Here is a 57,671-nt window from a genome sequence, read left to right as displayed (position 1 = left end):
GGTAGAGCGGCACTGCGATGCCGGCGCTCGGCTCGCCACCGGCGGTGCTGACCACCGCGATGTCCGCATCGCCCTGGCTCAGCAGATCCAGGGCTGCACTTTCGGCGGCCTGCTGCAGATGCACGCTCACTTGCGGGTAGGCATTCTTGATCTGCGCCACCGCCGGCGGCAGCACGAAGCGCGCCTGGGTGTGGGTGGTGGTCAGGGTCAGCTGGCCCTGGCTTTCGCGGCGCTGGTTGGCGGCATAGGTGCGGATGTTGTTGGCCTCCGACAGCACCGCACGCGCGCGCTCGATCACTTCCACACCGGCCGGCGTCACCGCATCCAGGCTGCGCCCCTTGCGCACGAACAACAGAAAGCCCAGTTCGTCCTCCAACTGCTTGAGCTGCTTGGACAGGCCGGGCTGGGTCGCGTGCACGCGCGCGGCGGCCAGCGTGATGTTCAGCTCGGCATCGGCGATGGCCACCAGATAGCGAAGTTGGGTCAGCGTCATGGGCTTATATCCAAAAAAGCGCGAGGCGCTACAAGGGATTCGACTGTAGAGGAGTTCTGCGGGCCAGCTTATAACCGAACGCTATTTTTAGGATGTATGAAGTCATTTCCGACGGCTATAAGCCAGCGTTACGGTCTGGCCCTCCCCCAACGATGCCGCCGAACCGTGACTCCTGCGTTCCCGCTGCTTGCCGACCTGCGTGGCCGTGCCGTCCTGGTGGTCGGCGGCGGCGCCGATGCCGAGCGCGCCACTGGCCAGTTGCTGCAGGCCGGTGCGCTGCCGCTGGTCGGCGCGCCCGAGCTCTCCACGCAGTTGCGGCACTGGGCGCAGGCAGGGCGGCTGCGCTGGTTGGCCGGCCGGTTCGACCCGGCATGGCTGGCGCAGTCCGACCAACCGCTATGGCTCACCATCGCCGCCAGCGAATCGGCAGCGCTCAACGACGCCCTGCGCCAGGCAGCAAGTGCCCATCGGCTGCTGACCCACGCCGCAGCGCCTGCGGCGTCCGCAACGGTTCCTGCGCGCTCCGCAGGATCGCGCAGCGCGATCGGCACGCTGGTACCCGGCAACGTAAGCCTGGTCGGCGCAGGCCCCGGCGATCCGGGCCTGCTCACCCGGCATGCGCTGCGCGCGCTGCGTCAGGCCGAGGTGGTGCTGCACGACCGCCTGGTCAGCCCGCAGATCCTGCGCCTGGCACGGCAAGGCGCGCGTCTCATCGAAGTGGGCAAGTCGGCGCAAGGCCATAGCACCCGGCAGGAACAGATTCACGCCCTGATGCTGGAACACGCCCGCGCCGGTCGCCGCGTGGTACGGCTGAAGGGCGGCGACCCATTCGTGTTCGGCCGCGGCGGCGAAGAGCTGGAATTCCTGCGCGCGCACGGCATCGGCTTCCAGGTGATTCCCGGCATCACCGCCGCCATCGCCTGCGCTGCCTATGCCGGTATCCCGCTCACCCACCGCGACCACGCGCAATCGCTGCGGCTGATCACCGCGCACTGCAAGGACTCGCTGGACACGCTGGACTGGCAGGCGCTCGGTCAGGAGCGGCAGACGCTGGCCTTCTACATGGGCGTGGCCGGGCTGGACGCCATCCAGCAGCGGCTGCTGCAGGCCGGGCGCGCAGCCTCCACCCCGTTTGCGCTGGTCGAAAACGGCTCGCGCCCGCAGCAACGCGTGATCACCGGTACGCTCGCCAGCCTGGCCGCCAGCGCCCGGCAGCACGCCGTGACCGCACCGGCGCTGCTGATCCTGGGCGAGGTAACGGCACTGGCGCAGACGCTGCATTGGTTCGGCAGCGCGCCGCTGAGCGCCTCGTCGCCGCACTCACCCGGCGCAACGCCCCACACGCCCACACTGGCCCACGCAGCCTGATTCCGACGGAGACCCCATGGCCCTGTACGACAACATTCTCGACACCATCGGCCGCACCCCGGTGGTCAAGCTCCAACGCCTCGCCCCGGACAACGTGACCTTGTACGTCAAGGTCGAATCGTTCAATCCCGGCGGCTCGGTCAAGGACCGGCTGGCGCTGGCGATCATCCTGGACGCCGAACAGCGCGGCCTGCTCAAGCCCGGCGACACCATCGTCGAAGCCACCTCCGGCAACACCGGCGTGGCACTGGCCATGGTGGCCGCAGCGCGCGGCTACAAGTTCGTCGCCACCATGGTGGAAACCTTCTCCATCGAACGCCGCAAGCTGATGCGTGCCTATGGCGCCAAGGTCATCCTGACCCCGGCTGCCGAGCGCGGCAGCGGCATGGTGCGCAAAGCGAAGGAACTGGCCGAACAGCACGGCTGGTTCCTGGCCAGCCAGTTCGCCAATCCGGCCAACCCGGCCTACCACCGCAACACCACCGCTGCCGAGATCCTGCGCGATTTCGCCGGCCACCGGCTGGACCATTTCGTCACCGGCTGGGGCACCGGCGGCACCCTCACCGGCGTGGGCGAGGTCTTGAGCGTTGCGCGCCCGGAAGTGCGCATCACCGCCACCGAGCCGGCTGGCGCCGCCTTGCTGCAAGGCCAGGACTGGAAGCCGCACAAGATCCAGGGCTGGACCCCGGACTTCGTACCCGAGGTGCTCAACCGCGAGGTCGCCCATGAGGTGCTTAGCGTGGAAGACACCGACGCCATCACCGTAGCGCGGCGCCTGGCCGCCGAAGAAGGCATCTTCACCGGCATTTCCGGCGGCGCCACCGTCGCCACCGCGCTGCGCGTGGCAGAAGGCGCGGTGCCTGGCGCCGTCATCCTGGCGATGCTGCCCGACACTGGCGAGCGCTACTTCTCGACCCCGCTGTTCGCCGACATCAACGAAGGCTCCGACGACGACTGGCTGGCCGGGCTACCCTGATCGGGCGCAGTCGATGACCACACCTGAAGCCGCGCGATACGCGGCTTTTTGGCCACGGCCGAACAGCGTATGTGCGCCGGAAGACGCTGCATAGCGGCGGGCACCTCATGCCAACGATCCCTGACCGCCTCAAGGCGAAAGCGCACGCGGTATTGCCGAAACCAAGGACGTGGCAGCGTACCCGGCACGCCTTGGCGCCGGGCGCAGCATCCGTCCTGTTCCCAGCTACAGACACGCCCGCACTCCCGTCCATGTCAAGGAAACGTTAGGATGGCGGCCGCGATGTAGGGAGAAATGTGTGAGCAACCAGCCGTATGGACACAGCGAGACCCGCGCCGCGCGGGCGCCATGGCTGGTAAAGATGACCTCCCCGGTCCACTTCGCGCTAGCCCTGGGGCTGGGCGCATGGTTGCAAGAGGCGCTGGATCTGCCTCTCACCCCTCCCACGCCACTGGCCTGGATCGAAGTGGCTGGCGGCGGCATCGCCGGTCTCGGCCTGGCGCTGGCGGTGAGCTGCTTCATCCTGTTTGCGCGTCGGCGCACCACCATCATGCCCAGCGGTCATCCCTCGCGCCTGGTGCTGGACGGCCCGTATCGCGTCACCCGCAACCCGATGTACCTGGCCTTGGTGCTGAGCTACGTCGGCCTGTGCCTGCAACTTGGCCTGCTGTGGGCGGTTGTGTTGGTGCCGCTGCCGTGGCTTGCGCTGCAGCGCTATGTCATCCCGTTCGAAGAGGCGCGTCTACGGGCCGAATTCGGCCGCCACTACAACGACTACTGCGCGCGCGTCCGCCGCTGGTTGTAGAGCCGAAATGCATCACCTCGTGCGTGGCGAGCGTTGCTGCCGATCGCTCCGAGAGAGCGCCCAGCTGACGCGGAACGGCATATATTCCACTCCGTCAGACAGTCGCAGCAGATGAGATGAATGGCCGATAGCGTGCAGATCCGCAGCGTGCTCCCCATCACGCGCCCATCATGCAATTCGCATAATTATCGCGCTATGAGAATCGAAGTCTGGCAAGGCGACATCACCGAACTCGACGTTGACGTCATCGTCAACGCCGCCAATGAATCACTGCTGGGCGGTGGTGGTGTCGATGGCGCCATCCACCGTGCCGCCGGCCCGCGCTTGCTGGAAGCCTGCGAGGCACTGCCGCAAGTGCGTCCGGGCGTGCGTTGCCCCACCGGCAAAATCCGCATCACCGACGGGTTCGATCTGAAGGCACGCCACATTTTTCATACCGTTGGCCCGGTGTGGCGCGACGGCAGGCACAACGAGCCCGAACAGCTGGCCAACTGCTATTGGCAATCGCTGAAACTCGCCGAACAGATGATGCTGCACTCGATTGCGTTCCCGGCGATCAGCTGCGGGATTTACGGCTATCCGCTGTATCAGGCGGCCCGCATCGCCGTGACCGAAACGCGCGATTGGCAGCGCTCGCACAAGGTGCCCAAGCACATCGTCTTGGTGGCCTATAACGAGGCGACCTATAAGGCCTACCAGCAGGCGTTGGCGACGCAGGAAACTGCGGCGGCCTGAGATTGGATTGACGTGGGCTGCATGTCGCATCGACCGGCTGGATTGAGCATGTAATTGAGCAAAGGGCGCTGTAAGGCGCCCTTTGCGTTTTTCGCTTGCGTTTTTCGCGCGGCATCGAAGTGAACCTGTGGATGCAGCAAACAAAAACGCCGGCATCGGTGCCGGCGCTTTTGTTCTATCGATGCGGCAGCCTTGCAGCCCTCATCAATCGATCAACCCTTCCACTTGCCCAGCGCGGCCAGGCCGTTTTCCTTGGCGCGCTCGTAGATGACCTGCTGCGCCTTGGCGAAGTTGCCGGTCATGTCCTTGGCCCACAGCTTCAGCGCGGCCTGCTGCATGGCGCGGCCGTAGGAGAAGCTCAGCGGCCAGGGCAGAGTGCCGAGCTGGTGCATCTCGTTGAGATGGGCGGTGGACTGCTCGTCGGTCTGGCCGCCGGACAGGAACACGATGCCCGGCAGGATCGCCGGCACGGTGGACTTCAGGCACATCACGGTGGACTCGGCCACCTCTTCGATGCTGGCCTGCTCTTCGCAACTCTTGCCGGAGATCACCATCGAGGCCTTCAGGATGGTGCCCTCGAGCACGACGTTCTGCTCATACAGCGCACCGAACAGCGAGCGCAGCGTGGCTTCGGTCACTTCGTAGCAGGTTTCGATGTCGTGGCTGCCGTCCATGATCACTTCCGGCTCGACCATCGGCACCAGGCCTTGTTCCTGGCACAGCGCAGCGTAACGCGCCAGCGCATGCGAGTTGGCCTCGATGCAGGTGCCGGACGGGATGTCTTCGCCGATATTGATGACCGCACGCCACTTGGCGAAGCGCGCACCCAGCGTGTAGTACTCCTCCAGACGCGCACGCAGGCCGTCCAGGCCTTCGGTCACCAGTTCGCCCGGCATGCCGGCCAGCGGCTGCGCGCCCTTGTCGACCTTGATGCCCGGGATGATGCCGTGGGCGGTCATGTACTCGGCGAACGGCACGCCATCCTTGGTCTTCTGACGGATGGTCTCGTCGAACAGGATGGCGCCGGAGATGTAGTCGCTCAGCTTGGGCGTGGTCAGCAACAGTTCGCGATAGGCGCGACGGTTCTCTTCGATGTTCTCGATGCCGACGCTGGCAAAACGCTTGGCGATCGTGCTGGTCGATTCGTCGATGGCGATGATGCCCTTACCCGGGGCGACCATCGCCTGGGCGGTTTCGGCAAGCTGTTCGATGCTCATGTAGTTCCTGTGGCAGCTGCGGGGGAGAACGAAAGTATAGCGACGAAAGTCGTACACATTCCTTCACGGAATGCCTGCAACCGATTACACGTGCATGCGTGACAGGATGTGTGCTGCTGCTCGCATCGCGGGAATCGGGAATCGGGAATCGGGAATCGGGAATCGGGAATCGGGAATCGGCAAAGCTGAGCATGGTGCGCGGCGTGGCGCTTGCGATGCTGGGATGCATGGCTGCAGTGACTACGCTGGCGCGTTGATACGGAGCCATGCGTGAGTTAGCTGGGGTTGGCCGCGTTGCTGCTTCGTCTGTCGCCACAAAGCTGCGCCTGCGGCGTGCGTTATATCGTGGACAGCGTCTTGTTCCGCCATCACCAGCACCGTTGCAGCAGCGCGCGTGTGAGGTGGTGGGCATTGAGTACTCGCCGGATCCGGCCGTTGACCAATGATCCGGCGACGATCTGGCGCACCTGGGCGCGACGGGCATGCTCGATACAGCCCGTCGCGCCCAGGTGCGCTCTACGTGTTGCTGGCGCGCGTCCAGCGGCCAGGTCGGCACACAGCACAACGGCGGCCCTGGGGCCGCCGTCGTGTGTCGCGTCTGTTCCGGCTCAGGTCATGCGCCGGATGCGGTCGACAGGCGTTACAGCTCGCCCAGACCGGTGGCGCGGCCGTCTTCGCCCACTTCCAGCAGGCGCAGCGTGTTGGTGGCGCCATGGGTTTCCATGTGCTCGCCACTGGTAAACACCACGCGGTCGCCAGGCCCCATGCGCTCGTTCTCCACCAGCAGACGGATCGCCGCACGTGCGGCCTCGCGCGGGGTCAGGCCGCGGCTGTCGAAGCTGATCGGGAACACGCCACGCATCATCGCCATCTGGCGGCGTGCGCCATCGTGACGGGTGAAGGCGTAGATCGGCATATTGGAGCGGAAGCGCGACAGGAAGCGCGGCGTGCCCCCGGATTCGGTCAACGCCACCACGCCGCCAAGGCCGATGTGCTCGGACAGGAACATGGTCGCCATCGCAATCGCCTGGTCGGCGCGCTGCAGATTGCGTTGTGCCGCTTCGAAGTCGGTATCGAACTCGAACTGGTGTTCGGCCCCCAGACAGATGCGCGCCATCGCTTCCACCGCACGCACCGGATAGGCGCCAGCGGCGGTCTCGGCCGAGAGCATCACCGCGTCGGTGCCGTCGATGACCGCGTTGGCCACGTCCAGCACTTCGGCGCGGGTGGGGATCGGGCTTTCGACCATCGACTGCAGCATCTGCGTGGCGGTGATCACCACCTTGTTCTGCGCCAGCGATTCGCGAATGATCTTCTTCTGCAGGCCCGGCAATTCGGCGTCGCCGATTTCAACGCCCAGGTCGCCACGCGCCACCATCACCACATCGGAGGCTTCGACGATCTCGACCAGGTTTTCGATCGCCTCGGTGCGCTCGATCTTGGACACCAGTTGCGCATCGCAGCCATGCTGCTGGGCGATCTGACGTGCGTCGTGCATGTCCTGCGCATTGCGACAGAACGACACCGCGATGAAGTCCACGCCGATCTTGGCGACGATGCCGATCAGTTCCTTGTCGCGTTCGGTCAGTGCGCCCAGCGACAGACCACCGCCCTGCTTGTTGAGGCCCTTGCGGTCGGACAGCACGCCATCGTTCAACACCTTGGTGACGATGCGCGCGCCCTGCACATCGGTGACCTGCAACTGCATCAGGCCATCGTCGAGCAGCAGCACGTCGCCGGCGGTCACGTCCTGCGGCAGACCCAGATAGCTGACGCCAACCTGAGTCTGGTCGCCAGCCGGCGCGTTGGCATCGGCCACCAGGTCGAAGCGATCGCCCATGGTCAGCTTGATCTTGCCTTCGGCAAAACGTTCGATACGGATCTTCGGGCCCGGCAAGTCGGCCAGGATGCCGACTTCGGCACCGACGCGGGCCGCAGCGGCACGCACTTCGGCGGCGCGCTTGGCCTGGCCGGAGGGGTCGCCATGGCTGAAGTTGAGGCGCACCACGTTGACGCCCGCCTTGAACAGCGTATCCAGCACACCGGGCGCATCCGTTGCCGGTCCGAGGGTGGCGAGGATCTTGGTGCGGCGTTGACGTTCTTTCATGATGGCCTCCCTGTAAAAGCCGCGAAACTTAACACACACGTCACGTACCGAGGATGGCATTGCGGCATAGCCTTCCTCCGATTCCGGCATGTCCTACAGACAGTGCGGGACAGTACGTACGCCTGCGCCCGCGCTGCCGTGAGCAACGCGAACGGTCGCCACCCTAACCCGGCAGCGGTGAAGAGTGTTCTGCGCGCTGCGAGCCGCGTTCGCAGGCGCGTCGACCAAGCGAACGCAACGGCCGACGCGCACTGCCCATCACTGAAGCACTGCCGCGAGTTCAGCCGGCGTGCGTGCCAACGCACCGGCGCCGGCGGCGCGCAGTTCGCCCTCGTCGCCGAAGCCCCACAACACGCCGATGCTGTGGATGCCGTGGTGATTGGCGCCATCGATATCCATGCGCCGGTCGCCGATCATCACGCAGCCGGTCTTGTCGATCTGCAAACGGCGCAGCGCTTCGGCAATGAGGTCCGGCTTGAAGCGACGTTCGCCGTCTTCGCTGGCACCGATCACCTCCTCGAAGCACGCGCCGAAGGGCAGATGCTCGACGATGCGCCGCGCATAGCGCTCATTCTTCGAGGTCACCACGGCCAGACGATGACCGGCGCGCTGCAGGCCGGTGACAACCTCGCCAATGCCGTCGAACACGCTGAGTTCGGTCCAGCCCACCGCGTCGTAGCGTGCGCGGTAGAGCCCGAGCGCGCGCTGCACCAACTCCGGGTCGTCCGGAAAACACTCGGTGAAGCTGTCGCGCAACGGCGGGCCGATCCAGGCGCGCAAGGTCTGCGCCGACGGACGCGGCTGGCCGAGTTCGTCGAAGGCATGCACGATGCTGGCAACGATGCCTGGCTCTGAATCGACCAGCGTGCCGTCCAGATCGAAAAACAGCGTGGCTGCACTCACTGGCCGCGGGCCTGGAGTGCGGCCACCGCCGGCAAGGTCTTGCCTTCCAGAAACTCCAGGAACGCACCGCCGCCCGTGGAAATGTAGGTGACGTCCTGGGCGATGTCGTATTTGTCCACTGCGGCCAGGGTGTCGCCACCGCCAGCGATCGAGAACGCCTTGGAACTGGCGATCGCGCGCGCCAGCGTTTCGGTGCCGTGGCTGAAGGACTCGAACTCGAACACGCCCACCGGACCGTTCCACACCACGGTACCGGCACTGGCGATCAGTTCGGCGTAGCGCTGCGCGGTTTGCGGGCCGATATCCAGGATCAGATCGTCCGCATCGACCGCCTCCAGCGACTTCACGCTGGCTTGCGCATCGGGCAGGAACTGCTTGGCAACGACCACATCGGTCGGCAGCGGAATCTCGGCGCCACGCGCCTTGGCATCGGTCACGATCTGGTTGGCGGTCGGGATCAAATCCGGCTCGTTCAACGACTTGCCCACGGCATGCCCGGCCGCGGCGATGAAGGTGTTGGCGATGCCGCCGCCAACGATCAGCTGGTCGACCTTGTTGACCAGGTTGGACAGCAGCTCCAGCTTGGTGGACACCTTGCTGCCGGCAACGATGGCCAGCAAGGGCTTGGCCGGGTTGTCCAGCGCCTTGGCCAGGGCGTCGAGTTCGGCCATCAACAGCGGGCCGCCTGCTGCGACCGGCGCGAAACGGATCACGCCGTGCGTGGAGGCCTGCGCACGGTGCGCGGTGCCGAAGGCATCCATCACGAACACGTCGCACAACGCGGCGTACTTGCGCGCCAGCGTCTCATCGTCCTTGCCCTCGCCGACATTCATGCGGCAGTTTTCCAGCAGCACCACCTGGCCCGGCGCGACCTCCACGCCATCGACCCAGTCGCGCACCAGCGGCACGTCCACGCCCAGCAATGCGGCCAGACGCGTGGCAACCGGCGCCAGCGAATCTTCCTCGGTCCAGCTGCCTTCCTTGGGGCGGCCCAGGTGCGAGGTCACCATGACGGCCGCACCCTTTTCCAGCGCCAGCTTGATGGTGGGCACCGAGGCGGTGATGCGCTGTTCGGAGGTGATCTGGCCGTTGTCGATCGGCACGTTGAGATCCTGGCGGATCAACACGCGCTTGCCGGAGAGATCGAGGTCGGTCATGCGGACAATGGACATGGGCTCAGCTCGTTCGGTCTAGGGAGGGGGAATGGGAATGGTCATGCAGAAGCACCCAGCAGACGCGCCGGTGCAAACAGGTGAGCGCTTTGCCTCAGCGGCAACCGGCTGTGGATCGCCATGGCGATGTCGTTGCGCCAGCGGGCGGATCGCGTGGCGCCCGTTGCCCACCATGCGCGAGGCCGCCAAGGCGGTTGGCGAGGAGCGGAATGCTTGGTCGAACACGACGGGCAAGACGGCTGCCTTGGTCACGGGGGACGCCCATTGTCCGACCTTCGCGCCGCAGCGGCAAACCGCCGTGCGAAGCGGGCGCAGTCAGCCGTTGCGATTGGCCGATGCACTCCGCAACAGGCTCACCGCGAAACCGCCTACCAACAAGGCGCCACCGACCAACAGACCCCACAGCAGCCAACGCTTCCAGTCGCGCGGCGTGGCGGCCGGCTGCAGCGCGGCCTCGCCCGCCAGCGGCTGTGCCTGCGAGCCAGACGGGCCTGCGCCGGTTGCCACTGTGCGCCGCGTTCGCGCCGCAGTGCCTGCAGCATTGCGCCCAATGGTGCGTCGGTGCGCTGCGCACGCGCACTGCCGGCCACCAGCGCATACGGCGGCTGGCCCTGGGCAAGAAACATCAGCCGCTCCGGCTGGTACCCGACGCGCAGCATCGGCACGGCGCTGCTGTGCCCCTGCGCGGCGACCAACCGCCATTGGCGATCGCGCACGGGCGCAGACAGCAGTTGCGGCGGCGACGCGGCAGTCGCGCCCTGGCCCAGTCGATACGCCAACCATGGGCCGGCACGCTGCAGCCACGGCGCATCGTCGGTATCGCGACTTGCCACGATCCACTCGACCGCCTCGGCGTGATTGCCGCCGACATCCAGTTGGCCGATCGGAAAACGACCGGGCAAGGCATACACCAGCGCTGCATCTTTTGCGGTGCCTGGCAAGTCCAGCCACTGTGGCGGCGTGGACATGGCGATGCCATCCAGCTCCGCCTCGACCACGTGTAATGCCGGCAGCTCGCCCGATGCAATGACCAGGCGCAAGTAACGCGCACCATCGTCCAGGGCGATACGACGCTGCTGCAGTCGCTGCGCCTGATTGTCCAGCGCCATGACCGTGGCGTTGGAGGCGAGCACGCGCCAGTCGCGCAGATCGTCGCTGCCTTCCACACGCACCTGGGCCTGCACCGGCGTGTCGCCCTCCCAATCCAGCAATAGGGCACGCGGGCGATCGCGCAGCGCGCTGGCATCGATCAACCAGCTGACACCATGGCCCGCGGCGACAGCCCCGGTCGCAAAACGGCCTTCCAGGCGGCGCACCGCACCACTGGCATCGCGCTCGGCAATCAACTGCAGGTCGCCACTGGCCGGCGCCGCACCAGCCGGCAGCGCAAACAGGGGCAGGCGCTGACGGCGTACCGCAGCGGCCGGCGCTGCATCCATCGGCAGCCAGGCGGTGGGCAGCTCTTGTCCATGCGCGTCGATCGCCGTGACATCGCGCAGCGCCGCGTCGTGCGCGGTGCGATACACCGCCGCATTCAAGGTCACCTGATAGAGGCCGGCATCCGAGCCGGTGACCTGCAACGGCCACTGCTGGCGGTAGTCCTGCCGCACATCGCGGGCCTGCGCCAGCATCGGCACCATCAGCAGCAGCGCCCATCGCATCGCTTTCATTCCCGATCCTTTTCGACGCCGTTCTCTTGGAGAGCATGACCTTCGGTCGCAACCGCACGCGGCGGTGCCGGCGCCAGATAGCCCACCACGGTGCACAACAGACCATAGGCCATGAACGAGCCGATGCCGAGTAAGTTGCCCAGATGCTGGCGGTCGACCAACACCAACTTCGCCAGGACCAGCCCCATCAGCAATGCGCCACCCAGCCACAGCCCGCGTTGCCCACGGCGCGAGCCGATCACCCAGCCCAGCACGCCCAGCACGCTCCAGACGATGGTGAGGCTGGTCTGCGACAAGGTGGTGCCGATCAGCGCGGAATCCCATGGCACGCCGCCCCAGTGATGCACGCTGTGCAAGGTACTGCCGGTGATCAACGCCCAACCCAGCACACCCAGCGCGGTCACCCGCCAATGCTGCAGCGATGTCGGCGCAGGTGCCGACCAGGCCCAGCGCACAAGCAGGGCAAGAACCGCCAATTGCGCCAGCTCGGCGGGGTTGAGCACCGGCAGCCAGGGCAACGGTGCAGCGCTCACCGGGTCCAGCAACGCGAGCAGCCAGCCGAGTCCCAACACCGCAAACACGCAACTCAGCAACGCGTTGCGTGCAGGATCGAAGGCGGTTGCCTGCGGCCAGGCCAGCCACGGCCAGCGCAACAGCCCCAGCGTCGCCACCAGCAACCACGGCGCCGCCAGCAGGGCGCAACGCCAGCCATTGGCCAACAAGAACGCATCGGCCAGCCAGGCCGCGCCCAACGAGATGACCAACGGCCACAGCAGCCACCAGATGAACTGCGCCGCCATCGCGCCAGTGCCTTGCTGCGTGCGCAAGCACCACAGCGCACGCGCGCCCGCCACTGCAAACGCACCCCATGCCAGTGCGCCCCAGTGCGCGAATGGCTGGGTGTGCGCTGCGCCTTGCCACAGCGCCAACGGCGCAGCCAGCGCCAGACCAGACATCACCGTCCACACCAGCGCCGCTGCACGACGGCGCCGATGCACTTCGGCCGCCAAGCATAGACTGAGTGCGACCAAGCCCAGCAGCAGATCCGGTTCGCTGCGCAGATCGGCAAAACGCAGGATCTCGTGCACGCCGCACAGCGTCCACCAACCCAGTCCCCACAGATATGCCAGCAGCGCACGCCGCCGATGTCCTGCATCGCGCAGGAACCACGCACTGGCCCAGCCGGCCAGCGCCAGCAGCAAGGTGCTCATGCAGGTTGCGTTGGCCACCGCGACCGCGTCGTGGCGCCAGGCATCCACACCGAACGCGACACCCACCGCCGCAAACAACTGCAGCGCGACACCGCTGACCTGCGGGATCCGCCGTTGTTGGCGCAGCCCCAGCCACAGCAAGCCGACGCCTTCCAGCGCAAAGACGCTTGCAGTGGCACGTGCCGACAACGCCAGCGGCACGGCCAGGGTCGCGAACCCGACCGCCAGCATCGCGTGCGCCTGGCCCAGCAAGCGCGTGGGTGCGCGGCGCAGCAGCCAACTGCCCAGGCCCGCATACAACGCTGCCACCGCCACCGCGCACAGCGCCAGTGGCAGCCGATCGCCCTCAAGCAGGCGCGCCTGTAACGCGAAGGCCACCAGCGGCGTTCCGAACAACAGGCTGCCATCGATGAGCCTGCCGGCACTGCCGTCACCGCGGCGCGCATGCAGGACCGGAATCGCCACGTACATGGCGAAGAACAGCAACAGGAACGGCTCGGTCGTGGCGAATTTTGCCGGGGAGTACTGCAGCGCACCCCACACGGTGCCGATGCCGAAGGTGAAAGCAAACCCCAGCAGGTTCAGCACGCGCCACGGGCGTGTCCATGCAATCGCCACGATGCCGGCGTTGAGTACGGCGTAGTACGAGAACAGCGCGACATGGTTGCCGCTGCCGGTAGACAACCAGATGGGCGCAAGAAAACCGGCCAGCACGCCCAGCACCGCCAACGTGCGCGAATCCTGCAGCACCGCCAGCACGCACATACCTGCGATCAGCACCACGCTGATGCCAAGCGCCGTTCCGGCATCGAGCAAGCCGTACAACTTGAAGGCCGCGAACACCGTCAACAACAGGCCACCGATGGCGCCGCCCTGCAACGCCAACGCAAACCCCGGCCGCTGCGCGCGCTGCGTCCAACCGAAGATCAGACCGGCCAATGCCAGAACGCTGATGCCGGCCAAGCGCAACTCGATCGGCATGCGCATCCAGCCCTGATCGCTGGCGTACTTCAATAGCGACGCCACGCCGGCCAACAACACCAGCATGCCGACCTTGACCGGCACATTGCCCTCGGTGAACCAACGCTTCAAGGCGCTGGCCATGCGCGCGATGGCGCTGGGCGCGGCCGGAAGCCGAGGCGGTTGCGGTTGTGCGGATTGCGGTTGCGCCGGCCGGGCGCGCGTCGCCTGCGCTTGCGCGCTGGGACGTTCCGACGTCGCGATTGCACTGCCCGCTATCGCATCTGCAGGTGCAGGCGCCGGCAATGGCGGCGGCACCGCCGAGGCAGACACATCAACCGCCTGGTGATCCGCAGCCGGCGCATGCGAGCCAACGTCCTGGCCCGCTGCAACGGACGTGCGGTACCCAGGTAGATCGCTGTCGGCGACGGCGCCCGGACCAGCGCCCACACCGGACGCCACGTCCGGTTGCTCCCACGCCCTGCCCTGCGCGTCCGCGGGTGCTTGCGCCGGCGCATCCGCACGTTCGGCACCACTGCTCTGCCACTGCGCAAGCCGCTGCTCCAGCGCCGCCACCCGTCGCCGCAGCCCGGCAATCCACACCAGCGCGATCACCACACCCACCGGCACGGTGAGCAGCACCAGGGCCACCAACACGATTATCGTTTCCAACGCAGCAATCCCCTAGCCGGCGTCCAGCCGAATGCGCGCACCATACAGCCTCGGGCTGCGGCTGGGCAGACAGCCTCTCGCTCAGACGATGGATGGAGCATCGGAAAGCTGCAGTCGCATGCGTGCGTGCGCGCATCCCTCACACAAGAAAACGCCCGGAGAACCGGGCGCTTTGAACGGTTATTCGCGGTAACCGCTATCGTTCTTGTTATGGATGATCCAGATCAGATTGCCGCCGGTCCCCATCGACTTGCCAGCGAACACCAGACGTCCCTGGCCCTTGTAGGCCATTTCGTAACGGTAGCGGTCGCCACCGAAGAAGAACGGGATAAACGCCTTGCCGGTCACGTAAGCACCCTGGTCGTCCGGCTGACCAATCAGGTCGGTGACCTGCTTCATCGGCATACCGATTTTCAGCTGGGTGAACTTGCTGCCAGGCGCTGGCTTGCCGGTGATTTCGCCTTCGTAATCATTGATGCCCTTGACGGTCTCGCCGTAGCCCGCCTCGACATCGGACGACTTGATCACCTCACCATCGGCATTCATCCATGCCGGCGTCCCGTTCTGCTTTTTTGCAGCCCAACTGTTCGACGGCACGGAACACGCAACAACCACACTCAGCGCCAAGGCGCCTGCCAGAAACTTATTCATCACTCTTCTCTCGATCCATGGAGTTCCCCGATCCTTCGTACACGACACGGGAACGGCCGCCGTGCGCGCAAATTAGCGCACGTGAGTCCAGCAAAGTCCACTTCCGGGCAGCCACCGAAGGCGCCGCAGTGCAAGAAACGCAACTTCCATGGCCGACAAATGAAAAGCCCCGGCATGCCGGGGCCTGTTTCATCACTGCGCCAGAAACTTACTTGGCCACAACCCGCACCATCTCCAGGCACTTGTTGGAGTAGCCCCACTCGTTGTCGTACCAGGACACCAGCTTGACGAAGGTGGAGTCCAGCGCGATGCCAGCGTCAGCGTCGAACACCGAGGTGCAGGTTTCGCCGCGGAAATCGGTGGCCACGACCTTGTCTTCGGTATATCCCAGCACGCCCTTCAGTGCGCCTTCGCTCTGCGCCTTCACTTCGGCGCAGATTTCGGCGTAGGTGGCCGGCTTTTCCAGCTCGACAGTGAGGTCGACCACCGACACGTCGGAGGTCGGCACGCGGAAGCTCATGCCGGTGAGCTTTTTGTTGAGCTCGGGGATCACCACGCCCACGGCTTTGGCGGCGCCGGTGGAGGACGGGATGATGTTCTCCAGGATGCCGCGGCCGCCGCGCCAGTCCTTGTTGGACGGGCCGTCCACGGTCTTCTGCGTCGCAGTGGCCGCATGCACGGTGGTCATCAGGCCGCGCTTGATGCCCCACTTGTCGTTGATCACCTTGGCCAACGGCGCCAGGCAGTTGGTGGTGCACGAGGCGTTGGAGATGATCGCTTCGCCCTTGTAGGTCTTGTCGTTGACGCCGTAGACAAACATCGGGGTGTCGTCCTTGGACGGCGCCGACAGGATCACTTTCTTGGCACCTGCATCGATGTGCTTCTGTGCGGTTTCCTTGGTCAGGAACAGGCCGGTGGACTCGATCACCACGTCGGCGCCGACGGCATCCCACTTGAGGTTGGCCGGGTCGCGTTCCTGGGTCAGGCGGATCTTCTTGCCGTTGACGATCAGCGTGTTGCCGTCGACCGAGACGTCGGCCTTGAAGCGGCCATGCACCGAGTCGTACTGCAGCATGTAGGCCAGGTAGTCGGGCTCGAGCAGGTCATTGATGGCCACGATCTCGATGTCATTGGCGAAGTTCTGCACCGCAGAGCGCAGCACGTTGCGTCCGATGCGACCGAATCCGTTGATGCCAACCTTGATTGCCATGTTCACTAGCTCCTGCGACCGCGACAGCGCGGCGGATGGAAAGGGGCTGTCATTCTAGCAGCGTCACTTGTTCGCAGCCGTGTTGCGGGCGGCGCGGATTCGGTAGCGGGTAGCGGGTAGCGGGTAGGGGGCTCTGCGCCACGCTCTGCGAGGAACCAACCCGCAGATGCGTTCGGTCCATCGGAGTGAGCGCGCATGAACGGTCACCGCGCACGTCACAGCATCGATGGCCGATCATTCCCGAGGACCTCATGCTTGATCGCAGGCAGCGCCACTCACCCAACACCTGCAAGCCACAAAACTATATGTATTTCAATCACTTAAATTTGTAAATGATACGCTGAACGGCATATTCAACACTATGCCGGACAGCAGCATTTCGGCATCCCGTGGATTTCGATACTGGCCCTGCCTGCCGAGGCACCCCCATCAATCACACGGAGATTCCCCATGCGTCGCACACTCTTCTCTCTGGTTCTGGCTCTGGCTGCCACCCCGGCGCTGGCTGGCAGCGTGATGCATTACACCGACAAGGCCAAGCTGCCGGCCGGCGGCGAAGAGCGCGAAGTCGCTGCGCTGTTCGACACCTGGAACGCGGCGCTGGCCACCGGCAACCCGCACAAGGTGGCCGATCTGTACGCGCCGGACGGCGTGTTGCTGCCGACGGTCTCCAATGAAGTGCGCGCCTCGCGCGAACAGATCGAAAACTACTTCGAGATGTTCCTGACCAAAAAGCCGCAGGGCGTGGTCAATTACCGCACCGTGCGCGTGCTCGATGACGACAGCGCCGTGGATGCCGGCGTGTATACCTTCACGCTGACCGACAAGGCCGGCAACAAGAGCAGCGTGCAGGCCCGCTACACCTTCGTGTACGAAAAGCGCGACGGCAAGTGGCTGATCATCAACCACCACAGCTCGGCGATGCCGGAAGTGGATCCACCCAAGGTCGCCAAGGTCAAGTAAGCGGCGCATCGCACCGGCGAGCGATCGCGGTCGACGCCACTGCGCACGCAACCGTCGGCACCCCTCCCGCGCCGACAGCCGTGGCCGGCCCATCGCGCGATGCCGCACGTGCGATCCCGCTGCGAGCATCGGCATAGCGCGTATCGCGGTCGTGCGCGCAGGGTGTGACTACAGCCATTGCAGGCCCGCACACCCGAGCGCACGGCCAAATTGATCAGGATCAAGGCAGCGGCGACGCCAAGCGCCAAGACTTCCCACATCCATTGCACCCCACGAGACTTCCCATGCGTATGCGCTCTACCCTTTTGTTCGCCGGCCTGGCCGCTTCTTGCGTCAGCCTCCCCGCACTGGCGCAATCCAAAGGCGACTGGACCATTGCCGTCGGCGCCCATCAGGTCGCTCCCAAATCCGACAACGGCAGCCTGGTCGGCGGCACGCTCGACGTGGACGTGGGTAAAGACATCAGACCCACGTTCACCGCCGAATACTTCATCGCAGACAACCTCGGCATCGAGGTCCTGGCCGCGCTGCCGTTCGAGCACGATATCGCGCTGCGTGGACTGGGCCACGTCGGCAGCACCAAGCACCTGCCGCCGGTGGTGTCGCTGCAGTACCACTTCAACAGCCAGGGCAAGGTGTCGCCCTTCCTCGGCGCGGGCATCAACTACACGCGCTTCTTCGACACCGATACCGGCGGCGCGCTGGCCGGCAGCACGCTGGAGCTGGACGATTCCTGGGGCCTGGCACTGCATGCAGGCGTGGACTACACGCTCAGCGACCGCGGCGCACTGCGCGTCAACCTGCGCTGGATCGATATCGATACCCAAGCGCGCCTGGACGGCAACCGTATCGGCACGGTCAATATCGACCCGCTGGTCTACGGCGTGGCCTACGTGCACCGGTTCTGATCCCCGCGGCGTGGGCGGCGCATCTCTGGCACACTTGCCGTCCAGGGACGTGCATCCACCGCCGGAGTTGCGGACAGGTCGGTCACGTCGCCCGTCTGTCCGACCTACCGGGGATTCCATGAACACGCTGACTCGCACCGCCCTCGCCATTGCACTGGCCGCCTCGGCCGCACCCGCCCTTGCACAGTCGGCCGGTCATTGGACGACCGGTTACGGAGCCGGCTATGTCTCGCCCAAGTCCAATAACGGCACCTTCGGCGGCACCCAGGCCGAGATCAAGGGCGCGCCGGCACTGTCGTTCACCTACGAATACTTCCTTCGCAACAACCTGGGTATCGAAGTGCATGCCGCAGTTGCAGGCAAGCACGACCTCGAACTGCGGGGCACCGGCAAGGTGGGCAGCTATTGGTCGGTGCCACCGAGCGTGCTGCTGCAGTACCACATCAATGGCTATGGCACGGTGTCGCCGTTCGTGGGCGTCGGCATCAACTACACCTCATTCCTGGGCGAAGACACCGAGCCGACGGTTGGTGGCGGCGATCTGCGTTTCGACGATTCGGTCGGCGCCACTGCGCATGTCGGCGTGGACTTCATCTTCAACGACCGTAGCGGCCTGCGCGTGGATGCGCGCTGGACCGATTCGCGCAGCAACGTCGACCTCAACGGTGCGCGGCTGGGCAAGGCGCGGATCGATCCGTTGACCTTCGGCGTGTCGTACCTGGTGTATTACTAAGAGCGCCTAGCAACGCGACTGCGCTCACCGCCAGATGCGCGCGGCCACTGCCCGGTGCGGCATGACCCCACGCGGATGCTGCTATTGCCGCATTGCGTGCAAACCCGCCGACAATTGCTTGCCACATCCGGGCGCGCTCCAGGCACGTGTCGGCACCATCCTGAGGCGTGGCTGTCGCAGCTCCGGAATGGCCATCAAACCGTCCCGGAGCGATGCGTACAATCGCCGGATGAAGACACTTTCCCTCTCTGCATTCGTTGTTGCGACGGCAATGGCCGCCGCGATCCAGCCCACCACCGCCTTGGCCTGGGGCCTGCAAGGCCACCGCTTGGTGGCGCGCATCGCCGAAACCGAACTGAGCCCGCAGGCACGTGCGCAGGTGGCGCAATTGCTGGCCGGCGAGCCGGACCCGACCTTGCACGGCGTGGCCACGTGGGCCGATGAGTTGCGCGAGCACGACCCCGACCTTGGCAAACGCTCAGGGCCGTGGCACTACGTCAACCTGGGCGAACACGACTGCGCGTACTCGCCGCCGCGCGACTGCCCGGACGGCAACTGCGTGATCGCCGCGCTCGACCAGCAAGCCGCCCTGCTCGCAGATCGCACCCAGCCGTTGGACGTACGCCGCCAGGCCTTGAAGTTCGTGGTGCATTTCGTCGGCGACATCCATCAGCCGATGCACGCCGGCTATGCGCACGACAAGGGCGGCAACGACTTCCAGCTGCAGATCGACGGCAAGGGCAGCAACCTGCATTCGCTGTGGGACAGCGGCATGCTCAACGACCGCCATCTGCGCGACGATGCGTACCTGCAACGCTTGCTGGCATTGCCGGCTGCCACTGCGGTGTCTGCTGCCCTGCCACCACCGGCTGCGGCATGGGCGCAGGCTTCGTGCAAGATCGCCGTCACGCCAGGCGTCTATCCGAGCGCGCACGTGCTGCCCGCCACCTACATCGCCACCTATCGCCCGATCGCCGAAACCCAGCTGCGCATCGCGGGTGACCGGCTCGCCGCCATCCTCAACGCGGCACTGGCCAGCCCCTGACGTGGAGACGCCGATGCAGCCCCAGATACTTGCCTTCTTTCATGCCGACAGCAACACCTTCACCTATGTGGTCGCCGATGCGGCCACCGGTGCGGCGGCGGTGATCGACCCGGCACTGGACTACGCGGCCGATAGCGGCATCATCGGCAGCCAGGCGGCGCAGGGCATCCTTACCGCCATCGAGCAACACGGATGGCAGTTGCAGTGGCTGCTGGAAACCCATGCGCATGCCGATCACCTGTCGGCGGCACAGTGGCTGAAGCAGCACTGGCCGCAGGCGCGCATCGGCATCGGCGAGGGAATTTGCCAAGTGCAACGAACCCTTGCCCCGCAGTACGCATTGCCGGACGACTTCCGCGCCGATGGCTCGCAATTCGATCATCTGTTTGCCGATGACGAGCGCTTCAAGCTTGGCGGTATCGAAGCACGCGTCATCGCGGTGCCCGGCCACACCAGCGACAGCATTGCGTATCTGATCGGCGATGCGCTGTTTCCTGGCGACTCGTTGTTCATGCCGGATGCGGGCACGGCGCGTTGCGATTTCCCCGGGGGCGATGCACGCCAGCTGTTTGCATCGATCCAGCGCCTGTATGCGCTGCCGGAGAGCACCCGCGTGTTCGTCTGCCACGACTACGGCCCGGGCGGGCGTGCGGTGGCGCATCAGACCAGTATCGGCGCGCAGCGGCGCAGCAACATCCACGTACGCGACGGCGTGGACGTGGAGACCTTCGTGGCGCAGCGGCAGGCGCGCGATGCCACCTTGCCCGAGCCCAAGTTGATCCGCCCGGCGCTGCACACGAATCTTCAGGCCGGGCGTTGCACCGGAGTGGTTCTGTAGCGCGCGCCGGCTCGCCACGCGGTACGCATCGCGTAGCCGCTATGATCGGGGCCCTGTCCTGGTAAGGAGCTTTCGATGCGCACGATCGGTTTCTGGCAGCGCGCCTTGTGCACGCTGATTTTGGCGTTGCCCCTGCTGGCGAGTGCGCAGACCGCCCCGGTGACGGTGTTTGCGGCCGCCAGCCTGAAAGAATCGATGGACGACGCCGCTGCCGCGTACGAAAAGGCGACCGGCACGCCGGTACGGGTGTCGTATGCAGCCAGTTCTGCGCTGGCACGCCAGATCGAACAGGGCGCACCGGCGGATGTGTTCTTTTCGGCCGACCTGGAATGGATGGACTATCTGCAGCAGCGTGGGCTGGTGCTGCCGGCGCAGCGGCACAACCTGCTCGGCAATACGCTGGTATTGGTCGCGCCGGCGAACAGCAAGCTGCACGTCGACCCACGCGCGCCCGGCGCCATTGCCAAGGCGCTTGGGCAGAACGGGCGCCTGGCCGTGGGCCAGACCTCCAGCGTGCCGGCCGGCAAGTACGCAGCCGCCGCGCTACGCAAGCTCGGCCAATGGGACAGCGTCAGCAACCGGCTTGCCGAATCGGAAAGCGTGCGTGCGGCGTTGATGCTGGTCTCGCGTGGCGAGGCGCCACTGGGCATCGTGTACGGCTCGGACGCACGCGCCGACGCCAAGGTGCGCGTCATCGCCACCTTTCCCGAGGACAGCCATGACGCCATCGTGTATCCGGTTGCTGCGTTGAAGCACAGCAACAATCCCGCCACTGCCGCATTCGTGAGCTGGCTGGGAAGCAAGCCGGCCAGGGCGATCTTTGCGCGCCGTGGTTTTTCGTTGAAGGATTGAGGCACACCGTTTGTCGATGTTTACCCCGGAAGAGCTGACCGCGATCGGCTTGAGTCTCAAGGTCGCGATCGTGGCAGCGCTCGCCAGCCTGCCGCCGGGCATTGCCTGCGGCTGGCTGTTGGCGCGGCGCCGCTTCCCGGGCAAGGCCCTGCTGGACGCGCTGCTGCATCTGCCCTTGGTGATGCCGCCGGTGGTCACCGGCTATGCGCTCTTGGTGGTATTGGGCACGCAGGGCCCGGTGGGCAGCTGGTTGCTGGAACACGTCGGGATCCAGTTCGCCTTCCGCTGGACCGGCGCGGCGCTGGCGTGCGCGGTCATGGGATTTCCGCTGATGGTGCGCGCGATTCGCCTGTCCATCGAAGCCACCGATCGTCGCCTGGAAGCGGCCGCCGCCACGCTGGGCGCCGGGCCGTGGCGGGTGTTCTTCAGCATCACCTTGCCGCTGGCCTGGCCAGGCCTGGTCGCCGGCGTGGTGCTCGCGTTCGCCAAGGCGCTTGGCGAGTTCGGCGCCACCATCACCTTCGTGTCGAATATCCCTGGCGAAACGCAAACCTTGTCATCGGCCATCTACGGGCTGATGCAGGTCCCGGGGATGGAATCGGGCATCTGGCGGCTGGCCGGGGTGGCACTGGCGATTTCGCTGGCGGCGCTGCTGCTGTCCGAATGGCTGGTGCGTCGGCCGCATCCGCGCGAAGACGCGTGATGCTGGATATCGACCTGCAGCTGCAGCGCGGCACCTTCGAACGCCGCATCCGCATCCACGACGATGCGCGTGTCGTGGCGCTGGTGGGGCCTTCCGGCGCGGGCAAGACCACAGTGCTCAATGCAATCGCCGGCCTGGTGCGCCCGCAGGCCGGGCATATCCGTATCGATGGGCGTTGCCTGTACGACGCCGGGCAAGGCATCGACCTGCCCACGCACCAGCGCCGGATCGGTTATGTGTTCCAGGATGCGCGGCTGTTCCCGCATCTGGATGTGCGGCGCAACCTGCGCTACGGCCGGCATGCGCGCGGCACGGCGCTCTTCGGCTTCGACGATGTGGTGGCCTTGCTCGGCATCGCGCCGCTGTTGCAACGCCGGCCACGCAACCTCTCAGGCGGCGAAGCGCAGCGCGTGGCCATTGGCCGCGCGTTGTTGGCGCAACCGGCGATCCTGCTGTTCGACGAACCGCTGTCGGCCCTGGATCTGGCGCGCCGCGAAGAATTGATTCCCTACCTGCAGCGCGTGCGCGACGAGATTCGCCTGCCGATGCTCTACGTCAGCCATAACCCCGATGAAGTACAGCGCATTGCCGACAGCGTGCACGTGCTGGATTGACGGTGGTGTGGGCGTTGATGGGGCGCTTGCGTATGACGCGTTGTAAGACGGCGCAGCGTTGGTTGTGAATGGGACACGCTGCGCAACGGCTGCAGCAGCTATCGCACCACCTTCCCGGTCCGCACACTCACCTTGCCTTGCCGCACCTCGAAGGTGAACGAGAACGACAGCGTCACCGGTACCGGCTCGATCTGGGTGGCGTTCGTGCAGTCGTCTGGCGCTACCGGTTGCGCAATGCCTGATGCATACGTGCACATCGCCGCCGGAACAAACTGCCATCGCAGCGCGGTAGTGCGCACCGCTTGCATGAGGTCTGCGTTGTCCGGCAGCAACCCTGCGGCGCATTCGTCGCGGTCGGACATCGGATCCACGCGTTGCACCGCACCCTCTGCGCTCAGAATGAGATGCGCGCAGACCGTGGTGGGCGCCAGGCTCTGGCGCGGCGAATCGGCAGCCAGCACCGGGGCCTCGCTGCGCACCGCGCGTGGCATGCGAAAGCGTTGTGTCGGCGCTAGCGTGTAGGGTTGGACACCCGTAGCGCCGCCGCTGTCCGGCTGTGAAGGCAGCATGCGTTGATCCACCGAATCCTCGCGCTGGCTGGGTTGCTGTTCCGCGAGTTGGCGCATGGCGCAGCTACTCATGGCCAGCATCAGGGCGAGGCTGCCGATCAGGCGGTGGTTCATTGCAACCCTCCGCGTGAGGCGCATCCCGCAGGTGCACAGCTGGCAACAGGTTCGGACCGGTCGGCAGCGCGTGGGCGTGGGCGTGCAGTAGCCTCGGTACCGGAATGGATATCCGCAACCGCCGATGCCGTCTCTGGTGGATCCAGTTCGAATCTCACCGGCACGCGTACCTCCGACGCGACCGCCTTGCCATCCTCCAGCGTAGGTGTGAAGCGCCAGTGGCGTGCTGCGTCGAGCACGGTCTGATCGAACACGCCCGCCGGCGTGCTGCGCATGATGGCGATATGCTCGGGCGTTCCAGTCGGGCTCACTGCGATCTGCAGTTCGACAAACCCCGCCAGGCCTGCAGCGACCGCGTCAGGCGGATACCCGGGCGGCTGCATGGCGCGGAAATCCAGCGCATTGCCGGGTACGCGCATGCCCTGCAATCGTGCAGGCTGGAACGCCCAGCAGGCGCCACTGACCATCACCGCCATTGCCACCACGACGCGCAGGTTGCGTCGCGCGCGGGGCATCTCCACCGCAGGCTTCAGCAATGCAGCCACGCGCTGGGTGAGCGCGTGCGGCGCATTCCAACGGCAGGCCGTCGGCGTCCAGCCGGCACCACAGTGGGTCTTGAGCATCGCGGTGGCGTAACTGCGGCGCTTGCCTGGATAACGCGTCAGCACCTGCGCGTCGCAGGCCAGTTCCTGATCCAGCCGAAACGCGCGCCATGCCAGATGCATCAACGGATTGCACCAGCCGATGCACAGCAACAGTGCCGCCAGCAGATTGGCATACAGATCGCTACGCCGCAGATGCAGACGCTCGTGGGCCAGGATCAAGGTACGTTCGGCGGCGCTGTAGCGCGTATCGAAATCCATCGGCAGCACGATGCGTGGGCGCCAGAGACCCACAGACACCGGCAGGCCCACATCGCGCGTTGCCGCCCATAGTTCGCCGTCGAGCGCATGCAATACACCAAGGCGGCGCATGAAACGGTGCTGTCGCCACCAGAGCGCAACGGCCATCGCGACCCCACCGGTTAACCACACAGCGAGCAGTTGTCCCGCCCATGCATGTTCGCTGCTTTGCAGGTTGAGCGGCATCGCGACCATCGCCGGCATCTTCGACAACGCTGCCGCTATCGGCGGCCCCGGTATTGCAGCTGCCAATACGGCGAGTGGCACGGCGGCCCAGATCGCATACGCCGCCGTTGCGCCCAGCCAGGCACGCAGTACGCGCAACAGCAAAGGCAAGTCAAGGTGCATCGTCCAACTCCTTGAGCAGGCGCTTCAGTTCGGCTATGTCGGACGCGCTGAGTTTCCCGCGTTCACTGAAATGCGCCACCAGTGGTGCAACGCGCCCGCCGAATAGCCGCTGCAGCAAGCCTTCGCTCTGCTGCTGCACCCACTGTTCGCGCGCCAGCAGGGGCGCGTAGTGATATTTGCGGCCGTGTTTCTCTGCCGCGACCGCGCCCTTGGTGAGCAGCCGATTCAGCAAGGTCTTGATGGTGGGTTCGGCCCAGCCGGTATGCGCCAACGCGGCGATCACCTCTTCTGCCGTGCGCGGCGCATCCTCCCAGAGCACGTGCATCACTACCGCTTCGGCATCACTGATCGGCATGCGATTACATCCGTAATTTTTATCGATTACGCGCGTAAACAGATTGATTGTCAAGCAGCGATCGAATTGGGCTCCCCACATCCGCCCGCATTGATGGCGGCCGAGCATTGCGCACGAGTATCGGGATGCAGGCAGCACGCGACCGGCTCGGCTACTCTGCGCCGATGACCGAGCATCTCACCGATCTGAGCGCCGCCGTGGAATGGATCCTGCAACGCATCGACGGCCCGCTGCGCGTGGGCGCGCCGCTGGGCATCGGCAAGCCGCACCGCCTGTTGAACGCGCTCTACGCACAGCTCAAGGATTCGCCGTCGCGGCCATTGGCGATTTACACGGCGCTCTCGCTCAATCCCCCCAGCCCGGGTGCCGGACTCCAGGCGCGCTTTGCCGCACCGTTCATCGCGCGTCATTTTGGCGAGGATTTCCCTCGCCTTGCCTATGTCGACGCCATGCTGCGCGATGCCTTGCCCGCGCATGTGCAGGTGGAAGAGTTCTACATGCAGTCCGGCGGGCTATTGCATTCCACCCAGGCCCAGGCCGACTACACGAGCCTCAACTACACGCATGCCGCCGCAGCGGTGGCGCAACGCGCGCCCAACCTGATCGTGCAAAAAGTGGCACGCGAACCGGGCAGCACGCGGCTGTCGTTGTCGTGCAACAACGACATCACCCAGGACACGCTGGATGCTGTGCAGGCACTCGGCTTGCCGCGCCCGATGCTGGTGGCGGAAGTCGATCCGCAGTTGCCATGGATGGGAGGCACCGCAGCGGTAGATGCCGCGTTCTTCGATCTGATCATCGATTTGCCAGGCCCGTTTCCACAGCTGTTCGGCTTGCCGCGGCAAGCGGTGACCAGCGTCGACTACGCCATCGGCTTGTATGCCAGTGCCCTGGTGCGCGATGGCGGCACCTTGCAGATTGGCATCGGCACGCTGGCCGATGCACTGAGCCATGCGCTGGTGCTGCGGCATACCGACAACGCGACCTATCGCCGCGTGCTGCACGCGCTGGATCCGGCACTGGAGCAGCACCCGGCCGTGCAGGCCAGCGGCGGCCTGGAGCCGTTCGCCATCGGCTTGTACGGCTGCAGCGAGATGCTCAATGAAGGCTTCAAGCAATTGGTGGACAGCGGCGTGATCCGTCGCAAGGTGCATGACGACCTGCCGCCGATGCAGCGCATTGCCGATGGCAGCGCCGACGCAGCCGACCACGCACGGCTTGTTGGCGAAGGCGAGTTCCTGCATGGCGTGTTCTACCTCGGCTCGCCCGCGTTCTATCAATGGTTGCGCGATCTGGATGCATCGACACGCGCGGCGATCGGCATGCGCCGTATCAGCGAGATCAATCAGCTCTACGGCGGCAACGAGACGTTAAACCGGTTGAAACGCAAGGATGCACGCTTCTTCAACTCCTGCATGATGGCGACCGCGCTGGGTGCGGCAGTCTCCGACGGGCTGGAAGATGGCCGCATCGTGTCCGGGGTTGGCGGGCAATACAACTTCGTGGCGATGGCGCATGCACTGCCGCAGGCACGTAGTGCCCTGATGCTGCGCGCCACGCGCGAGGCTGGCGCACACACCGCAAGCAACGTGCGCTGGAACTACGGCCACACCACCATTCCACGCCATCTGCGCGATCTCTACATCACCGAATACGGCATCGCCGACCTGCGCCACAAGACCGATCAGGACTGTGTATTGGAAATGGCCGCCATCTGCGATGCCCGCTTCCAGGGTGAACTGCTTGCCCAGGCGGAACGGTCGCGCAAGCTGCGTATCGCGCCGGAATTGACGCTACGCGCGCAGCGCAACACTCCACGGGCACTGGAACAGGCGCTGGCGCCATTTCGACGCGACGGCAGCTTGCCCGATTACCCGCTCGGCAGCGACTTCACCAAGATCGAACAGCGCCTGCTGCCCGCGTTGGGCTGGCTCAAAGGCGCAACCGCCAGCACTGGCGGAAAGATCGCCACGGTGGTCCGCGCACTGCTCACGCGCGACGCGTCGGATGCTAACGCTATCGCCTGCCTGCAACGCATGGCACTGGATGCGCCGAACAACCTTGGCGATCGCCTGCAGGCGCGGCTGCTGACCTATGCATTGCGGCAGACCGCCGCGTCATGAAGAAACAGTGTCGCGATCTGCCACCGGCACGAACACACCGCGGCACGCACTGACGCATCACGGACACACAGCGGAAAGATATGCGTCAAACTGGGCCGTGATGATGGCGACCTCGTCGCTTTCCGGCTGTGCTGCATGCATCTTTTTCACGCATTTACTGCTGTTACATCAGGCATCAATCGCAAAACGAAGTTGATGCCCGAACAGCGAAGAACAACTTCGCAAGCCGCCATTTTTACCGCCTTGTTGCTGAGCAGTCTCGTCGCGCAAGCCGCGCCGCGCCTGACCGACCTGCAGTACATCGGCAGCCACAACAGCTACCACGCCGGCTTTGCGCCCAGCGAAGCGGCGTTGTTGAAGCAACTGGACCCGGCCCTGTTTGCCGCACTGGATTACCGCCATCCCGCCTTGACGCAGCAACTTGACGATGGCGTGCGCCAACTCGAACTGGACGTCTTCGCCGATGCACAGGGTGGGCGCTACGCACACCCGGCCATCGTCGCGCAGATCGCCAAGGCCGGGCTGCCGACCGCACCGGCGAGCGCGCCCACTGGAGTGATGGACAGGCCCGGCTTCAAGGTCATGCATGTGCAGGATCTGGATCAGCGCAGCAATTGCCAACCCTTGATTGCATGCCTGCAGGAAATCCGCGCATGGTCGAAGCAGCATCCGGACCACGTCCCTATCTTCATCCTGCTCGAAACCAAGCAGGCGCCGATCCAGTTGGCGTTTCCCAGCGTGCAACCCGAACCCTTCGATGCAAAGGCGATGGATGCGCTGGATGCCGAAGTGCGTTCGGTCTTCCACGCCGGCGAATACATCAGTCCCGATCAGGTACGCGGCCGCGCGCCGACGCTCAATGCGGCGGTGCTCGCGCACGGCTGGCCATCGTTGGCCCAGGCGCGCGGCAAGGTGGTGTTTCTGCTCGACCAACGCGTTGCCGGCGCCAGCTACCTGCCCGGACACCCGTCGCTGCGCGGCCGGGTGTGTTTCACCAATGCGGTGCCGGGCGAAGACGATGCAGCCTTCGTCGAGCTCAACGACGGCCCTGCCGATGACATCACCAAGCTGGTCAGGGCCGGCTATCTGGTGCGTACGCGTGCCGATGCGGATTTGAAGGAAGCGCAGCACAACGACACCGCCCGGCGCGACGCCATGCTGGCCAGCGGCGCGCAATTGCTCAGTACCGACTTCCCGATCAATGAGCCGGCCGATAACGGCTACGTGGTTCGCTTCAACGGCGACGCGGTGGCGCGTTGCAATCCGCAGCGAACAAGCGCGCATTGCGACGGCACCGACCTGCATCACTGAGCGCACCACCGCGCGCAGGCGCAAGCCACCGACGCAGCAGACCGGTCGCAATGGAAGGCGTCGGCAATCTATCACCGCACCCGCTTATCGGGCGCGAGCTTCCCCTTCTAATCACGCGAGCCCCACCATGCAGTCTTTCCGCCCCTTCCATCGTTTGAGCTGCGCCATTGCCGCGGTGCTTTGCGCACCATCGCTTGCGTGTGCTGCAGAGATGACCACCACCACGTTGGACTCGGTCAACGTGCAAGCCACCCACGCTGCGGCGCCGGGCTCGCTCAACGAACAGCGCCTGTCCAATAGCGTCAACAGCGTGATGAGCAAGCAGCAGATCGATGCGATTCCCTCCGGCGGCATTGCCGATGTGATGGCGCACATGCCGGGGTTGTCGTCCTACAGCGACATGCATCTTGGCCAGGCCACCACCGGCGAGAACGCTTACGTCAGCATCCGCGGCATGGACGCCAGCTATAACGCATACACGCTCAACGGGTTCGGCATGCCGGAAACCGACTCCTCGACGCGCGCCATCTCCTTGAACATGCTGGCACCGTTCGGCATCCAGTCGGTGCAGGTCTCCAAATCGCCCACGCCCGACATGCCGGGCGATTCGATCGGCGGTGCGATCGACATGCGCACCCCCAATGCGTTTGATTTCGACCAGGACGTCTATGCCAAGAGCACCGCGCAAGGCCAGTTCAACGCATTGGCCAACCACCTGGGCGGCAAGGACAGCGGCGGCACCTTCCAGCAGGAGCTGGCCTGGAAGTTCGGGCAAGGCGATGCCTTCGGCATCTACGCATCAGCCTACTACGGCAAGAACAACAACATGGCGCAGGCCCCGGCGCCCAACAGCAAATACGTGCCCGCCGACCCCGCGCTCGCTGCGGCCACCGATTTGCGCGATGTTGGCCCGTTGATCAGCACCCGCTACAAATACAGCCTGTACACCAGCCAGATCGAACGCTATGGCGGCAACCTGTCGCTGGATTGGCAGGGCGACACCAGCGCGCTGTATGCACGTGCCATCTACGGCAGTTATGGCGTGACCGGCACGCAGGACCAGTCCAGTGCACGCCTGGAGACCTATCGCAACCAGCCCACGGCGGTGCGTGGTGGGTACTTCAATACGCACGATATCGACGAGACCCTGGCCACGTTGCAGCTGGGCGGGCAGACCACGCTCGATCGGTTGCACATCGACTACGGCACCTCGTTCGGACGCGGCACCCGCAGCCGGCCGGATTACGTGTCGGCCAGCCTGTACGGGTTTACCCCGGGCAGCTTCGCCTTTGACCTCAGCGACCCCACCTACCCGAGCATCGGTCCAAGCTCGCCGGCGCTGAAGGACTTCTTCTACAACCTGGATTCTTCGCTGTTGTGGAAGGTGCAGGGCCACGACGCCGGCAGCCACGATAACCGCTTCAACGCGCATACCGATATCGCGTACCAGGTCGATGGCGCTGTATTGGACAGCGTCAAACTTGGCCTGTCGGCCGATCACTCGGAGCGCGATGCCTATGACCACCCGTTCTTCCACAAGGATGGCAACTTCGTCACCAACGGCCCGTACTTTGGCGGCCCCAATTACACGTTTCCCACCGCCGGCGGCCCGCCGCTGAGCGCGATTCCCGGCCGCATCACTTACAACGCATTCGACGGTCATTACGCGGGGCCGTTCAAGCTGCTGGATCGCGGCTGGATGCGCGCGCAGGCGCTGCCTTACAAGTACGTCGACGACCCGAACGGCGCAGGCATCTATACCGCCAACGACTACAACGCCAACACCACCTCCAGCACCGAGGCGATCTATTCGGGCTATGCGATGGCAGCGCTGCATATCGGCAAGGTGAGCATCCTGCCCGGCGTGCGTTACGAACTGACCCAGTATTCGGCCGACTCCTGGCAATCCAGCGGCGATGGCAGCACCGGCCGTTTCGTCGGCAGCGGCAGTACCTACGGTAAAGTTCTGCCGGGCATCAGCGTCAACTATCGGCCGGACGATCTCACCGTCTATCGCGCGTCGTTGCGCCGCAGTTTCAGCCGCCCGGCGTTCGGGCTGATTTCCGGCGAGACGGTGTATTCGATCGACGACACCCAGAGGGTGGTCGGCATCTCCAAGCCCAACCCCAACCTGCAGGCGAGCACCGCCGACAACGCCGACCTGTCTGCCGAATTCTATGACCACCAGGGCGGTGTGCTCAGCGCCTCGACGTACTACAAGCGCATCAATGGCTTCATCTATACCTCGCAATCGGCCACCAGCAACGACAGCACCCTGGGCGGCCTGGTGCCAACCGGCACCACTTTCGAAAATGGCGTGCCGGTGACCATGCCGCAGAATGGCGGCACCGCAAAGCTCTATGGGCTGGAGTTGGCAGCGAGCAAGCGGCTGCAGCAGTTGCCCGGCCTCTGGAGCAATTTCGGCGTCACCGCCAACCTGACGCTGCAGCACAGCCAGGCAGATAGCAAACGCAGCGACCAGCCGGAAACGACCTGGCTGCCGCGCGCACCGGAGCGCATCTACAACCTGGATCTGTTCTATGACGACACGCACCTGCGCACGGACCTGAGCTACAACTACACCGGCCTGCAACTGCTGGGACTCACCACCGACCGTCTCAATTACTACCTGCAGCCGGTGAAGTCGCTGGATTTCAACGCGACCTATCACCTGCCGCACCATATCGATGTCGGTGTATCGGCAAAGAACCTGCTCAATGCCGCCACGTTCTACGAAACGCAGGGCAAGTCCAAGCGCTACATGGCCTACGATCCCGGCGCCGACGGTGCCTATGTGCAAACCGGGCGCACCTACATGCTGACCTTGGGCTACACGTACTGATCGACAACGCCGGGTACGCTGCAGCGGCGATCTTTCAACGGAACGTGCGCCGCTGCGGCGATTGCCTACGTACTACTTGGCGGTTGGCGCAGCGCGATCGCGCGATAGGCGAGTGCACGGCCGCATGATCGCGCCGCGGTACCGGTAACGGTATCGGCTCGTGGAGCTCCATCACGACGGTAGGCTGCGTCAGTCGATTGCGCGGCGGCAATGCCCTCAGCAATGCCGCATCGCCACGCTTGCCCAGTCAGTACCGGTGCAGCGATTTCACGCCGAAAACGCAGGCAGCTGCGGCAAGGTGCGCGCATGCCTCTTACGGACCTGCACATGCCACCACGCTCCTACGCTCGCGTCTGCCTGCTTGCCCTTGCATTGGGCGCTTCCTTGTCTGCGCTGGCGCAAGCGCAGCAGCCCGCGCCTGCCGCTGCGCCTGGATCGGCCGCCGCTCCTACGGCCAAGGTCGTCCCGACCGGCGCACGCTCGGATCTGCACGCGCAGGTGTTGCTGGATCGCGCGCATTTTTCGCCGGGCCAGATCGACGGCGAGCGCGGCTCCAATCAAAAGCGCGCAGTGTCCGGGTTCCAGGCCGCCCACAACATCAAGGTCACCGGCGAGCTGGATGACGCGACCTGGCAAGCCCTGCAGGCCGACACCACGCCGGCCCTGGTGCAGTACACGCTCACTGACGCCGATGTTGCCGGCCCCTTCCAACCCATTCCCAAGGGGCCTGCCGAACAGGCCAAGCTGACTGCGCTTGGCTACGCCTCCGTCGATGAAGCTCTGGGCGAACGTTTCCACGCAGACCCGGCGCTGCTGCGCCAACTCAATCCTGGCGTGGATCTGAGCAAGGCCGGCAGCGTCATTCAAGTACCCAACATCGACGGCGTGCCGCCGCTGGCCAAGCCAGCCAAGCTGGTGGTGGACAAGTCCGATTCGACCCTGCGGCTATTCGACGCCGACGGCAAGGTCTATGCGCAATTCCCGGTGTCTTCCGGCAGCAAGCATGATCCGCTGCCCATTGGCCGGTGGAAAATCCTCGGCATCTCGCGCGACCCGGTGTTCAAGTACAACCCCAAGCTGTTCTGGGACGCGAAAAAGGGCGAGCAGAAGGCTACCTTGCCCGCGGGTCCGAACAATCCGGTCGGCCGCGTCTGGATCGATCTGTCCAAACCGCATTACGGCTTGCATGGCACGCCGGAGCCCGGCCATGTCGGCAAGACCGAATCGCACGGCTGTGTGCGCCTGACCAATTGGGACGTGGTCAACCTCGCCAGCGTGGTGGGACCGTCGGTGCCGGTGGTGATGCAGGAATAAACATGAAACTGCTGATGACCTTGGTGGTGGGCGTTGTACTGGGTGCGGCCGGCTACTGGTGGCTGGAACGCACCGCGCCGGAAGCAAACGTAGAGCCGTCATCGGGCGCTGCACCCATCGCAGCAGACCGCAACGCAGCGAGTTCCGCGCCGGTGGCGGCCTCGACACCGGCGGCCGCGCCGGCACCGATGGTTGCCTCGGCGCCAGTCGCCGACGTCGCGCCTGCCAGCATGCCGGTCGCCACCACGCCGACGCAGTCGCCCGACGCCGCCCCACCGGGCAGCGGCTTGCTGATTCCGGTACAAGGCATCAGCCCCAACCAGCTGCAGGACACCTTCACCGATGCGCGCAGCGAAGGCCGCGTGCACGATGCCATCGACATCCTCGCTCCCACCCTGCACACCGGTTGTGGCAGTTGCTGACGGCACGGTGGAAAAACTGTTCACCAGCGACCGGGGCGGCCTGACCGTCTACCAGTTCGAGCCCGGCGGCAAATACTGCTATTACTACGCGCACCTGGAGCGCTATGCCGACGGCCTGGCGGAGAAGCAATCGATCAAGCGTGGCCAGGTCATCGGCTATGTCGGCAGCACCGGCAACGCCAATCCCGCCGCACCGCATCTGCACTTCGAGATCCATCGGCTGGGGCCGGAAAAACAGTGGTGGAAAGGCGAGGCGCTCAACCCCTATCCGGTATTGCATGGGGACCAACCCCTGCAATGAAGCAGTCGCACCAGTGGGTCTGGCTAGGGCCTGCGCCTGTGGCTCAGCGCCGCCATCGGCCGCAACGCGTGCGCGCCTGCGGGGCCTGGATGGCAGAAGTGATGGGACCGCATCTGCAACCGCTTTTGCGATAAGCAGCACGTACATCGGCGCAGCGTGCTGCGCCGATCCGCAGTCATGCACAGCGAGCCCTTTGCATTGTGTACTTCGCAGCACATGTGCGGCGCTGATGTTGAGTGCATCGCATGCCGGTCGACTCGATGACGCAGCAAGCTACCTCACGACAATTGATGTCTCCATGCATGACGTGCCGGTTTGCGCACTCAGCGCGGCTGACGAACGTCCCTGTTCGGCAGCGCGATTTCCTGCAGTCGGCTGAAAATCGGAATACGAAAAAGCACAGGCACCTTTCGCAAGATGCCTGTGCCCTAGCGCAATCGCAGCGAGCGTTGCAAACGCCCGATGTCGCTTCAGATCAGAACGTGTAGTTGAAGGTCAGCATGCCGTTGCGCGATGCGCCCCACGCGCCATAGCCATTGTTGAACTGCGCGTAGTAACGCTTGTCGAGCAAGTTATCGATGTTGAGCTGCACCGAGAACTGCGGCGACAGGCGATAGCGCGCAAATGCGCTGACCAGTGCATACGCGCTCTGCTGGAAAGTGCCATACACAGGGTCCACATAGTACGAACGGTTCTGCCAGTTGACCCCACCACCGACGGTCAGATCGCTCCACGCGCCCTGCGGGGTGTAGCTACTGAACAGCTTGATGGTGGTGCGCGGCAGTTGCGTGTTGATCGAGGCACCGCTGTCGTCGCGTGCGGTGTAGTGCGAGGCGCCCAAGGTCGCGTTCCAGCCCTGGGCCAGGCGGCCGGAGAGTTCGAAATCGAAGCCTTCGCTGACCACACCGTTGGCAGCGACGTAGGCAAAATCGCTGCTGCCCGGCACCAGGGTGCTCGTCGCCACACCCAGGTTGTCCTGCTCGATGCGGAACAGGGCCAGCGAGGCATTGAGCTGATCATCGAACCAGGCCGCCTTGACGCCAGCTTCGTAGCCCTTGCCACTCAACGGATCCAGGTAGCCGCCAGTGGCATCGCGCAAGGTCTGCGGATTGAAGATCTCGGTGTAGCTGACGTAGGTCGACCAGACATCGTCGATGTCGTAGACCAGTCCGGCGTATGGAGTGACTTCGGTCTGGGAGTCGGAGAACGGCACAAGCCCCTGGGTCCCGGCGTTACGGCCATCAATCTGCCAATCGGTATAGCGCGCGCCCACCAGCAAGGTCAGCGGATCGGCCAGCGAGAACCGTGCAGCCACGTAGGCGGCTTTCTGCGTGACGGTGCCTTCGCTCTGTACCGTGCGCGGGCTCCAATTGGGCTCCGGGTACGCGCCGTTCCAGCCCAGGTAGCTGTCCAGCGGTGCTGGGAAGTCGAAGGTACCGTTATTGACGTACTCGCGGCGGTTGTAGCTGGCGCCGGCCACCAGCTGATGCTCGCGGCCGAACAGCTGAAACGGACCTTCCGCATAGACATCGGCACCATCGGCCTTGCGCTCGGTCTGGTAGTTGCCCGAATACGGCACCACGCCACCGCCGGTGGTGCGGTCGAAACCAAAGATCGTGTAGTACGGATAGAACAGGTGGTTCGTCGCTTCGGTCTTTTCGTGGCTCACATTGGCCTTGAGGGTCCAGCCGCTGTCGAAGCTCTGCTGCAGGCTGGCGAAGGTGCGCTGCAGACGCGTGTCCCAGAACGTCCAGTCGGCCGCCTGATTGAACGAGCGCTTGTAGTCGGTACGCGTGCCATCGCTGTAGAACAGCGGGAAGCCGCCCCAGGTGACATCGTCCGATTCCTTCTTCTGGTACTCGTAGCCCACGCTCAACAGCGTGCTCTCGGTGAGGTCGGCATCGATGATCGCCGAGCCGATCTTCTTGCGCAGATTGTAGCGATCCATGTCCGATTCGCCGTCCTGATACACGCCTACCACGCGTGCGCGCACGGTACCTTCAGGGCTCAGCGGCACGGTGACATCGGCCACGCTGCGGGTCTTGTTGAAGTCGCCGCCGCCCACCGACACGGCGCCGGTGAAGTTGCGGCTCACTGCATGCTTGCGCACCAGATTGATCGAGGCCGACGGGTTGCCCGAGCCGGTCAGCAGACCGGTCGCACCGCGCACCACTTCCACGCGGTCGTACAACGCCAGGTCCAGCGCCGAATCGCCGTAGCTCCACGCCTGCTCCATGTAGGCCGGGATGCCATCGAATTGGTAGTTGTCGATGTAGAAACCACGCGCATAGAAGTCCAACCGTTCGCTGTCATTCTGCGAAGCGGAGATGCCCGTGACGTTATTGAGCACGTCGGTGATGCTCTGCAGGTTCTGGTCGTCCATGCGCTCGCGGGTGATCACGGTGACCGATTGCGGAATCTCGCGCAGCGCCAGGTTAATGCGCGTCCCGGCGGAGGTTTTTTCCACCGTGTAGCCCTTGACCTGCTCGCCCTGCACATTGAGCCGATCCAGGGTGGTGACCTCCGCGTCGCCGGCCGGCGTCTCGGCCAACGCCTGCCCTGCCGACAAGGTGCACAGCGCGGCAAACACCGCATGCGACAACGCGCGCGGGCGCAGCGCAATGGGAAGGAGACGCATTACGGTAGGACGATTCATCACAGCTCCGGCACAGACAGTCGAGGGCATCCATCACGGCAGCGCCGGACGGCGAACAAAGGGGAGGACGCGCCACGCAACCGCGGCAGCGCACCATTTTAATGGGAATGATTCACATTTTAAATAGCCGGATTGGCATTTATTTGGCACCGCTTGCCACAAGCGAGCGCTACCTCAGATGGAAGCGTGTTTTGCAACTCCCGGTCCAACCGCAGCCATTTCAGCCTAACTCGCATGGGCGCGACACTCGGAGCGGGAGCTGCTGCTGAACAGGTGGCTGATGCAATGACGGAACGCGCTACGACGGGAATCACATGACAAAATGCTGGGTAGCTATCGCACTACTGCTGGTGTGCGCGCCGGCAGTGCGTGCTGCGGAGCCTGGAAAAACGCCGTTGAATGACGCTTGCCGGGTCCCCGGCAATGCCGTACACGAGGCGGGTCTTGTGCAGATCGGAGGCATCCAGCAATGGGTCACGATCGAGGGCCAGGACTGCCGCAATCCCGTGGTGCTGATCGTCCATGGCGGGCCGGGCAACCCCAACACGCCGTTCGCGCATCGCCTGTTCGGCAGCTGGACGCGCGATTTCACCATCGTGCAGTGGGACCAACGCGGCTCCGGCAAGACCTACGCGGCAAGCAAGCCTGCCGACGGCGAGCCGCTGACCATGCAGCGGCTGACCCTGGACGGCAGCGAGGTCGCACGCTATGCCTCGCAACGGCTGGGCAAACCCAAGCTCATCCTGATGGGCGGGTCGTGGGGCTCGGCACTGTCCGTCACTATCGCCAAGGCAAATCCGAACCTGTTCCACGCTTATGTCGGCACGGCGCAACTGGTCAATTATCAGGACGACATGGCGTCGAGCTACGCCAAGACGCTGAGCCTGGCCCGCGCAGCCAGCGATGCGGATGCGATCGGCAAGCTGGAGAAGATCGGCCCGCCGCCATGGACAAACCCACGCAACTTCGGAGTCCTGAGACGCCTGACGCGCAGATACGAAGCCTTGAGTACCGACCCGGCGCCGGAAGACTGGTTTACCTTCGCGGCGGAGTACGACACGCCCGACTACCGCGCAGCCTATGAGGCCGGGGAAGACTATTCCTTCCTGCAGTTCGTCGGGCTGGCAGGCGACGGCATGGGCCCGCAGATCGATCTGCGCACACTCGGGCCGCAGTTCGCCATGCCGGTCTATCTGATTCAGGGCGAACAGGATCTGGTCACTCCGGCGCAAATCAGCAACGCCTATTTCGATGGTCTTTCTGCACCGAGCAAGGAATTTCTCCTGCTGCCACGCACAGGACACGATCCCAATCCGCCGATGATGGACGCACAGCTGAAGGTGCTGACCAGGATCCGCGCAGCGGCGCTGGCCAACGACGCGCACTGAAACACGCAAGGCGTCCGTTGAACGATGACCGACCGCGCATCGCTCACGGGATCCAACAAAAAGCCGGCTTTCGCCGGCTTTTTCTTTCAAGCACCACGCAAGGCGTTACAGCGCCTTCGCTGCGGCCACCACGTGCTCTGCGGTGATCTTGAAGTACGCATACAACTGGTCGGCCGGCGCCGAGGCACCGAAGGTGTCGATGCCGACGACATCGCCATCCAGGCCCACGTACTTGCGCCAGAAGCCGGTCACGCCCGCTTCCACCGCCACGCGCTTGCGCACGGCGTTCGGCAGCACCGACTCACGGTACGCAGCGTCCTGGCGATCGAACACATCGGTCGACGGCATCGACACCACGCGCGTCTTGAGGCCGGCCGCATCCAGCGTCTTCTTGGCTTCCACTGCCAGACCGACTTCCGAACCGGTGGCGATCAGGATCACGTCCGGCGTACCGCCTTCGGCATCGGCCAGTACGTAGCCACCGCGTTCGATCAACTTGATCTGCTCGGCGCTGCGCGGCTGATGCTGCAGGTTCTGGCGGCTGAAGATCAGGCAGCTCGGGCCGTCCTTGCGGGTGATGGCCGCCTTCCAGCTCACTGCCGATTCCACCGCATCGCCCGGGCGCCACACATCGTTGTTGGGGATGTAGCGCAGCGAGGCCAGGTGCTCCACCGGCTGATGGGTCGGGCCGTCTTCGCCCAGGCCGATCGAGTCATGCGTGTACACATGAATCGCATGCGCCGGGTTCAGCGCGCTCATGCGCACGCCATTGCGGGCGTAATCGCTGAACACCAGGAAGGTGGCGTCGAACGGAATGAATCCGCCGTGCAGCGCCAGACCGTTGGCAATGGCGGTCATGCCGAACTCGCGCACGCCGTAATACACGTAGTTGGCGTCCGGGTCGTCGGTGGCGACCGACTTGCTGGCCTTCCACAAGGTCAGGTTGGAATGCGCCAGATCGGCCGAGCCACCGATCAATTCCGGCAATAGGGGCGCGAACGCTTCGATCGCCAGCTGCGAGGCCTTGCGCGAGGCGATGGTCTGGCCCTCTTCCTGCGCCTTGGCGATGTAGGCATCGGCCTTGGCGATGAAGTCGGCCGGCAACTCACCGTGCGAGCGACGGGTCAGCTCGTCGGCTTCGCTGGCGTACTGTTTGGCGTACTTGTCGAACAGCTGTTCCCATTCGGCCTGACGCAAGGTACCGGTGCCGCCGGCACGCCAGCCGGCGTAGATCTCTTCGGGAATTTCGAACGGGCCGTACGGCCATTCCAACGCCTTGCGCGCGCCTTCCAGTTCGTCCTTGCCCAGCGGAGCGCCATGCGAGGACTCCTTGCCGGCCTTGGTCGGCGCACCGAAGCCGATCTTGGTGCGGCAGCAGATCAGCGTGGGCTTGTCGGTATTTTCAAGCGCCGTCTCGATGGCGGCCTTGATCTTGTCGGCGTCATGCCCGTCCACATCGCGGATCACGTGCCAGCCATAGGCCTCGAAACGCGCCGGGGTGTCGTCGCTGAACCAGCCGGCCGTATTGCCGTCGATGGAAATCTGGTTGTTGTCCCAGAACGCCACCAGCTTGCCCAGGCCCCAGGTACCGGCCAGCGACGCCGCTTCGTGCGAAATGCCTTCCATCAGGCAGCCGTCGCCCATGAACACCCAGGTGCGGTGATCGACGATTTCCAGCTCCGGGCGGTTGTAGCGCTGCGCCAGCAACTTCTCGGCCAGTGCAAAGCCCACCGCATTGGCAAAGCCCTGCCCGAGCGGGCCGGTGGTGGTCTCAACGCCGGGAGTTTCGCTGCGCTCGGGGTGACCGGCGGTCTTGCTGTGCAGCTGGCGGAACTGCTTGAGCTGTTCGATCGGCAGGTCGTAGCCGGACAGGTGCAGTAGCGCGTACTGCAGCATCGACCCATGCCCGTTGGACAGCACGAAACGGTCGCGGTTGAACCACTGCGGATTGTTCGGGTTATGCCGGTAGAAGTCGTTCCACAGCACTTCGGCGATATCGGCCATGCCCATCGGCATGCCGGGATGACCGGACTTGGCGGCTTCGACCGCGTCTGCGGCAAGAAAACGGATGGCGTTGGCCAGCTGGCGGCGGGTGGGCTGGGTCATGGGCGTCTATGGAAGCGGAGGGAACACCGCTGGAAGCGGAGGCGCCTATTCTCCCATACACAGCGTTACGGGAATCGGGAGTCGGGAATGGGGAATCGGATGCAGCGTTGCGAGTTGGTCGATGGACTCAGCTTCGCGCCACCCTGCCTCGCGCCTCACCCTCGCACCAGCCCGCTTTACCCATTCCCGACTCCCGATTCCCTATTCCTCGCCCTTGGCCACCAAGGTCGTCAGCGCCAGATCGCCGGTCACGTTCAGCGCCGTGCGGCACATGTCCAGAAAGTGGTTGACGCCCAGGATCATGCCGATACCCACCGGGTTGACCCCGACCATCGCGCAGATCAGCGCCACCACCGGCAGCGAGCCGGACGGCACGCCAGCCGTGCCGATCCCGCCCAGGATGCAGACCAGCATCACCATGAATTGCTGGCCCAGGCTCAGGTCCACGTTGAAGAACTGCGCCAGGAAGATCACCGTGACGCCTTCGAAGAGTGCGGTGCCGTTCTGGTTGGCGGTGGCGCCTACAGTCAGCACGAAACGCGACACGCGCGGCGGCAGGCCCATCTCGTCGGCCACACGTAGCGCCGTTGGCAGGGTCGCGTTGCTGGAGGCGGTCGAGAACGCCATCACCGTCGCTTCCTGGGTCTGGCGGAAAAAGCCCAGCGGTGAGCGTCCGGCGAATTTCACCGCAATGCCGTAACTGACCACCATGTGCAGGCCCAGCGCCAGCACCACCACGCCCACATAGGCGCCCAGACGAATCAGCAGATCGAAGCCGAACAGCGCGGCCAGGTTGAACATGAAGCACGCCACCGCGTACGGCGCCAGACGGATCACCAGCCCGATCAAGGTCATCGAGATCTCGAAGACCCCCTCGATGCCGCGCCGCAACGTGGCGACCTTTTCGTCTTCGGTCAGCACCATGCCCACGCCGAACATCACCGCAAAGAACATCAGCGACAGAATCGCGCCATTGCTCGATGCCGCGGCAATCACGTTGCTGGGGACGATCGACAGCAGCATGTCCATGCCCTGCGGCTGCGTGTCGGAGCTGGAAATGATCTCGCGGGTGCGCTCGGCGTTTTCCTGGATCAGCTGGTTGGCCAGTTGCGGGTCCACCCCCGCGCCGGGCTTGAGCACGTTGACCAGCACCAACCCCAGCAACACCGCCACACCGGACAACACCACGGTATAGCCCAGGGTGCGCCACCCCACCCGCCCGAGCGCGCGGATGTCGCCCATTTCGGAAATACCCATGACCAGCGCCGAGAACAGCAGCGGCACGATCAGCATGAAGATCAGATTGAGGAAGACCTGCGAAAACGGCGTGGTGACGTACTTGGTCGCCAGACGCACCCACTCGGCGTCGCTGCCGGCCAGGTAGTAGACAGCCAGACCCAGCAACAGGCCAACGGCAAAGCCAATGCCCATCTTCCAATGCAGGGGCAGGCCCGGGCGGCGCGCGGCTGGGGATGCTGTCATCTGGTCAGGCCTTGGTGGACACAAAGACCGGAGCTTAACAAACGCCATGGATGCGGCCACCTACCCGGGAGTCGCCCAGGCATCTGCCTGCGCGTAGGGGTCCTCTCGATGTTGGGTCATGCAGGCGTTGGAACTGGCAATCCGCCAGACTGTTCGGCACCTGTGTGCGGCACGGAAATCTCGTAGCGGCGCTCATATGTCGTCAGATGCCTCAGGTCGAAAGCCTGGCGCGGCGGGTGCGCGGTGCCTCGCCGTCGCCGGACACGCCGTGAAACCGTCCCTAGGGGCTCGTTGGCGGCATCCATATCGCCAACGAGCCCGCACGCGGCGAGGACACCGCACCAGCACGCTGTTCGCCAACTCAGTAAAAGGCCTAGCGTCGGAGCTTACAAGGACGTACTTGCAGCGTGTCCTGCGAGGGTGGGCGGGCAAGGGCCCTGCAGCAACGCCGCAGCGCCAACGCTCTTCGCTCTCTTCCGCACCGTTGGCAGATCACACGCATCCAACATCAATGCGTTATCAGCGCTGCAAGGCAGCGTCGCCGCTCAAAGCGAGTGATAGCGGCCAACGAAATCTAACGAGCCACTGTTACGTGAGCGCAGATTCCCCCCCAGGAATCGAAGTACCGTTGTTGCAGACCATTCGTTACACCAACTGCACCGCGCGGAAACTGCGCAGCCGGTATCTCAGTGGTTCAAGCCGCCCCCGATGCAACGCCGTCGATCAAGGCGCAGGCGGATACAACGGCGCCAGCACCTCCGGTTCGGCTGCGCTTGCCTGGTGCCACCGCGGACCCTTGGCGAACGCCTCGCGCAAGGCGGCGCGCGCGCCGGTCACATCGCCATCGCCGCCCCAGCGCGCGCGCTGCATGCGCGCCACGGCTGCCTGCTGCGCCGGGTCTGCCAACGCCGCCACCACTGCGTCGATATCGGCCACGCCGGCCATGCCGCAGAGCACCGCCGCCACATCGTCCATGCCGCCGGTGTCGAGCGCGCGGCGCAACTCGGCCACGCCGTGAGTGGCGCGCCTAGCCTCAGCTGTTCCATTGTTGCCGTCACCACCAGTGCCGCCTGGCGCACCGCGCGGAGCACCGCGCCGACGCACCAACGCCCACACCAGCGTGGCGATCCACAAAAACGCAAACCCGATCGCCGCCGCGATCCACCCCCACGGCGGTTGCGCGGGCGATGGTGCTTGCAGGGTGAGAGTGCGATCCGGTGTCGGCGCCGATTGATCGGGTGTCGGATTCGGCGTGGGCGCTGGCGCAGGCGTCGCAAACGCGCCGCTACCTGCCGCGACATCGAGCGTCAGATCGGGCAGTGACGCCGTCTTGGCTGCCCCTGCCCCCACATCCCACCACGCCATCTGCAGCCCGGGCACCACCAACGGACCGGCGCGGTTGGGCACGATCGAATAGCGCCGGGTCAGTCGCAGTTGCGGCGAGCCGTCCACGAAGCGCTCCTCGAATTGCGGTGGCTCGGCAAACACCTGCGCGTCGGGCACGCTGGGCGTCGGTAATTCGGGGAACTGCGCCTGGGTCGCGCCGCGCGCACTGGCTTCCACCACGAATTGGGCCGCCTCACCGGCTCTCGCCCGCTGTGGCGTGGTCGTGTAGCGCAACTGCAGGCTGCGCAACGGCAACCACGGCTGCGGCGCATTGGCCGGTTGCGCGCGCACCTGCAACGGAATGCTCGCACTGCGCGCACTCAGCTCACCGTTGCCGCGCCCGAAGTAGTCGTCGAAAAACCCACCTACCGAACGCCCGTTGAAACGTGCCGGCGGCAGCAGCAGGCGACCGCTGCGCTCGGGCACCAGCAGGTAGCGCCGCTCCACCACGTTGTAGTGGCGTCCGTTGACGACCTTGACCGAGCTGACGTCGTCGCCGACGCGCTGCATCGATGCCCCATCGGGGGCCTCAAGATCCAACTCGCCCGATGCCAACTGGGTGGCGAAGTACAACCGCACCACCACGCCCACGCTTTGCTGCACGTAGGGTTGCGGGTCGTCCACCTGGGTTTGGACGAAGGCTTCTTCATTGCCCTGCGCTGCACTCGGCGCGCCGGCAGCGTTGCCGGAGCTACTTGCGGGATCGTTCGCCGCCCCAACCACCTGCAGGCGCAGCGGTTCGGTGCGTTCATTGCCCACGCGTATCGCCGGCACGATCAGTTCGCCACTCTTGCGCGGCGTCAGCACCACACCGAACAAGGCACGCACCGTCACCGAACCATTGGCCACCTGCATCTGCTGATTGGCGCTCTTGGCGCCCAGCAAGAAGTCGGTGCGCAGTGGCGTGTAATCAGGGTCGACGCCGCGTTGGTCGGTTTCGATATTCAACATCGCCACATCGCCGGCATTGACGCTGTCGCGATCCAGCCACGCGCGCGTGACCGCACCCACCGGCGCGCACGCCAACAGTGCCACGCTGGCCAGCATGCCGATTGCCGCGCGACGCAAGTGCTGTCTGCCGATCATCGTCCGTCCCGTTGCCTGCGTTCGTATTCCAGCCTGAATTTGGTACGCAGCAGGCTGCCCGGATCGTCCGGAACCCGCCGCAGCCATGCGTCCACCGCCTGACGTTGCTCGCGCTGTTCCGGCGTCTCGCCGGCGACGGTGGCCTCCTTGCCGCTGGCATCCGCCTGCTTGTCACCCGCCTGCGCCATGGCCTGCTGCATCTTGCGACGCTGTGCCTCATCGGCCTGCTGCTGCGCCTTAGCATCTGCAGATTGGGGCGGGGTGTCCTGCTTGCGTTGCTCGCCCTGCCCGTTCTTGGACTGCGCATCTTGCGACTTGCCGTCCTGTGGCGGCTGCGCATCAGAGGGCTGGTTGTCGCTGCCCTGCTGGTTCTGCCCATCCTGGCCGGATGGCTTGGCCTGCTGATTCTGGCCGGCCTGCTGTTGCCCCTTGCCATCCTGACCGGATGGCTTCTGGTCCTTGGACTGGCCTTTGCCGTCCTGGCCCTTGCCATCCTTGTTGTTCTGCTGCTGACGCTTGCGCGCCGCATCGACCGCGGCGCGATTGGCGATGGCATCCTGCTGATTCGGGTGTTGCTTGAGCGCACGGTCGTAGGCCGCGATCGCGGCGTCGTACTGGCCTTGTCGCGCCAGCGCATTGCCGAGGTTGTACAGCCCCTCATCGGTTGGCACCGCTTCGAACGCCTTCTGTGCCGCCGCGAAATCGCCCTTGCGATATGCCTGCACGCCGGCGTCCAGGCGCTGTTGTTGCACCTGATCGGCACGCTGCCACAAGGTGCCATCGGCCGCGTTCGCGGGCTGCGCCAGCGGTAGCACGCATGCCGTCGCCAGCACCGCCACCACCGCGCGGCGGCGAAACGCCAGCAGGGACAGCAGCATCACCGGCAGCACCAGCCAATAGCCTTCGTCGAGCCAGCTCTTGCCGCCATCGGACTCGGCGGTTTCATCGGCCAACGGCTGTTGCGATGGATCGAGCACGCCCAACGCCCGCAGATCCGCATCGTCCGGCGCAATGCGCGCATACCGCCCGCCGCCCTGCGCGGCCAGGGTGCGCAGACTGCCTTCGTCGAGCCTGGCCTGCGCAATTTCACCGCTGGCCATGCGATACGCCGCACCGCGCTCGCCGCCCACGCCAAGCGCGAAGACACTGAAACCGCGCGAACGTGCCACCCGTGCCGAACTTTCGGCGGAGCGATCTGCGCCATCGCTGACAAGCAGGATCTCGCCTTGCTTGAAGCCGGCCTGCTGCAACAGCTGCACGGCCGCATCGATCGCCCGGTCTGCACGCTTGCCATCGACCGGCATGACCGACGGCGACAGCGCATCCAGAAACAAGGCCACGTTGGCGCTGTCCTCGGTCAATGGCGCAACCGTGAAACTCTCGCCTGCATAGACCAGCAATGCCACCTCACCACCGGCACGTTTGCGCAGCAGCGTCGCCAGCTTGGCGCGCGCCTGCAGCAGGCGCGAAGGCGGCAGGTCGGTTGCGTTGGCGCTGGACGACAGATCCAGCACCACCACCAGCGGCATGCTCGATTGAAACACCGGACGCTCGGTCTGCCGCCAACTCGGCCCGCTCACCGCAATCACCGCCAACGCATAGGTCAGCGCAGCCAGCACGAATCCCAGCCATCCGCGCCGACCGCCGGCGGCCAACAGCTCCGGCAACAGATGCGCATCCACACTCTGCCGCCAGACGTCGGCATCGCGGCGACGCCAGTGCCACAGCGCCGCCGCCGGCACGATCGCCAGCAGCGCCCACAACACCATCGGGCGCAACAGATGTAGCGACTGCAGCCACCCCGCCAGCTCGGTCAGCGCGTCCATTGCCACCTCCGCGGCAGTACATAGGCCAACAGGGCAACGACGATTGCCGCGCCCAATGGCCAGTAGTAACGCTCCACGCGCGGCTGCACCGAGGGGCCCAGTCCCTTGACCGGCTCCAGCCGATCCAGCTCGGCATAGATGCCGGCGAGCTCCTCGGTATCGCGGGCGCGGAAGAAGCGTCCGCCGGTCTGCTGGGCAATCTTGCGCAGCCCGTCCTCGTCGATGTCGTCGTCGCCGCCGGCCGGAATCGGCACCCCGAACAAGGAATAGCCGCCACTGCCGCCGAACGCAATGGTGTGCACGCGCACGCCTTCGGCCTTGGCCAGTTCCGCAGCCTTCAACGGATTGAGCACGCCAGCGGTGTTGACGCCATCGGTGAGCAACACCACCACGCGCTGGCCCTGCTTCTGTTCGCGCAGGCGTTTGACCGACAAGGCGATCGCATCGCCAATCGCGGTTTCGCGCCCGGCCAAGCCCACCACGCTGTCGCGCAACTGATCGCGCACGGAGGTGAGGTCGGCCGTCAGTGGTGTCAGCGCATACGCGCGTTGGCCAAAAACCAGCAGACCGACGCGGTCGCCGTCGCGCCGATCCAGGAATTCCGACAGCACGGCCTTGGCGGCGGTGAGCCGGTCCACCACCTTGCCACCAAGCACCATGTCGGGCTCGCTCATGCTGCCCGAAAGATCCACCGCCAACATCATCTGGCGCGCCTCGCGCGGCGGTTGAATCACCTCGCCCAATTGCTGCGGACGTGCCAGCGCGGCGCACAACAAAAACCAAGCCAGCCACGCCAGCCAACGCGGCATCCGCAGCACCGGCGCGCTCGTCGCCTGCGCCACTGCCTGCAACTGCTCCGCGTAAGGCACACGGAGTGCGGCCGCATCGGCGCGGCGTTGCGGCCAGAACAACATCAGCAACGGCAAGGGCATCAACCACCACGCCCATGGCCAGGCGCAATGCGCCAACGCATCCTGCCATTGCGACCACTGCAACCAGTTCATCGCCGGCCCCGCATCAGCCCCACAAAGCGCTGCCGCGCCAACGCTTCTAACGCCGGCAGATCGCTGACTGTGGGTGCGCGCTGGAAGCCGCCTTCCAGCACAGCCCGCGCGGGCCCCTGTGAAAACACGGGGTCCTTGCGCTTGCGCCCGTCCAGGAACTGCAACCACGCCTCGCCCTGCAAGCGGTCGGCCTGCGGATCGACGCGCCGCGCCGCACGTCGCAGCAGCACCGACACGGCCGCCAAGCGCTGCGCAGGCGTCGTGGCGCGCGCTAGTTCTGCATCGAAAGCAGCCAGCCAGCGACGCTGGCGCTGACGCCGGCGCCACCACCAGACCCATGCGCTCCCCACCACCAGCACGACAACCGCGATCACCAGCCACCAGCCCGGTGCCAGCGGCCACCACGACGGCGAAGGTGGCAGATGCACATCACGCAGCGGCAGCGACTGCGGGGACATCGTCAGCGACCCCGCGCGGCGGAGCTGCCGCCCAACCAGGCATCGCTGGCATCGTCGGTGCACAGGCGATGCAAGCGCACGCCGCGTGCCTGCAGGAGCGAACCCAAATGCTCCAGCGGCGCAACGAATTCGGTCTGCCAGCGCGCACGCCCGGCCTGGGTCGACAGATCGATCGCGATGCGCTCGCCACGCACGTCGAAGGTGACTGCACGTGCCGGCGGCGCCAATTCCAGCGGATCGACCAGCACGATCACCACCACCTCGTGATGCAAGGCCAAGCCCGACCAGCGCGTGGCAGAAATCCGGCCGGCGCTGCGCGCATCGGCCAGCACGGTCAGGCGCGCGCCCGGGCGTAACAGGCGCGCCGCATGATCCAGCGCCACCTCCAGCCCCGCATCGCCGGACGGCGGCTGGGCATACCAACGCGCCAAGGCATCCAGCACCGGCAGCACACCACGCTGACCGGACCGCGGCGCAATCGGCGCCTCGCTCGCGGTGCCGCGCAATGCTGCAATGCGATCGCCCTGGCGCTGCGCCAGCCATGCGGCAACGGCGCCGGCGCGTGCGGCCTGCACCGATTTGTAGCGCACGCGCGTACCGAAGAAGAGCGCAGGCGAGGTATCGGCCACGATCAGACTCAAACGCTCGCGCTCAGCCTGAAATAACTTGGTGTGCACCCGTCCGGTTCGCGCGGTGACGCGCCAGTCGATATGCCGCGCATCGTCGCCAGCCACGTACTCACGCGACTCGGCATATTCCATGCCGCGCCCGCGCGTGGCGGCCGGTACCGGCCCCACCACCCCATACCGGCCACGTCCCGCTTGACCGCGATGGATTGCGGTACCGCGCAGCGCAATCAGTTCTGCAAGCGTTGGGCGCACCCCATCGCCAGCGACTGGCGAGGGGGCGGTTACAGGGGACGAGAACGGCATCGAAGACATCGGTGTCTGGCGAGAGTGCGGCATACCTCAGCGACGCTGCCCGATCAGGGCAGCGGAATCTTTTCGAGCAATGCAGCGATCAGGCGTTCGCCGTCCCAACCCTCGGCGGTGGCCTCGTAGCTGGGCAGCACGCGATGCCGCAGTACGTCCGGGGCAATGGCGCGGATATCGTCCGGCGTCACGTAGTCGCGCCCGGCCAGCCAAGCCCGTGCGCGCGCGCACCGTTCCAGTGCGATCGAGCCACGCGGGCTGGCGCCCCAGGCGATCCGCCGCGCCAATGCCGGGTCGTAACGCTTGGCATCGCGCGAGGCCAGCACGATTTCGATCAGATAGCGTTCCAGCTGCGGTGCCAGATGCACGTCAAGCACCACACGGCGCGCGGCCAAGACATCTTCCAATGGAATCTTGTCGGGTACGGTCTCGTGCTTTTCCAGCGTGTCGCGGGCGGCCTCGCGTGCCAGGCGCAGGATTTCCGCCTCGGCGTCGGCCTGGGGATAGCCGATGCGCACATGCATCAGGAAGCGATCCAACTGCGCTTCGGGCAGCGGGAACGTGCCCTCCTGCTCGATCGGATTCTGCGTCGCCATCACCAGGAACAACTGCGGCAGCGCATAGGTATGCCGGCCGACCGTCACCTGCCGCTCGCCCATCGCTTCCAGCAGCGCGGATTGCACCTTGGCTGGTGCGCGGTTGATTTCGTCGGCCAGCAGGATCGGGTGGAAGATCGGCCCGGGCATGAACTCGAACCGGCTGTCCTGCGGCCGCCAGATTTCGGTACCGGTCAGGTCGGCAGGCAGCAGGTCCGGGGTGAACTGCACCCGTGCAAAATCCGCTTCCAGCCGCGAAGCCAGCGCACGGATGGCAGTGGTCTTGGCCAACCCGGGCGCGCCCTCGACCAGCAGATGGCCATCGGCCAGCAAGGCAATCAACAGCCGCTCCACGAGCGCTGCCTGGCCAACGATGCGCTGCGCAAGCGATTCGCGCAGCGAGGTGAATTGACGGTGCAGCCGGTCCTCGGCGGGCGCGGCAACGGCTTCGGGGGGGAGCAGTGGCGGTGCATTCATAGGTCCAGTGTGACCGATTCGAACGCGATTGGTTCACTTGGCGGCGTTGGGATGTTCAGTGAACGATACAGAACTTGACGCTTGTCAGCGGGCCAACGCCAGACCTTTCGGACTCTACAAGATCATAGATCCCGAATTGGCACTGCGGTCGGGCTTCGTCAGCACTAGCGCAGAAATGATGTGGGAAGTGATTGATTACTCAATCTGGATCTAACAAAAGGAAAGGGCCGCTTTCGCGGCCCTTCCGATCCGATCATTGCTCAAGGAGTCGCGCTTGCGACACGCAGCACCTTCGGTGTTACAAAGACCAGCAGCTCCGCCTTTTCCTTACTGCGACCGCGTTTCTTAAACAAATTCCCCAAAAACGGTATGTCGCCCAGGAAGGGGACCTTGGCAATACTCTCGCGGTCATTGAATTCGTATACACCACCGATCACCACCGTTTCACCATCCCCAACAAGCACTGCAGTGTTGACCTCGCGCCGATTGATTTCCGGAACGGTCCCATAGCCATCGAGAACAATGAACCGCGCAACTTCGTCCTTCTTGACATTCATGTTCAAGAAAACGCGGTTGTCATTGGTGATTGTCGGGGTCACTTTCAACTCAAGCAAAACTTCTTTGAACTGCACATTGGCCTGTGCCTGACCACCAGAGCCTGCACCGCTGATCGTAACATAGCCAATTTCACGGCCTTGCTTGATAACGCCCTCGCGCTGATTTGCGGTCACTATTCTCGGGTTAGAAACTACCTCTCCTCGCCCCTCCTCCTGCATTGCTGACAATTCCATGTCAAGAGAAAAGTTACGCCCAAGCAACGTATAAGCGATCGAACCGGCAGTACTTGTCGTAAAGGTACCGGCAGGAAGATTAAAATTTAGACCCGCAGGAATGTTATGTAGGCCGTCATTTATAATAGAAACGTTATTGGAAGCACTTCCACTAATGACACCGGTGTTCCCACCATACTGCTGCCGACCAGCGACACCAAATCTTGCGCCCAAGTCTCTTGCAAATGTATCGGTTGCGATGACAATCCGGCTTTCAATCAGCACCTGATCCACGGGGCGGTCGATATGCGAGATCAGTTCGCGCATCTGCGCAACTTTTTTCGGGATATCGCTAATCATCAAGGTATTTGTGCGCTCGTCGGCCACCAGACGACCTCGCGGGGACAGGAAGCCATTGTCCTGCTGCCCGCCGCCGCCGCCTTGCCCACCGCTACCGCCACCACCAATTCCCTTGGCCTCCGTCAGCGCCTTGAAGATCACCGCAGCGTTGTGGTAGTTGATCTGCACATAATCGGTGATCAAGTCCTCGCGGTTCTCGATCGCGATGCGGGCGTCTTCCTTGTCCTGCTCGAACTTGGCCAGCTCCGGTTGCGGGGCGACCCACACCACGCCGCCATCGCGGCGCTTGTCCAGGCCCTTGGCGCGCAGCACGATGTCCAGCGCCTGGTCCCACGGCACATTCATCAGGCGCAGCGTGACATTGCCCTGCACGGTGTCGGACGCGACGATGTTGAGGTTGGACTCTTCGGCGATCAGCTGCAGCACGGTGCGCACCGGCACGTCCTGGAAGTTGAACGTCACCGGGCGGCCGCTATAGCCGCGCGCGGCGATCTGCGCGGCAGCCTGCGTGACCGCCGCCGGGCTCACACCGCCAACCGCCGGCTGGCCCTTGCGCGGGGTGATTTCCACCACGTATTCGTTGCCGGTCTGGTAGGCCAGCGAATCGAAGGCACCCTTGGTCGACAGCACCAGCTGCGAACCGGAGCCGGACGGCTTCACTTCAACGCGCTGCACCGGCGTGGCGAAGTCGGTGACATTGAGCGGGCGTTGCAGCTCGGCAGGTAGCTTGGCATTGCTGATGTCCACCAGCACGTTGTCGCCCTGCGTCCGCAGGTCCGGGCTGGCGCCCTGGCCGTCGAACTGCAGGATCAGACGGCCAGCGCCGTCTTCGCCGCGCTTGAAATCGATTTTGGACACCGCCAGGCTCGCCGGAGCGACCTTGGCCGGATCCTGCGCGGGCTGAGTCAGCGCCGCGGCGGCGAACGCGCTGCCGCTCGCCAGTGCCAGCGCGAACCCCAACGCGCAGGCCTGGAAGATCGCGTGGCGTCGTACCGGACGCAGCCGCTGGGCATTGGAAAACGTCATCGTGCTATCCCCTATCACTTTATTGATCATCCAATGCGAGTGCGGCCGGCCGTTCAAGCCATCCACCCGCACCGTCCGGCACAAGTTCAATCAGCTCGATGCGGTCTTCGTAGACCCCGGTCACCCGGCCATCGCTCTGTCCCAGATACACACCAGGCCGCACCCGGTAGGTCACCTTGTCAGGCGCCATCACCAGGGCGATCAGGCCCGAACCGCCGCCAATGGTCCCCACCATGTCGAGGGCGTCGAGCGGAAAGGCTTCCAACGGCTCCTTGCGCCGGTTCGGATCCGGACGCGTGCCGTTGCCACCTTCCGCGCTGACCCAGGCATCGCTGAACGGGTCGCGCATCGCCTGCGCTGCATATTCGAAGGTCTCGAACTGCTGCATCACCGGCAACGGCTCCAGCGGCGGCGCAGGACGCGCGCGCACCTCGGCAACCCAGGCTTCCAGATTCGGCGCATCGCCCGGTGTGCTGGTCACACCGCGCGTACACGCCGGCAATACAGCAATTAACGCCGCAAAGGACAGAATCTTGAGCAATTTCATGGTCATTGGCCGCCCTTCTTCGCAGCGCTGGCCGCAGCCTTTTCCTGCTCGGCCATTTCCTCATCGTCCAGATAACGATAGGTCTTGACCGTCCCGGACAGCTCAAGCGCACCGCGCGGGCCGATGCCGGCCTTGGGATCCTTGGGCTTGAGGTTGATGTCGTGCATGGTCAGGATCACCACGCGCGGCAGCGAGGCCACACCGCTGACGAAGGCACCGAACTGGTGGTAGCTGCCCACCATGCGCAGAGCGATCGGCTTTTCGGCGTAGAACTCCTTCGGCGATTCCGGACCGGGCTGGAACAGCTCGTTGGACAAGCCGCTGGACAGCGCGGTCTGCGAGATGTCGATGATCAGATCCGGCATTTCGGTCTTGCTGGGCAGCTGACGCAGCATCTGCTGCAGCACCTGTTCCATCTGCGCGAGCTGCTGCTTGAGCGGCTCCAGGTTCACCGCGCGGCCCTGTTGGGTCTCGAACTCGGTACGCAGCTGGGATTCGGTGCTTTCCAGGCCTTCCAGTTCTTCGCGCTTGCTGCTGATCAACAGGAACCAGGCCAGCACCATGATGAACAAGCCGACCACCACGCAGAACACAATGCGTGCCTGCTGCGGCCAACCGCCGATGTTGTTGAAATCCAGATCGCTGAGCTTGAATGATTTCTTACTCATGACGCCGCCCCCTCCTGCGGCCGATTGGCTGGCGCCGGCGCTGCCTGCGTCGGTGCAGGAGCAGCGGCCGGCGGCGTTGCGGGCGCAGGCGCCGCTGCCGGAGCAGCAGGCGTCGCACCGGCAGGCGCTGCACCCAGTGCTGCGGTGCCCGGCGCGGCCGGATCCACTGCGCCCGGTGCGATGCCGTTCTTGTCAGCCTCGTTCGGATTGGCCAGCTTGACCTTGAGCGTGAACACGTACGGCAGCGTCTTGGTGTCCATCGACGACGCGGCAGGTTGCCCGGCCTTGTCCTGACTCTTGGCCTCGATGATCGACAGGTCCGGATTGGTCATCCAGCCCGAGCTTTCCAGGTTGCGCATGTAGGCACTGACCCGCGCATTCGATTGCGAGCGACCTTCCAGCGTGAGGATGTCGCCATCCTGCTTGATGTTGGTCAGCGCCACACCATCGGGAATGGTGCGCACCAGCGAATCGAACAGGTGCACCATCTGCGAGCGGTTGGCTTGCAGCTCCTCGATCACCTTCTTGCGCGCAAGCAGGCGGTCCTTCTTCTTGTCGAGTTCCTTGATCTCTTCGTTCTGCGCCTTGACCTTGTCGATCTCGGTGGTCAGAAACGCATTGCGCTCGGTCTGGCCGCTGATCTGCGCGTCGTAATAGAACCAGATCAGTGCCGACAACAGCACGCCGCCCAATGCGGCGAAGCCCAGCATCGAGTAGAACTCGCGCTCGCGTGCCTTTCGGCGCTCCGCGCGCCAGGGCAATAGATTGATTCTTGCCATCAGTCGAAGCTCCTCAGGGCCAGGCCGGTGGCGATCATCAGTGCAGGCGCATCCAGCGCCAGCGCATGGGCCTGAACCTTCGGGCCAAGCGTCATCTGGGCAAGCGGATTTGCAACGACCGTGGTCACACCGAGCTGCTCTTCCACCATCTCCGGCAGGCGCGCCAGCGCGGCGCAACCGCCGGCCAGCACGATGCAGTCGACGCGGTTGAACTCACTGCCCGCATAGAAGAACTGCAGCAGACGGCTGATCTGCTGCACCGTGGCTTCCTTGAACGGCTCCAGCACTTCGACCTCGTAGCTTTCCGGCAGGCCGCCCTGGCGCTTGGCAAGGCCAGCCTCTTCGTAGGTCAGTCCATAACGGCGCATCACTTCGTCAGTGAGCTGCTTGCCGCCGAACACCTGCTCGCGGCTATACAGACTGCGACCGGAGCGCAGCACGCTCAGCGTGGTCATGGTCGCGCCGATATCCACCAGCGCCACCACCGCATCGGCGGCCACCGGCAATTCGCTGGCAACCAGGGCGAAGGCGTTTTCGACCGCAAAGGCCTCCACGTCCATTACCTTGGCGGTCAGGCCGCCGAGTTCCAGCGCCGACTGGCGCAGTTCCACATTCTCCGAACGCGAGGCGGCCAGCAGCACCTGCACCATGTCCGGGCTATTGGGCATCGGGCCCAGCACCTCGAAATCGAGATTCACTTCCTCGATCGGGTACGGAATGTAATTGGTGGCTTCCAGTTCGACCTGGGCCTCCAGGTCGCTATCGTCCAGATCGGCCGGCATCGGGATCAACTTGGTGATCACCGCCGACCCTGCCACAGCAGCTGCCGCGTTCTTGGCCTTGCTGCCGGAACGGTTGATGGCGCGGCGAATGGCTTCGCCCACCGCTTCCACTTCGACGATGTTCTTTTCCACGACCGCATTCGGCGGCAATGGTTCTACCGCGTAATGTTCCACGCGGAAACGGTTCCCGCTGCGCGATAGCTGCAAGAGCTTCACGGCAGTCGAACTAATGTCGACACCAATCAGTGGCGACTGACTCTTGGGTAAAAGCCCCACGGTAACTCCCCTGCCGACGGGCACTTGGACGCATGTGCGCCCTCGTATTAATAATCAAATTTTAACAGTTGACAAGCCCTTCACGCGCTAGGCAATGACCCGGCGACGCGACCCCAGTGCCGTCTTCTGCGATCCCCAGAGTTCGGCCCCAGCCAAACTCGGCGTCACCTATACTCTGTGACCAAGAAATCTGCAATCGGAATCTCTCTTACATGCCCCGTATTCGCCGTTGGCTGGGCTGGATCCTGGCCACGATCGTCGTGCTCGCACTGCTTGGCGCTATTGCTGCCGGCGGCCTGTATTACGCCATTTCCTCGAAGTTGCCAGACGTTCAGTCGCTCAAGCAGGTAGAACTGCAGGAGCCGATGTACGTCTATTCCAGCGATGGCCGGCTCATGGCCGTTTATGGCGAGACCCGGCGCTATCCCATCCAGATGAAGGACGTGCCGCTGCGCCTGAAGCAGGCCTTCCTGGCCACCGAGGACGCGCGTTTCTACGAGCACGGCGGCGTGGACTACAAGGGCATCGCTCGCGCGGTCTGGTTGCTGACAACCACCGATGCCAAGCGCGTGCCGGGTGGTTCGACCATCACCCAGCAGGTGGCGCGGCAGTTCTTCCTGAGTTCGGAATATAGCTACACCCGCAAGCTGGCGGAGATCCTGCTGGCGCGCAAGATCGAAAGTGAGTTGAGCAAGGACGAGATCTTCGAGCTGTATCTCAACAAGAGTTTCTTCGGCAACCGCGCCTACGGCGTCGGGGCCGCTGCCGAGTACTACTACGGCAAGAGGATGAGCGAATTGAGCCTGGACGAGATGGCCTCGCTGGCCGGCATCCCCAAGTTCCCATCCAGCGGCAACCCGATCAGCAATCCTGAGCGTGCGCAGGAGCGTCGCGACTATTACGTCCTGCAGCGCATGGCCGACCTGGGCTTTGTCAGCCAGGCCGAAGCCGACGCCGCCAAGGCCGTGCCGATGCATGCCAAGCCGCATGAGCCGCCGGTGGAGGTGTACGCCCCCTACGTGGCCGAGCTGGTGCGTCAGGAAATGATCGCCAAGTACGGCGGCGATGTGCTCAACAAGGGCTACCACGTCACCACGACCATCGATGCGACCCTGCAGACCGGTGCGGATGTGGCGATCGCCGACGGCTTGCGGGTCTACGATCATCGCCATGGCTGGCACGGCGTAGAGCAGCACTTCGACGTGGCCGCCGATGCGGATGCGCCCGCACTGGCCAAGCACCTGGCAGGGGCGTTCACCCAGGGCGGACTGCGTGCGGTGATCGTGGCGCGCACCAATCCCGATGGCGGGGTCACGGTCGTGCAGAGCGACAAGACCGAACTGACCCTGCCCGCCACCGCTAGCCGCTGGACCGGCAAGACCCCGGCCAAGCTGCTGACCCGCGGCGACCTGACCCGCATCCGCGCCGGCGAGAAGGACGGCGAGTGGATCATCGACCAGTTGCCGCGCGGCCAGGCAGCGTTGGTCTCGCTGGACGCCAATAGCGGCGCGCTGCGTGCGCTGGTCGGCGGCTTCAGCTTTGCGGGGAACAAGTTCAACCGCGCCACCCAGGCACGGCGCCAGCCGGGGTCGAGCTTCAAGCCGTTCGTCTACGCAGCCGCGTTTGAAAAGGGCTTCAATCCGGCATCGATCGTGCTGGACGCGCCGGTGGTGTTCCGCGACCGGCGTGGCAAGACCTGGTCGCCGCAGAACGATGGAGGCGGCTTCCGCGGGCCGATGCGCCTGCGCGAAGCGCTGGTGCAGTCGCGCAACCTGGTGTCGGTGCGTCTGCTGGACGCGATCAGCGTCGATTTCGCACGCAAATACATCAGCCAGTTCGGTTTCCAGGAGGCCGAGTTGCCGCCTAACCTGTCGATGTCGCTGGGCACCGCTTCGCTGACGCCGCTGTCTGTGGCACGCGGTTATGCGGTGTTCGCCAATGGCGGCTCACGGGTGGACACCTGGATCGTGGACGAGGTCAAAGACCGCGAGGGCAATGTCATCTTCAAGGAAGTGCCGGCCGTGGCCTGCCGCACCTGCGCCCTGCAGGGCGGCACCGCCGCGCCCGTGAGCCAGGTCGTGGATGGCTTCAACTTCGGCGCCCAGGCACCTGAAACCCCGCCCGCTGCGCCTGCCACGGCCACGCCGGTGCCGGCACAGACCGCCCCTGCGGCAACTGCAGAGACCAAAATCGCGCCGCGCGCGATCGACGAGCGCACCGCCTACCAGCTGGTGTCGATGATGCGCGACGTCGTCCAGCGCGGCACCGGCACCGCGGCCAAGGTACTCGGCCGCGAGGACGTGGGCGGCAAGACCGGCTCCACCAACGAGCACCGCGATGCCTGGTTCTCCGGCTTTGGCGGCCCCTATGTCACCACCGTATGGGTGGGCCGCGACGACTTCCGCTCGCTCGGCTATCGCGAATACGGCGGCAAGGCGGCGCTGCCGATCTGGATCGACTACATGCGCGTAGCGCTCAAGGACAAGCCGATCGCCGCCAACGACCCGCCCGATGGCATGACCCAGGCCACCATCAATGGCGCCGTCGAATGGGTCAAGAACGAAGATCTGGACCGCCTGCAGGATTACGACTACGGCCTGCAGGAACAGCAGGACGAGAAGGCGTTCGATATTTTCTGAGGAGCCGGGGTTGGGGAATCGGAACGGCGTGGCTGTTCGGTTCCCCAATTTCTTGGCCCCGATTGAATAAGCGCCGGCCGTTGCCAACCTGGTGGATCGCGGGCGGGATCGTTGCCGGTTCGGCGCAGCGCTCACTTGCCCGCCACTGATATTGCACGCGCCTTGCCCGTGCATAGCCGTACCCGGACCCTCGCCCGGTCACCGCTGCGTGATCGTTCTTTTGCCATGGCATGACGCATTCGCCATGTCTTCATGCAGCTGTTGTAGAGTCCAGATCAGGTTCATTAGGGGAGCCCGGTCATGCATCACGCACGCGCGCACGCCGATACACGAACCCGGGAACGTCGCCATCGCCTGGCGCACGAAGCCGCACGCCTGATGGCCGAAGGCGGCATCCGCGATTTCCATCAAGCCAAGCTCAAGGCTGCCAGCCGGCTCGGCATCCATGACGATGCTTCGCTGCCACGCAATCGCGAGATCGAAGATGCGTTGCGCGAGTACCAACGCCTATTCGCCGGACCTGCGCACGGTGCGCGTCTGCGCCAACGTCGCGAAGCCGCGTTGCGGGCGCTTGAATTTCTCAGCCCCTTCCAGCCACGGCTGACCGGCCCGGTGCTGGACGGCACCGCCGATGCCAATGCGCCGGTGCAATTGCAGTTGCACAGCGACGATGCCGATGCCGTGCAGCGGTTTCTGGAAGAACACCGCATTCCGGCCGAGTCGCGCACGCGCCGGCTGCGCCTGGATCGCGAGCGCAACGGCGAGTTTCCGGTGTGGCTGTTCAGCGCCGAAGACCTGACCTTCGATCTCACCGTGCTGCCCTACGACGCGCTGCGGCAGGCGCCACTCTCGCAGCTGGACGAAAAGCCGATGCCGCGTGCGTCGGCCGCGCAGGTGCGACAGTTACTGACAGACGGCGACGGTTCCGGCGGCTCACCACCGCTGCGCTGAGTCGACCATATGACGCGGCTTGCCGACGCGGACGAGCTCCGCACCTCTCTAGTCCGCCCTGAACAACTC

Annotated in this window: 43 protein-coding genes and 3 pseudogenes (1 of these 46 running past the window's edge); 20 read left to right on the top strand and 26 right to left on the bottom strand. The window is 64.9% G+C overall.

Annotated features, from left to right (window positions below; translation table 11 throughout):
- On the bottom strand, nucleotides 1-493 hold the 5' portion of the coding sequence (locus J7367_RS07070) for a LysR family transcriptional regulator (RefSeq protein ID WP_057661171.1). It extends 491 nt beyond the left edge of the window; 493 of the gene's 984 nt are visible here — the first part of the coding sequence; its start codon is at nucleotides 491-493; its stop codon lies off the left edge, out of view.
- A gap of 165 nt (nucleotides 494-658) precedes the next feature.
- On the opposite strand from J7367_RS07070, the gene cobA reads away from it, so the two are divergent.
- From cobA to J7367_RS07050, 4 genes are all read left to right on the top strand, one after another.
- Entirely contained in the window at nucleotides 659-1,861 is a 1,203-nt protein-coding gene (gene cobA / locus J7367_RS07065) for a uroporphyrinogen-III C-methyltransferase (protein ID WP_081027792.1), read from the top strand.
- Between the two features lie 16 nt (nucleotides 1,862-1,877).
- Nucleotides 1,878-2,837, top strand: coding sequence for a cysteine synthase A (cysK, locus tag J7367_RS07060; RefSeq protein ID WP_007964534.1), 960 nt, complete (start codon nucleotides 1,878-1,880; stop codon nucleotides 2,835-2,837).
- Between the two features lie 298 nt (nucleotides 2,838-3,135).
- Nucleotides 3,136-3,642: an isoprenylcysteine carboxylmethyltransferase family protein gene (locus J7367_RS07055; RefSeq protein ID WP_057661174.1), complete on the top strand. Its 507-nt coding sequence runs from the start codon at nucleotides 3,136-3,138 to the stop codon at nucleotides 3,640-3,642.
- Between the two features lie 195 nt (nucleotides 3,643-3,837).
- Complete coding sequence (locus J7367_RS07050; RefSeq protein WP_057661192.1) at nucleotides 3,838-4,377, top strand: O-acetyl-ADP-ribose deacetylase; 540 nt, start codon at nucleotides 3,838-3,840, stop codon at nucleotides 4,375-4,377.
- Nucleotides 4,378-4,589: 212 nt separating this feature from the next.
- Here J7367_RS07050 and J7367_RS07045 read toward each other — a convergent pair whose 3' ends face one another.
- The 8 genes and pseudogenes from J7367_RS07045 to gap form a co-directional block, all read right to left on the bottom strand.
- Nucleotides 4,590-5,594 carry a class I fructose-bisphosphate aldolase gene (locus J7367_RS07045; protein ID WP_007964528.1) on the bottom strand — a complete coding sequence of 335 codons (1,005 nt, stop codon included), beginning with the start codon at nucleotides 5,592-5,594 and terminating at the stop codon, nucleotides 4,590-4,592.
- A 640-nt stretch (nucleotides 5,595-6,234) separates the two neighbouring features.
- Nucleotides 6,235-7,701, bottom strand: coding sequence for a pyruvate kinase (gene pyk / locus J7367_RS07040; RefSeq protein ID WP_003487265.1), 1,467 nt, complete (start codon nucleotides 7,699-7,701; stop codon nucleotides 6,235-6,237).
- Nucleotides 7,702-7,959: 258 nt separating this feature from the next.
- Complete coding sequence (locus tag J7367_RS07035) at nucleotides 7,960-8,604, bottom strand: HAD family hydrolase (RefSeq protein WP_089142060.1); 645 nt, start codon at nucleotides 8,602-8,604, stop codon at nucleotides 7,960-7,962.
- Complete coding sequence (locus tag J7367_RS07030; RefSeq protein WP_057661178.1) at nucleotides 8,601-9,776, bottom strand: phosphoglycerate kinase; 1,176 nt, start codon at nucleotides 9,774-9,776, stop codon at nucleotides 8,601-8,603. The genes J7367_RS07035 and J7367_RS07030 overlap by 4 nt, the downstream gene beginning before the upstream one ends.
- Nucleotides 9,777-10,091: 315 nt before the next feature.
- Nucleotides 10,092-11,446: pseudogene (locus tag J7367_RS07025) on the bottom strand (DUF3999 domain-containing protein).
- Complete coding sequence (locus tag J7367_RS07020; RefSeq protein WP_081027794.1) at nucleotides 11,443-14,289, bottom strand: DUF2339 domain-containing protein; 2,847 nt, start codon at nucleotides 14,287-14,289, stop codon at nucleotides 11,443-11,445. Before J7367_RS07020 ends, J7367_RS07025 begins: the two are co-directional and overlap by 4 nt.
- Before the next feature lie 180 nt (nucleotides 14,290-14,469).
- Complete coding sequence (locus J7367_RS07015; RefSeq protein WP_007965561.1) at nucleotides 14,470-14,940, bottom strand: hypothetical protein; 471 nt, start codon at nucleotides 14,938-14,940, stop codon at nucleotides 14,470-14,472.
- 208 nt (nucleotides 14,941-15,148) lie between these two features.
- Nucleotides 15,149-16,150 carry a type I glyceraldehyde-3-phosphate dehydrogenase gene (gap, locus tag J7367_RS07010; protein WP_003490161.1) on the bottom strand — a complete coding sequence of 334 codons (1,002 nt, stop codon included), beginning with the start codon at nucleotides 16,148-16,150 and terminating at the stop codon, nucleotides 15,149-15,151.
- A 450-nt stretch (nucleotides 16,151-16,600) separates the two neighbouring features.
- Between gap and J7367_RS07005 the strand changes: the two genes are divergently transcribed.
- The 8 genes from J7367_RS07005 to modC all read left to right on the top strand — a co-directional run bounded on the left by J7367_RS07005 (nucleotide 16,601) and on the right by modC (nucleotide 22,806).
- Complete coding sequence (locus tag J7367_RS07005) at nucleotides 16,601-17,113, top strand: SgcJ/EcaC family oxidoreductase (protein WP_209028903.1); 513 nt, start codon at nucleotides 16,601-16,603, stop codon at nucleotides 17,111-17,113.
- 284 nt (nucleotides 17,114-17,397) lie between these two features.
- Entirely contained in the window at nucleotides 17,398-18,021 is a 624-nt protein-coding gene (locus J7367_RS07000; RefSeq protein WP_057659640.1) for an OmpW family outer membrane protein, read from the top strand.
- 118 nt (nucleotides 18,022-18,139) lie between these two features.
- Nucleotides 18,140-18,754 (top strand): OmpW family outer membrane protein, encoded by a 615-nt coding sequence (locus J7367_RS06995; protein ID WP_057659642.1) that lies wholly within the window; start codon nucleotides 18,140-18,142, stop codon nucleotides 18,752-18,754.
- A 271-nt stretch (nucleotides 18,755-19,025) separates the two neighbouring features.
- Nucleotides 19,026-19,799, top strand: a complete 774-nt coding sequence (locus J7367_RS06990) for a S1/P1 nuclease (protein WP_057659644.1) — start codon at nucleotides 19,026-19,028, stop codon at nucleotides 19,797-19,799.
- Nucleotides 19,800-19,812: 13 nt separating this feature from the next.
- Nucleotides 19,813-20,637 carry an MBL fold metallo-hydrolase gene (locus J7367_RS06985; RefSeq protein WP_057659674.1) on the top strand — a complete coding sequence of 275 codons (825 nt, stop codon included), beginning with the start codon at nucleotides 19,813-19,815 and terminating at the stop codon, nucleotides 20,635-20,637.
- Between the two features lie 75 nt (nucleotides 20,638-20,712).
- Complete coding sequence (modA, locus tag J7367_RS06980; protein ID WP_007965553.1) at nucleotides 20,713-21,489, top strand: molybdate ABC transporter substrate-binding protein; 777 nt, start codon at nucleotides 20,713-20,715, stop codon at nucleotides 21,487-21,489.
- Nucleotides 21,490-21,505: 16 nt separating this feature from the next.
- On the top strand, nucleotides 21,506-22,192 hold the full coding sequence (modB, locus tag J7367_RS06975; protein WP_007965551.1) for a molybdate ABC transporter permease subunit: 687 nt from the start codon (nucleotides 21,506-21,508) through the stop codon (nucleotides 22,190-22,192).
- Nucleotides 22,192-22,806, top strand: a complete 615-nt coding sequence (gene modC, locus J7367_RS06970; RefSeq protein WP_007965549.1) for a molybdenum ABC transporter ATP-binding protein — start codon at nucleotides 22,192-22,194, stop codon at nucleotides 22,804-22,806. The genes modB and modC overlap by 1 nt, the downstream gene beginning before the upstream one ends.
- 98 nt (nucleotides 22,807-22,904) lie before the next feature.
- On the opposite strand, the gene J7367_RS06965 is transcribed toward modC, so the two are convergent.
- From J7367_RS06965 to J7367_RS06955, 3 genes are read right to left on the bottom strand one after another with little or no spacing between them, the layout of a single operon-like run.
- Complete coding sequence (locus J7367_RS06965; RefSeq protein ID WP_057659645.1) at nucleotides 22,905-23,489, bottom strand: hypothetical protein; 585 nt, start codon at nucleotides 23,487-23,489, stop codon at nucleotides 22,905-22,907.
- Nucleotides 23,486-24,739, bottom strand: coding sequence for a TonB family protein (locus J7367_RS06960; RefSeq protein ID WP_057659647.1), 1,254 nt, complete (start codon nucleotides 24,737-24,739; stop codon nucleotides 23,486-23,488). Before J7367_RS06960 ends, J7367_RS06965 begins: the two co-directional genes overlap by 4 nt.
- On the bottom strand, nucleotides 24,729-25,094 hold the full coding sequence (locus J7367_RS06955) for a BlaI/MecI/CopY family transcriptional regulator (protein WP_022558587.1): 366 nt from the start codon (nucleotides 25,092-25,094) through the stop codon (nucleotides 24,729-24,731). The genes J7367_RS06960 and J7367_RS06955 overlap by 11 nt, the downstream gene beginning before the upstream one ends.
- Nucleotides 25,095-25,258: 164 nt before the next feature.
- Here J7367_RS06955 and J7367_RS06950 point away from each other — a divergent pair, with 164 nt between their 5' ends.
- The 5 genes and pseudogenes from J7367_RS06950 to J7367_RS06930 all read left to right on the top strand — a co-directional run bounded on the left by J7367_RS06950 (nucleotide 25,259) and on the right by J7367_RS06930 (nucleotide 33,407).
- Nucleotides 25,259-27,217, top strand: coding sequence for an acetyl-CoA hydrolase/transferase C-terminal domain-containing protein (locus J7367_RS06950; RefSeq protein ID WP_057659677.1), 1,959 nt, complete (start codon nucleotides 25,259-25,261; stop codon nucleotides 27,215-27,217).
- 135 nt (nucleotides 27,218-27,352) lie between these two features.
- Complete coding sequence (locus tag J7367_RS06945) at nucleotides 27,353-28,528, top strand: phosphatidylinositol-specific phospholipase C1-like protein (protein ID WP_007965541.1); 1,176 nt, start codon at nucleotides 27,353-27,355, stop codon at nucleotides 28,526-28,528.
- 127 nt (nucleotides 28,529-28,655) lie between these two features.
- Nucleotides 28,656-31,370 carry a TonB-dependent receptor gene (locus J7367_RS06940; protein ID WP_057659649.1) on the top strand — a complete coding sequence of 905 codons (2,715 nt, stop codon included), beginning with the start codon at nucleotides 28,656-28,658 and terminating at the stop codon, nucleotides 31,368-31,370.
- A gap of 384 nt (nucleotides 31,371-31,754) precedes the next feature.
- Nucleotides 31,755-32,684 carry a L,D-transpeptidase gene (locus J7367_RS06935; protein WP_176214991.1) on the top strand — a complete coding sequence of 310 codons (930 nt, stop codon included), beginning with the start codon at nucleotides 31,755-31,757 and terminating at the stop codon, nucleotides 32,682-32,684.
- Nucleotides 32,685-32,686: 2 nt separating this feature from the next.
- A pseudogene (locus J7367_RS06930) lies at nucleotides 32,687-33,407 on the top strand (M23 family metallopeptidase).
- Nucleotides 33,408-33,882: 475 nt separating this feature from the next.
- Here the strand turns inward: J7367_RS06930 and fhuE are convergent.
- Nucleotides 33,883-36,063: a ferric-rhodotorulic acid/ferric-coprogen receptor FhuE gene (gene fhuE, locus J7367_RS06925; protein WP_057659653.1), complete on the bottom strand. Its 2,181-nt coding sequence runs from the start codon at nucleotides 36,061-36,063 to the stop codon at nucleotides 33,883-33,885.
- 314 nt (nucleotides 36,064-36,377) lie between these two features.
- Here fhuE and J7367_RS06920 point away from each other — a divergent pair.
- Nucleotides 36,378-37,310: pseudogene (locus J7367_RS06920) on the top strand (alpha/beta hydrolase); the annotation flags it as partial.
- A gap of 246 nt (nucleotides 37,311-37,556) precedes the next feature.
- Here the strand turns inward: J7367_RS06920 and tkt are convergent.
- From tkt to J7367_RS06855, 13 genes are all read right to left on the bottom strand, one after another.
- The gene (gene tkt / locus J7367_RS06915; protein ID WP_057659655.1) at nucleotides 37,557-39,557 is read right to left on the bottom strand and encodes a transketolase; all 2,001 of its coding nucleotides are present in this window, start codon (nucleotides 39,555-39,557) and stop codon (nucleotides 37,557-37,559) included.
- A 201-nt stretch (nucleotides 39,558-39,758) separates the two neighbouring features.
- The gene (locus J7367_RS06910) at nucleotides 39,759-41,039 is read right to left on the bottom strand and encodes a dicarboxylate/amino acid:cation symporter (RefSeq protein WP_022558578.1); all 1,281 of its coding nucleotides are present in this window, start codon (nucleotides 41,037-41,039) and stop codon (nucleotides 39,759-39,761) included.
- A gap of 723 nt (nucleotides 41,040-41,762) precedes the next feature.
- On the bottom strand, nucleotides 41,763-43,511 hold the full coding sequence (locus J7367_RS06905) for a BatD family protein (protein ID WP_057659657.1): 1,749 nt from the start codon (nucleotides 43,509-43,511) through the stop codon (nucleotides 41,763-41,765).
- Nucleotides 43,508-45,337, bottom strand: coding sequence for a VWA domain-containing protein (locus J7367_RS06900; protein WP_057659658.1), 1,830 nt, complete (start codon nucleotides 45,335-45,337; stop codon nucleotides 43,508-43,510). The genes J7367_RS06905 and J7367_RS06900 overlap by 4 nt, the downstream gene beginning before the upstream one ends.
- Nucleotides 45,325-46,341 carry a VWA domain-containing protein gene (locus tag J7367_RS06895; RefSeq protein ID WP_057659660.1) on the bottom strand — a complete coding sequence of 339 codons (1,017 nt, stop codon included), beginning with the start codon at nucleotides 46,339-46,341 and terminating at the stop codon, nucleotides 45,325-45,327. Before J7367_RS06895 ends, J7367_RS06900 begins: the two co-directional genes overlap by 13 nt.
- Nucleotides 46,338-46,799 carry a DUF4381 domain-containing protein gene (locus J7367_RS06890; RefSeq protein WP_057659662.1) on the bottom strand — a complete coding sequence of 154 codons (462 nt, stop codon included), beginning with the start codon at nucleotides 46,797-46,799 and terminating at the stop codon, nucleotides 46,338-46,340. Before J7367_RS06890 ends, J7367_RS06895 begins: the two co-directional genes overlap by 4 nt.
- A 2-nt stretch (nucleotides 46,800-46,801) precedes the next feature.
- Nucleotides 46,802-47,764: a DUF58 domain-containing protein gene (locus J7367_RS06885; RefSeq protein ID WP_057659664.1), complete on the bottom strand. Its 963-nt coding sequence runs from the start codon at nucleotides 47,762-47,764 to the stop codon at nucleotides 46,802-46,804.
- Between the two features lie 20 nt (nucleotides 47,765-47,784).
- Nucleotides 47,785-48,804: a MoxR family ATPase gene (locus J7367_RS06880; protein WP_057659666.1), complete on the bottom strand. Its 1,020-nt coding sequence runs from the start codon at nucleotides 48,802-48,804 to the stop codon at nucleotides 47,785-47,787.
- Nucleotides 48,805-49,064: 260 nt separating this feature from the next.
- The gene (locus J7367_RS06875) at nucleotides 49,065-50,960 is read right to left on the bottom strand and encodes a type IV pilus secretin PilQ family protein (RefSeq protein WP_057659668.1); all 1,896 of its coding nucleotides are present in this window, start codon (nucleotides 50,958-50,960) and stop codon (nucleotides 49,065-49,067) included.
- 19 nt (nucleotides 50,961-50,979) lie between these two features.
- On the bottom strand, nucleotides 50,980-51,513 hold the full coding sequence (locus tag J7367_RS06870; RefSeq protein ID WP_057659671.1) for a pilus assembly protein PilP: 534 nt from the start codon (nucleotides 51,511-51,513) through the stop codon (nucleotides 50,980-50,982).
- Nucleotides 51,510-52,175, bottom strand: a complete 666-nt coding sequence (locus J7367_RS06865) for a type 4a pilus biogenesis protein PilO (RefSeq protein ID WP_007967621.1) — start codon at nucleotides 52,173-52,175, stop codon at nucleotides 51,510-51,512. Before J7367_RS06865 ends, J7367_RS06870 begins: the two co-directional genes overlap by 4 nt.
- Nucleotides 52,172-52,954: a PilN domain-containing protein gene (locus tag J7367_RS06860; RefSeq protein ID WP_057659672.1), complete on the bottom strand. Its 783-nt coding sequence runs from the start codon at nucleotides 52,952-52,954 to the stop codon at nucleotides 52,172-52,174. The genes J7367_RS06865 and J7367_RS06860 overlap by 4 nt, the downstream gene beginning before the upstream one ends.
- Complete coding sequence (locus J7367_RS06855) at nucleotides 52,954-54,012, bottom strand: pilus assembly protein PilM (protein ID WP_011348458.1); 1,059 nt, start codon at nucleotides 54,010-54,012, stop codon at nucleotides 52,954-52,956. Before J7367_RS06855 ends, J7367_RS06860 begins: the two co-directional genes overlap by 1 nt.
- 212 nt (nucleotides 54,013-54,224) lie before the next feature.
- Here J7367_RS06855 and J7367_RS06850 point away from each other — a divergent pair, with 212 nt between their 5' ends.
- Together J7367_RS06850 and J7367_RS06845 are read left to right on the top strand one after the other, a co-directional pair.
- On the top strand, nucleotides 54,225-56,651 hold the full coding sequence (locus J7367_RS06850) for a penicillin-binding protein 1A (RefSeq protein ID WP_007967628.1): 2,427 nt from the start codon (nucleotides 54,225-54,227) through the stop codon (nucleotides 56,649-56,651).
- Nucleotides 56,652-56,951: 300 nt separating this feature from the next.
- On the top strand, nucleotides 56,952-57,602 hold the full coding sequence (locus tag J7367_RS06845; RefSeq protein ID WP_022558570.1) for a hypothetical protein: 651 nt from the start codon (nucleotides 56,952-56,954) through the stop codon (nucleotides 57,600-57,602).
- Nucleotides 57,603-57,671: the final 69 nt, after the last annotated feature.

This window comes from Xanthomonas sp. D-36-1, from assembly GCF_017746155.1.
Lineage (GTDB): Bacteria > Pseudomonadota > Gammaproteobacteria > Xanthomonadales > Xanthomonadaceae > Xanthomonas > Xanthomonas cissicola.
Note: the sequence above shows the minus strand (reverse complement) of the source record. Positions and strands in the feature narration are given on the sequence as shown.

Bases quoted from the DNA above. Each gene is read 5' to 3' on its own strand.
- cysK (WP_007964534.1), top strand. From the start codon at position 1,878: ATGGCCCTGTACGACAACATTCTCGACACCATCGGCCGCACCCCGGTG.
- J7367_RS07050 (WP_057661192.1), top strand. From the start codon at position 3,838: ATGAGAATCGAAGTCTGGCAAGGCGACATCACCGAACTCGACGTTGAC.
- J7367_RS07045 (WP_007964528.1), bottom strand. From the start codon at position 5,594: ATGAGCATCGAACAGCTTGCCGAAACCGCCCAGGCGATGGTCGCCCCG.
- pyk (WP_003487265.1), bottom strand. From the start codon at position 7,701: ATGAAAGAACGTCAACGCCGCACCAAGATCCTCGCCACCCTCGGACCG.
- J7367_RS07030 (WP_057661178.1), bottom strand. From the start codon at position 9,776: ATGTCCATTGTCCGCATGACCGACCTCGATCTCTCCGGCAAGCGCGTG.
- J7367_RS07015 (WP_007965561.1), bottom strand. From the start codon at position 14,940: ATGAATAAGTTTCTGGCAGGCGCCTTGGCGCTGAGTGTGGTTGTTGCG.
- gap (WP_003490161.1), bottom strand. From the start codon at position 16,150: ATGGCAATCAAGGTTGGCATCAACGGATTCGGTCGCATCGGACGCAAC.
- J7367_RS07005 (WP_209028903.1), top strand. From the start codon at position 16,601: ATGCGTCGCACACTCTTCTCTCTGGTTCTGGCTCTGGCTGCCACCCCG.
- J7367_RS07000 (WP_057659640.1), top strand. From the start codon at position 17,398: ATGCGTATGCGCTCTACCCTTTTGTTCGCCGGCCTGGCCGCTTCTTGC.
- J7367_RS06995 (WP_057659642.1), top strand. From the start codon at position 18,140: ATGAACACGCTGACTCGCACCGCCCTCGCCATTGCACTGGCCGCCTCG.
- J7367_RS06990 (WP_057659644.1), top strand. From the start codon at position 19,026: ATGGCCGCCGCGATCCAGCCCACCACCGCCTTGGCCTGGGGCCTGCAA.
- J7367_RS06985 (WP_057659674.1), top strand. From the start codon at position 19,813: ATGCAGCCCCAGATACTTGCCTTCTTTCATGCCGACAGCAACACCTTC.
- modA (WP_007965553.1), top strand. From the start codon at position 20,713: ATGCGCACGATCGGTTTCTGGCAGCGCGCCTTGTGCACGCTGATTTTG.
- modB (WP_007965551.1), top strand. From the start codon at position 21,506: ATGTTTACCCCGGAAGAGCTGACCGCGATCGGCTTGAGTCTCAAGGTC.
- modC (WP_007965549.1), top strand. From the start codon at position 22,192: ATGCTGGATATCGACCTGCAGCTGCAGCGCGGCACCTTCGAACGCCGC.
- J7367_RS06965 (WP_057659645.1), bottom strand. From the start codon at position 23,489: ATGAACCACCGCCTGATCGGCAGCCTCGCCCTGATGCTGGCCATGAGT.
- J7367_RS06960 (WP_057659647.1), bottom strand. From the start codon at position 24,739: ATGCACCTTGACTTGCCTTTGCTGTTGCGCGTACTGCGTGCCTGGCTG.
- J7367_RS06955 (WP_022558587.1), bottom strand. From the start codon at position 25,094: ATGCCGATCAGTGATGCCGAAGCGGTAGTGATGCACGTGCTCTGGGAG.
- J7367_RS06950 (WP_057659677.1), top strand. From the start codon at position 25,259: ATGACCGAGCATCTCACCGATCTGAGCGCCGCCGTGGAATGGATCCTG.
- J7367_RS06945 (WP_007965541.1), top strand. From the start codon at position 27,353: ATGCATCTTTTTCACGCATTTACTGCTGTTACATCAGGCATCAATCGC.
- J7367_RS06940 (WP_057659649.1), top strand. From the start codon at position 28,656: ATGCAGTCTTTCCGCCCCTTCCATCGTTTGAGCTGCGCCATTGCCGCG.
- fhuE (WP_057659653.1), bottom strand. From the start codon at position 36,063: ATGAATCGTCCTACCGTAATGCGTCTCCTTCCCATTGCGCTGCGCCCG.
- tkt (WP_057659655.1), bottom strand. From the start codon at position 39,557: ATGACCCAGCCCACCCGCCGCCAGCTGGCCAACGCCATCCGTTTTCTT.
- J7367_RS06910 (WP_022558578.1), bottom strand. From the start codon at position 41,039: ATGACAGCATCCCCAGCCGCGCGCCGCCCGGGCCTGCCCCTGCATTGG.
- J7367_RS06905 (WP_057659657.1), bottom strand. From the start codon at position 43,511: ATGATCGGCAGACAGCACTTGCGTCGCGCGGCAATCGGCATGCTGGCC.
- J7367_RS06900 (WP_057659658.1), bottom strand. From the start codon at position 45,337: ATGGACGCGCTGACCGAGCTGGCGGGGTGGCTGCAGTCGCTACATCTG.
- J7367_RS06895 (WP_057659660.1), bottom strand. From the start codon at position 46,341: ATGAACTGGTTGCAGTGGTCGCAATGGCAGGATGCGTTGGCGCATTGC.
- J7367_RS06890 (WP_057659662.1), bottom strand. From the start codon at position 46,799: ATGTCCCCGCAGTCGCTGCCGCTGCGTGATGTGCATCTGCCACCTTCG.
- J7367_RS06885 (WP_057659664.1), bottom strand. From the start codon at position 47,764: ATGCCGCACTCTCGCCAGACACCGATGTCTTCGATGCCGTTCTCGTCC.
- J7367_RS06880 (WP_057659666.1), bottom strand. From the start codon at position 48,804: ATGAATGCACCGCCACTGCTCCCCCCCGAAGCCGTTGCCGCGCCCGCC.
- J7367_RS06875 (WP_057659668.1), bottom strand. From the start codon at position 50,960: ATGACGTTTTCCAATGCCCAGCGGCTGCGTCCGGTACGACGCCACGCG.
- J7367_RS06870 (WP_057659671.1), bottom strand. From the start codon at position 51,513: ATGACCATGAAATTGCTCAAGATTCTGTCCTTTGCGGCGTTAATTGCT.
- J7367_RS06865 (WP_007967621.1), bottom strand. From the start codon at position 52,175: ATGAGTAAGAAATCATTCAAGCTCAGCGATCTGGATTTCAACAACATC.
- J7367_RS06860 (WP_057659672.1), bottom strand. From the start codon at position 52,954: ATGGCAAGAATCAATCTATTGCCCTGGCGCGCGGAGCGCCGAAAGGCA.
- J7367_RS06850 (WP_007967628.1), top strand. From the start codon at position 54,225: ATGCCCCGTATTCGCCGTTGGCTGGGCTGGATCCTGGCCACGATCGTC.
- J7367_RS06845 (WP_022558570.1), top strand. From the start codon at position 56,952: ATGCATCACGCACGCGCGCACGCCGATACACGAACCCGGGAACGTCGC.